Here is a 57,671-nt window from a genome sequence, read left to right on the forward strand (position 1 = left end):
TTGTTGAAGGCTGCTTAATTTTATTACTTTATTTTGGGGGGCGTGTTTCGTCTTATTTGCACCCCCTGAACGCTTACGATATATTCGCCGGGACTTTTAGTTAGTTTGGTCATTCCCGAACCGTCGGCATTCATTTTGTAGATATTTCTATCCTTGACAAATGCTACCTGCTGACCGTCCGGCGAAAGGTAAAATTGCGATGAAATTTCTGTTTTAGGCGGATATCCTCCTACTTGCAAATTCCGAACTAATTTAGTTCTTTTAATGCCATAAGTGTCACTTGTATAAAGTGATTGGCTGCCGGGAGTATCAGAGGTAAAACCGTCGCAAGAACGGGCAAAAATAAGTTTCTGGCTGTTGGAGAACCAGGCTATTGCACAATTAGCTGCTTTGCAAGCATCTCCAGCAAACTGTTTAGTGAGTTGGGAACCGTCAGCATTGACTGTATAGATGTCGGTTTCCGCTAACAAAAGCCAGTCGCTGACCGTTGGGGGACCAAACTAGGGTAGGGCTAACATCTATATTAGGTGCAAGTTGGCGGCGGGCCCAAGCGTCAGCATTGACGGCAAATAAATTGTTTCTCACCTCGCTGCCGCGCATCTGGAGGGCTGTAAACGCTAGTATCCTTGGTTTTAGGGCTGCGGGTGTTCCGGGGCTGTGAAGGCTCAAAAACAAGCTGATTAAGAGTGTTAGGGAGATAAGGGCGATCGCCCCGATCCGCCATAATTTATTGAAGCTGAAAAGTTGCAGAATTTGCCACAAGCTTTTCAGACGCGGGCAAGATCCCCACCCCACACTCCACTTAAACTTTTATGTAACAGGCTTTTGTGGAACGGGCATCTTGCCTGTTCCATATCCCAGGGGGAAATGCAAGTTAAAGTGCATTTTATCGATTCATATGCTAATTTTTAAAGAGTTTGTCTGTCGATATGTCTCGACAGCCTCAAACTCTGTTTAATTCTGCCAATAATTAGCTCAAACATTTTTTTGCGAGACGGATTCTTGCTGCTAGGCGGCATCCCTAACTCGCAACACATCAAGTTCAAGTCACTTGCACTCATTGCCAACAATTTTTGCCTCACCTCTTCTTCATTACCATTCTTAGCTTGTAAACGCAGTTCTTCATAAACTTCTAGAACATTTTTAGCAGATAAATTAGCAGGTTTATTAACATCAGCACCAGTGGAAACATCCGATTTTTTTGACTCAGCAGAAAGCCCTCCCCGCTTGACTTGAGTTTCAAGCCTGGTTAATTTTCTAGAAACGTCCCGCAAGATTTCCTTAAGTTCGCCAATTTCCTTAACTAACCCCCCGCTTTCTTGTTCGGAAGCAGCCAAAATTTCTTTTTTAATCATTTCAGATACTCCTCACACTCGCGCCATAGTTTTTCAAATTCTCTAACTAATTCTCGCGGCAGTTCTCCCTCATTAATTGCCCGTTTTAGCCCGACGCTTTCGCGAATCGTCGATTCTAAAAATCTAACTTCTATGTTATTATCTTTTGATATTTCATCGCAAAGTCTCTTTACTTCTCTCATGTAAAACTGGACTTCATTTGTCAGTAATCCTCCATAGGTTTTAGCTTTATTCATAAAAACTGCTATCTTAGGAAACGGATAAGGCTCAATCCGTTTCTGGAGCGAGTTTAAAACTAAACTCAATCCCCTAGAACCAAAATAATCGGGATTGACGGGAATCAATATTAAGTCGCAGCAAGAGAGTACGCTGTAGGTGAGAAGACTGAAGGAAGGCGAACAGTCAAAAAGCATCAAGTCGTATTTGGGGAGATTGGCAGAGTTGGCGATTTTGCCGATGAATCTGCGGATGAAGTCTTTAACACTTTTTCCCTCAAAGCCATCGATATCCAACCAATACAATTCTTCAACTGAAGGAACAAAATGCAACTGTTCGTCAATCTGATAAATGGTGTCGAAACCAACGGGGAATTTAAAGTTTTGTCCGGCTTTTTTAAAGACTTCTAGAGCGTCGTAAATGGTAAGTCTGTGCTTGAGAGATTGTTCGTACCACTTACCAAACTTGTCATCTAAATGACCAGTATTTTCGTTAAGTCCGATCGCCTCTGTGAGCGACATTTGCGGATCTAAGTCTAACATCAAGACTTCTAAGTCGGTTCCTTGGGATATAATATTTCCCAGACTCCAAGTGACGGTAGTCTTTCCGACACCGCCTTTGAAGTTGATTACGGCTATTGATTTAGGACTCATGGCTGGTTTTGCTTGGATTTTGCTCAAATATAAATTAAAACATATTGTGGCGGTTAGTCGATCGCGCGATCGGTCATGAGAAGCCCGATGTGTCGATTGACAGAAAAGGCAGACTATGATATAGAAATAAATAATAAAATCAAACTATTAGCCATCCCAAAGGTGAACTAAAACAAATATATTCTGGATTTAACGAAAAGGAAAACGGCGATCAAGTTCTCGATCGACTTAATGTTAAAAAGGTTTTATCTAATCGGAATACTTGTTGTTCTAGGAGACCCTTATTTGCATACTGTTTAAAGGCTTTGAGGGAAACATCTACTGATGAATATCAATTTCTTAGATAATTAAGTAAAATAACCAAAGCACTATTGGCTAATATATAAATTTTTAAGTTATGGCAGGTTGTTACTGCCGATAAAAGGTAAGGTGCACATTGTGCACCTTACCTTTGTTTTAGCGTTTGACCAACTTCTTAGAAACCTTCCGCAAGCGAATTGATTTCGGTGTTACTTCCACCAATTCATCCTGGCCGATGTACTCCAAAGCGCGCTCCAAACTCATATCCACTGGCGCTTGCAATTGCGCCAATTCTTCACCGCCAGATGCGCGGTGGTTTGTCAACTGCTTCGACTTGCAAATATTCAGCTCCATGTCTTCATCTCGGTTGTTTTCTCCGATAATCATCCCTCTGTAAACCTTGGTTCCGGGGGTAATGAAAAATACGCCGCGGTCTTCAGCATTTTTCAGTGAATACTGGGTCGCAGTTCCTTCTTCAAACGAAATCAATACTCCGTTGCGACGGGCGACAATTTCTCCACCGAGGGGGCGATAGTCGAGGAAGCTGTGATTCATAATTCCAGCGCCGCGAGTCAAGCGCATAAACTCGCCTCGGAATCCAATCAAACCGCGAGCGGGGACTGAAAATTCTATTTGGGTGCGACCGGTGCTGCTGACGTGCATATCTTGCATTTCTGCTTTCCGCTGACCGAGGCGTTCGATGCAGCCGCCGACTGCTTCTTCGGGTACGTCTAAGACCAAACATTCAAAGGGTTCGCAGGGACGACCGCCGACTTCGCGGAAGATTACTTGCGGCTGGGATACTTGGAATTCATATCCTTCGCGACGCATATTTTCGATCAAGATTCCGAGGTGGAGTTCGCCGCGGCCGGATACGAGAAATTTGTCGGGAGAGTCGGTTTCTTCGACTCGCAAGGCGACGTTAGTTTGGAGTTCTCGCATTAGTCGATCGCGAATTTGCCGAGATGTCACCAAACTGCCTTCTTGACCGCAGAACGGCGAGTCATTGACCGAGAAGGTCATCTGCAAAGTCGGTTCGTCTACCTTGATTAAAGGCAGCGCTTGCGGGTCGTTGGGACAGGTAATTGTTTCGCCAATATACGCATCAGCAAAACCAGCAACGGCGACAAGATTACCAGCAGAAGATTCTGGGATATCAATCCGCTTCAGGCCTTCAAAGCCCATCAATTTACTAATTTTTGATTTGACAAGCGCGCCGCTTTCGGTGATTAAGACTGCTTGTTGACCGACTCTAATTGTACCGTTGTGGATGCGGCCGATGACGATGCGACCGACGTATTCTGAGTAATCTAAGGTGGTTACTTGCAGTTGCAGCGGCTTGTTGGGGTCGCCTACGGGGGGCGGTACGTGGTCGAGGATTTCTTCAAAGAGGGGCTTCATATCTACCCCTTCGTCTTCGAGGTGTTTTTTGGCGTAACCGCTTAAGCCGGAACCGAAGAGGTAGGGAAATTCGCACTGATCGTCGTCAGCACCTAGTTCTAGGAACAGATCCAAAACTTTATCGACGGCTTTGTGGGGGTCGGCTCGATCGCGATCGATCTTGTTGACAAAGACGATCGGGCGCAGTCCTTTTTCTAGGGCTTTTTTGAGCACGAAGCGGGTTTGCGGCATCGGGCCTTCGTTGGCGTCTACGATCAGCAAACAACCGTCTACCATGCCGAGAACTCGTTCGACTTCACCGCCGAAGTCCGCGTGTCCGGGGGTATCAACGATATTGATCAGGGTTTCTCCGTACCTGACGGCGGTATTTTTAGAAAGAATTGTGATGCCACGCTCGCGCTCGATATCATTGGAGTCCATGACGCAATCTGGGATTTCTTCCCCTTCGCGGAAGACCCCGGACTGTCTGAGGAGAGCGTCCACAAGGGTGGTTTTGCCGTGATCGACGTGAGCAATGATGGCGACGTTGCGAATGGGAAGACTCATAATGCGTCTGGGACGTTAAACGGATTTAACTAAAGATTTCTTAATAATTGTAGCGCATGAAGTCAAGGGGCGATCGGGCGGGCTGCAAGATTCGAGTTCTCCGTGGCTAGAATCAAGATTATGAAAGCGCAACCGAGGGAAATTAAGTGTTACACCACGCCTGACGGCAGAGTTCCTTTCGATAGGTGATTTTGAGTTGGCCCAAGTGAAGAAGCTTTGATAGGGCGATCGTCGGTATTAAGATGAGGGTGCAAGAACCGATCGACCTTATGGAAGTACAACCGAGGGAAATTAGACGTTATATTACCCCAGACGGTAGAAATCCTTTCGCAGAGTGGCTTAGTTCCCTGCGAGATTTGAATGCGGTAGTTAAAATTGAGCAAAGGCTTGACCGAGTTCGCTTGGGGAATTTAGGAAACAGCAAGTCTGTTGGGGAAGGAGTCTGCGAATTAAAAATTGATTTTGGGCCGGGGTATCGCGTCTACTTCGGACAATTGGGGTCAACAATTGTTCTTCTTCTCTGCGGTGGGGATAAAAGCAGCCAAGAACAAGATATTCGCAAAGCTAAGGAGTATTGGAAAGAATATGGAGAACGCGAAAATGCCAACTAGCGATAGTTACCAGGACTATTTGATTGAAGCCCTCAAGGATAAAATACACGCTGCTGCTTATCTAACGGCGCATTTGGAAGATGAAGAACCTGAACCAGGTTTGCTTGAACTCTCATTTAACAATGTATTTGAGGCTCTTAGAGAGCCAAATATGTCTGCTGATGATGCTAAATTGCATCGGGAAAAATTAGATATTTTGTTGTCGCAGAATGGAATGGCGACAATTTATGCTTTAGCTAATTGGCTGAATGCTTTGGGATTGAAGTTAACAGTTGCGGTGGCTCAAGAGGATGAAGGGGAAGAGGAAAGTTCTGTTACTGGTGCTGAGTTGGTGGAGGTTGGTAATGTTTGATTGGGGGCGATAGAGCTTTAAGCTACTAATTAGACCTTAACGGCGCTCGAATGCCGATCGCTAAAGGAAGTAGCCGATCGTTCTGGGCTATCCTACCATACTGTTAAAAGTTATGCCCGATCGCCCGGTACGGCAATGGCTGGCATCGGTGCTCTGCTAAAATTGGTGCGGACGTTTGATGTGTCGATCGAAGAATTGTTGGATTTTGTCGAACAACAGTAACAAATTACACTTAAAATAAACCAGCGCTACCAGCGCCAACCAGTTCGACCTCGCAGGGACGATCGACTGTGGGCCCAAGCAACAGATGCGAGAGTTGGCGGATGGGACGGGGCGAAGTCAGAAAGAGATGATATATTCTCAGCGACAATTGTAGCTGTTCGATCGCCCATATCGGTCTACAATTTTTAACGTTGAGCCTTATTGAAGTGCAGGAGTGGAGCTGGCTTGGATAACGCTAGTCTGTCAAGAAAACCCCCGCAAGCCTCGGAGCTTGTCGCCGACGAAATTCCAGAAGCAGTGCGAGACCACCCATACCCAGAAGCAGGGCAGAGTCAGTCTAAGAAAAAAGGGCTGATTTGGAAACTGCTAGGGTTGGCCGCATTAGCCTGTGGGGTCAGCATCTGGCTGCACCTCAACTTTAACTTGTTCCCAGCCACCAGTCAGGCAGAGCAAACTCAACAAAACCCAGCACCGGTGAGTTCCGCGTCTGGGTCGGTCGCGAGTCCAGCTACCAACCCAAAAGCCACCGCAACCCCAGACAACCTGCTGGGACACTTGCCGTACGCAGAAGCACCAGCCAAAGACTTGGTAGGTGTCACCCCCGACGGTAGCGTCACACTCCGCACCTCAGCAGCAGCAAAATATCAGGAAATGGCCAACGCCGCAGCGGCATCAGGCATTTACTTCGCTCCCATATCCGGCTTTCGCTCCCTCGAAGACCAACAACACGTATTTTTTGACGTGAAAGCCGAACGCAGGCAAAACGCCAGCAAGCGAGCCGAAGTCAGCGCCCCTCCAGGTTACAGCGAACACCACACCGGTTACGCGATCGACATCGGCGACGGCAGCGCCCCGGAAAACAACCTCAGTCCCAGTTTTGAAAATACCCAAGCATTTAAGTGGTTAGAAGCCAACGCCGTCGCTTTCAGCTTTGAAATGTCCTTCCCCAAAAACAACCGCCAAGGCGTCAGTTACGAGCCTTGGCACTGGCGGTTTGTGGGCGACAAGCAAAGTCTCGAAACTTTCTACAAAGCTCATTCGATGAAAAAGTAGAAGGAAGTTCGACAACGAGCAATGTACGGGATTTAACGGATTTAACGGATAGATGTTGAGAGAATTAAGTCAACCGTGAAGATTTCCCTCCCACTCCCCCCCACTCCGTTGAGCCAAACTCGTGATTGCAATCTATCCAGGCAGCTTTGATCCCATAACCTTCGGTCACGCAGACATTATCGAGCGGGGATCTAAACTGTTCGATCGGGTAATTGTTACGGTAGTCAGAAACCCCAGCAAAACCCCTCTCTTCACCGTAGAGGAACGGATCGAGCAGATCCGGCGATCTACCCAACACTTGCCAAATGTAGAAGTAGACAGTTTTGAGGGTTTGACAGTAAACTATGCTAAGATTCGACAAGCCAAAGTGCTGCTGCGGGGGCTCCGGGTATTAACAGATTTTGAAATGGAACTCCAGATGGCCCACACCAATAAAACCCTTCTGGGTGAAATTGAAACAGTTTTTTTGGCAACTTCTAACGAGTACAGCTTTTTAAGTAGTAGTGTAGTTAAAGAAATAGCCAAGTTTGGTGGCTCCGTAGATCATCTTGTTCCGAAACACGTCGCCCTAGATATTTACAAATGTTACGCCAGCAGGAACCAACTCGCATCGAACCCGACAGTACCGGCCTCCGCACTGAGAACGAATCACCTCAGAACACAGCCGCCTTCGGAGATCCCACCCGAACCGCAGGAGTAGACATCCAGCGGGAATTGAACAGGCTTGAGGAAATTGTTCTCGACAGCCCGCGAATTCCTATGACCAGACGCACTCTGGTGGATGAAGAACAGTTGCTCGATCAGTTAGACTTGGTGAGGCTAAATTTGCCGATCGCCTTTCAGGAAGCCGAAACGATCATCCGGCACAAGGACGACTTGCTTCAAGAGGCTGAACTTTACGCTCAGGAAGTGATAGAAGCAGCAGAACAGAGAGCGGCAGAACTTTTAAACGATATGGGCCTGCTCCAGCAGGCGAAGATAGAAGCAGATCAGTTGCGGCAGCAAGTTTTGCTCGACTGCGAGGCAATTCAGCAGGCCACGCTGGCGGAAGTCGAACAAATTCGCTACCAGGCTCAAGAGGAATTGGAAGAGATGAGAGTCAGGGCGATGGCTGAATGCGAGGAAATTCAAAACGGAGCCGACGATTATGCCGACCAAGTGCTCGATAATATCGAGCACAAGTTGAGCGATATGCTGCGCGTGATCCGCAACGGGCGCGATCGGTTGGATAGTGTTTCTGCGTCGCACATCCATCACACCAACGGTTAGCCAACAGTTAACTCATTGCTTGAACCTTTATAAAAATCTACCTAATTTAGGTAGATTTTTTTTTGAATAGTCTTTATAGTCTTTCTTCCTCAATTCCAGCACTCGGTGACTTATTTTTGCCGAGATAAGTTTTGTGAAGATAGGAGCAAATATAACATTTTATGATATTCTACTCATACCAAATCCGGCTTAAAAACCCCCTTTATCTCAGTTCGCGGAGGCGGACTTCGTTTGACTCTATGCAGCGGTTTCAACCGCCGAATGATAAAAGGGTAGCAAACCCGGATTTCGTATCAGACAAAAAATTCCTAATTTAAATCAAATTTTTGCAATCTAATTTTTACCATGCAAAAAGCTTCTAATCGGTTCGCTGAATTTGATTTGATCCGAGCTTTAGCGATAGTCAGTGTTGTGATTACTCATGCTGGGTTCTTGGCATTTAAAGATCGCAGAATTCTATTTGTTGCGATCGATACATTTCAACTGTTCTGCGTACCTGCATTTTTACTGCTGAGCGGCTTTTTTCTCACCAACAAACTGGAAAATCAAAATAATCCCGCACTGGTAGTCAAAAAAAGACTGTCAAGAATTCTACCCCCCTATCTATTTTGGTCAGTAGCTTTGTACATTTTAAATAATTGGGGGGAACTCCAAAAATTTGATTTACTGTCATTACTCAGAGATATCCTCACCGGCTCGGTAATGCCTCCCTATTACTTCATCGTTGTGATTGTTCAATGCTACGCCTGGTGGTGGCTTCTCGTGAAATTAAAATTTTTAGAGGCCAGAAAAGTTTTGGCTTTGGGATTAACAATTCAAACAATTTTTACAATATTCTTCTACTTAACCGCTTTCAAATATATATCAATACCTCTACCTTTGATGGAGCGCTGGATTTTTAGTTGGATTTTGCCATTTTCAACTGGTCTATTTTTGGGTGGCTCGTACGACAAAATTCAACCCGTTCTCGAACGGAAAAAAATGCCAATTTTAGGGGCAACGCTCCTTTTTTATCTAGCTAGCATTTTGGAATATTACCTGAAAAGTGGAGTTAATTCGGAGACATGGTTTCTCCGATCGTTTTTTAAACTATCTTCTCAAGGATACGCAATTTTGTTCGTATTGTCGATCCTGGCATTTTCTAAGAGGATCGCACTTCCCAGTAGAGTATCTGGGTTAGTCAAAATATTGGCTGCTTATTCATTCCCTATATATCTCCTGGATTCGACAGTAGTGAAATATGTGTTGTTAGTGTTTTATAAGTTTATTGGCGCCGTACATCCGTTGCTGAAGCTCGGCTTTTTAGTTACCGGGACTTTGTTGGTTTGTTGGGCAATTATTTACCTATTGCAGAAACTTTTGCCAAAAAATTACAGCCCGTACATTCTGGGAATTTAATCGGATTTTGTGTGTCAGCGGATGTCTTCATAAAACTGCTTGAGATACCTCGGAGAAACGCCAAAACCCCACAAAAAACCAATGGAAAGATAGATCGCAATTGCTTTAAATTCGCCCCAATTCGCCACTCGCCGATCGCTACTTTCTACTACCCGATTCACTAACTTAATTCTCCCCCGTCGCACTAACTTCAAACACAAATCCGCTTCCTCCATAATTGGCATCGCCGCATCGAAACCGTCGCCTTCCCAAAAATCGGTACGGCGGCAAAAAATAACTTGGTCGCCAAACAGCAGGCGCAATCCTTTGAAAAATAAATGAGGTCGAAATAACAGCGGCGCGTAATAAGTTTTCAGGTAATTGTGCAGTGAAAAACCCCATCTTGTTTGCTGCAAACCACCCATCAAGGAGATAAACCCGCCGCCGGCAATTTTGGCATCGGACAATGTTTTTTGGATGACTGCTACCATGTCGTCGGGAACTAAAGTATCGGCGTGGAGAAAGCACAGAATCTCGCCGGTGGCGACTTGGGCACCTAAGTTCATTTGCGCGGAACGTCCGGCTGTACTGCTAGAAATAACGCGGGTGGCGACGGAAAGTGCGATCGCCACTGTTTCGTCTTGACTGCCGCCGTCTACCACTAACACTTCCCAAGCCGGAGGATTGAGAATGCTGAGTTGGCGGAGGGTGCGTTCCAGACAAGTCGCTTCGTTGAGGGCTGGGATGATAATAGAAACGCGATCCATTTCGTTGAAATTTGTGCCAAAAGTATTATAATAAAAAGCTGTGGCGATTCGCAACTTTAGAGAAAATAGAACTTACGCGCGCGGATTCCGAAACCCGGTTCCTGCCTGCGAACTCGTCACGAAACCTCGGATTTTTCACAGAAACCGGGTTGGTTGGCCATTCCTATAAAATCAGGCAAAAGTGCGATCGCCCTCTATATTTTCCACTAATCAGGACTGAGAAAATCGTGCAGAAAACAGAAGTAAAAAATGATTTAGAATTTTATGAGGAAAATGCCGATAATTGGTGGGACGAAAACGCTAAAATTTATGCCTTATACCATCTAAACAAACCCAGATTTGAGTTTTTCGACAGACACGCGACTAATTGGCAAGGGCTGAAAACCTTAGATGTCGGGTGCGGCGGCGGCTTTTCTTGCGAGTTTATGGCCGAGAGAGGCGCTATTGTTTCTGGAATAGATCGATCGGACAAATGTATTGTAGCCGCTCAAAATCACGCAGTTACCAGCGGTTTTGAGATTGACTACAGGCAAGGTTTTGCCGAAAATATGCCCTACGACGACAATACCTTTGATGTTGTAATCTGCGTGGATGTTTTGGAACACGTGGCCGATTACAAAAAGGTTGTGTCAGAAGTCCACAGGATTCTCAAGCCTGGGGGACTGTTCTTTTTTGATACAATCAACCGAACTTTTTCCTCGCAAATTGTGATGATTGGACTGATGGAAAATACATTGCAGGAAATTAAGCGGGGCGTTCACGATTGGGAAAAGTTTGTTACCCCGGATGAACTGTCTGTGGTAATGCGCGATACGGGTTTCGGCAAGATTGAAATTAAAGGTTTTGATATGTTTGGAGAAATGGGATCTATTTTAGCCCAGATGCACGGTTTTTGGGGGAATTTTACAAGTGGAAAGCAGCTATTTCCTTCGGGGGAAAGTTTGCAACAAGTTTCTCAAGTGCTAATCTCTAATATCGCTAACTATTTTGATTACAAAAAGTCTGGCTTGTTTAAAATCAAAATTAATGAGGATACGTCGATTATGTATGTGGGCGTAGGGGCGAAGAATTAGTCGGTTAATTGTTGATTGTTGACTGTTAACTGTTGTCATTAGGGGCGAGTTTGAGACGGATTTTGGCGATCGACAAATCCGACTGAAACCCGCCTCTATTACATTTTGCTACCGTGTACACACAAGTCAAAGTAAACTAGAAAAAGAATTTGACAGAGGTATAAACCGTGGATAATCCCATACTGATTCATGCCGAACTGCTCGAAGGAACCGCCTTTGGAGACTATCGGCTGGTAAAAAGGGGGCGGCATTATATGAAGCAATGGGCCAACATCAATCGGTAAACATTCGTCAAATCAGCCGAAATCGAGCTGAACAAGTGGGATACTATCGTTTTTTGGAGAATAAAAACGTGACAGTATCGGAGTTAGTGCGGAGCCTCTCGGATCATTGCCAAGAACAGGTCGAAGGACGACATGTATTAGCGATAAGTGATAGCACGGAAATTAACTTACAATCTCACATAGGTCGACTAAAACCCGAACAATTAGGAGTTGTCGGCAACAATACAGATGTAGGGTTTTATCTACATCCAACACTAATTTTAGATAGTGAAAGCGGCTTCCCATTAGGGGTAAGCACAGTGCAACTGTGGAGTCGAGCCTTAGAGCGTCAGGATAAGCATGAACGGAAATATAAAAATCTGCCGATAGAGCAGAAAGAATCCTATAAGTGGTTAGCCTCTGCCGAGCGCAGCCAACGGTGTTTAAGTAACGGTGGCGCCAGGATGATCACTCATATCGGCGACCGTGAAAGTGACTTATATGAGGAATGGGCCACGGTTCCCAACAAACATAATCATGTATTGGTGCGTGTTTGTCAAGACCGTCGGTTGTTAGGACAATCTGAATCGCTTTATACCTATTTAAAACAACAACCTTGTGTTGGTACTTATACAATTGATGTACCGGCAGACCCACGTATCAGTCGGACAGCCAGAGAAGCCTTGCTAATTATTCGCTCTGCAACTGTGCAGATCCAGCGTCCTAATAAATTGAATTCTCAGAATTATCCCCCCAGTGTCACTCTTTACGCTGTCGAAGCAATAGAAGTTAATCCCCCGCAGGGGCAAGAAGCGATTCACTGGCGATTACTGACAACCCACAGGGTAGTTTGTTCGGAGCAAGCACTGCAAGTTATTGAATGGTATCGATGGCGATGGCGCATTGAGCAACTTTTTGCCACGCTAAAAAAAGCCGGATTAAATCTTGAAACTACCCAATTAGAGTCCGTGGAAGCCATTCAACGACTTACCATTCTGGCTTTAGGAGTGGCTGTTAGAACTTTACAAATGGTTGAAGGGCGCGATCAAAATGACTTACCTGCTTCTGTCACCTTCTCGGACGAGCAACAGCAATGCTTATCTATGATTGAACCCTCTGTTCAAGGACGCACGAAAAAATTGCAAAATCCTTATCTTCCCGCCTCCTTACCTTGGGCTACTTGGCTGATTGCTCGACTTGGCGGTTGGTCTGGTTATAGTTCTCAGAGGCCTCCCGGAATGCCTACCCTTGTTCATGGACTCCGACAGTTTGAATCCATCTTTTTGGGATGGAAACTAGCTCAGAATCCACTTCTGTGTACACGGTAGATTACATTTTGTAGGGTGCGCACGCAGCGGTGCACCTTACTGTATTGCAGGCAATTGAGAATTGCTATATTGCCGATCGCACTACAAACGTAATTTCAAGAACTAACTGCAAATAATTACCAACTATTTTTTAAGTTAAGCCCTTGTGACGCGCAGTCTGAGCGTCCCAAAATACCGCCCAGTCTTAGTTTGGGGCTGCTCGCATTAAGCGGACACCTAGCTTGACAGCCTTTTGTAATAAATCTTAATGTTTTACTCTTAACAATTTATCTAAATTGCATGGTAGCTTATTGAATATTAATTGCAATAAGTGCCGGAAGTTAATAGTACCTGGAGGTCAATCACCGTGACAGCAGCAATAGTTTCCGCGTCAGCTTCGCGAATCAGCGACGGACAACCCGCCGACAGCCAAAAACTGATGAGTTTGGGTAAAAATTCCGAAATACCTGACCTCGATAACTCTAAAGATGTAACCCTCGCCGTCTTAGAAGGAGTGGGGACTCTCACGGTGTGCGATCGAACAGTAACTTTAAAACCGGGAGTATTTGTGTTTGTACCCGCCGGCATCCCGCGTAGTCTAAAAGTACAAACGACGCTGAATTTGTTACTAATTGACTGCGAACCCGACCCCGATATGAGCGAGTCAGCTTGGTTGATGAATTTTCAACTTTAACCCGATGAAAAAACAGTGTCCTTGCTGCCTTGACTCCCTAATTTCTCAGGTTTGCCACAACCGTGTCTACTGTTTTTGTCTGAATTGCAGGCAGGAAATGCCAAATCCTGACTCAAAAAAAATAATTCTCAAACACTATCAAATATCACCTTCGGAGTAAAAATGTCAAAAGCAATTGGTCTTTTCTACGGAACTACAACTGGGAAAACTGAGTCGGTAGCTGAAATGATTCGGGATGAATTTGGCGGCAATATCGTGACCTTGCACGAGATCGGCAGCGTTGAAAATGATGATTTTGCCGAATACGAATGTCTGATTATCGCTTGTCCGACTTGGAATATCGGCGAACTCCAAAGCGACTGGGAAGGCTTTTTTCCCGAACTTGACGATATTGATTTTAGCGACAAAAAAGTAGCTTATGTGGGAACTGGCGACCAAGAAGGCTACCCGGATAATTTTATGGATGCAATGGGCATTCTGGCTGAAAAAATTTCGGAACAGGGCGGCGAAACAGTCGGTTATTGGCCGGTAGAGGGCTATGATTTTAATGAATCTAAAGCTGTAGTTAATGGCAAGTTTTTGGGTCTTGCTATTGATGAAGACAACCAATCCGATCTGACGGAATCGCGCATCAAATCTTGGGTATCTCAACTCAAGAAAGAATTTAGCTTGTAGACTTAACGTTAGCAGGGTGAGTTTTGTAATTAGATTATCTTCGGCAATCAAAATTACGCACTCAACCCGCCCCAAAAATCTAGCAAATACATTATTATTGTTAATAACTAGATCTCCAACTTAAAATAGATGCAATTTAGTTCAGAAGACGTGCTTTGGTTAAGTGTAAGTCCGAGTTTGCAATTCTTCGATCGCTCGCTGCTTTCCTACTTAAATGATTCTGTACCAGTGCAAATATGGGAATACCAACAAACTGAAGATGAAGCTTGCTCTTTAGATATGGCTGTTGAACTTTTGCACGATTATTTAACAATGCGCGATCGCCCAATTCATCTAATAGGCCACAGTACCAGCGGATTAGTTGGTTTAATGTATGCGCGCCGCTATCCTCACAAAGTAAGTTCTTTGGGGCTTTTATCTGTCGGTGTGCCATCTGCTATTAATTGGCAAGCACATTACTATACGTATCTTTCAGCTTTTTCCTGGAGCCGCAAACAAGTTTTGAATCAAATCGTTGGCGATATGCTGGGATGCCAAAATCAAATTATTCATCAAAAATTCATATCGTATTTTGAGGATGACTTAGCCTGTTCTCCTTGTCCTCACTCCTTATTTAGGATTAGTAATCCCCGCGAACAAGGTGTAGAAGTACCTTTGTTAATATGCAGCAGCAAAACGGATTTTGTTGTATCTTCTCTGGTTATGCGCCGCTGGTCTAAATTTATTAAAAAAGGCGATCGGCTTTGGGAATGTCAAGACGGTAGGCATTTCTTTCACCACTTCTATCCAGAACAAGTCGGCGAAGAAATACTTAATTTTTGGCTATCACTACACAGCCGCCAAGCAATTCTAAATTTTAAATTTTAGGCAGCATTTGCTATTTTTTGATACCGAAATTTTTTGCGTAAATACTACATTAATTTCTGTAATTCCGGGCAATTTGTTAAGACCTGCTTATACTGTTTTGGCAGTTGCCCCAGTCCTTCCCCCCAATTTTAGTTTGTAGGGTTTTGAGGCATGGAGTTTGAGTTATCATCACTATCTTTTTGAGATTTTAGAATAATTGTAAAAATTGTTTAACGTATATTAAGATGTTTGAGTAAATAGTATGCTAATTTTATTGGATTTATTAATGAGTTTTTGTGAAAAAACCGCAGAGGTGCTCTTGACGCAGAGGAAGGTAATAGTAGATTAAACAGGAATTATTGGCAACGATTATAAAATATTTTAACATCAGGTTAAGAAACTCAGGCTTAGGCTGGGCAGAGGGATACTAAGTATCGATCGAGTTTTAAGGTATCGCTTGCCCCAACTCCTAAAATAGTGAGCGAGCAAACATATATACTTAAATTTTAGGGTGAGTACAGGGACACTGCCCCTACCGATTAACAATTTATCAAGAATTATGTCAGCAAGTTTTCTCCCAAAATCGATCGCACAGCTAACAGAATCTACATCCATTGCTTTAGCCCAAAGCATTCAACGAGAGGCAATTACAACTCCCCTATCATCTGGGGCAATTGCCACAACTTACGCGCACCAAGGCAGCGGAAACACCCCTATTTTGCTAATTCACGGCTTCGACAGTTCGCTGTTTGAATTTCGCCGCCTGTTGCCGCTGCTGGCTGCCGAAAATGAAACTTGGGCGGTTGATTTGTTGGGTTTTGGCTTTACAGAAAGAGTGGCGGGTTTGGCATTCAGTCAAAAGGCGATCGCCACTCACCTCTACTATTTCTGGAAAACGCTAATTTCGCAGCCTGTAATCTTAGTCGGTGCTTCAATGGGAGGTGCAGCAGCAATTGATTTCACCCTCACCTATCCCGAAGCTGTCAAAAAATTGGTGTTAATAGACAGTGCAGGTTTTGCCGTCACTTCTAATAAGGGAAAATTTCTCATTCCTCCCTTAGGATATTTGGCAACTTCATTTTTGCGAAATCCTAAAATCCGCCAACGAATTAGCATCAATGCTTATTTCGATAAAAAATTGGCTTCTCTAGACGCTCAAACTTGCGCTGCTTTGCACTTGGAAATGCCAAACTGGAATCAAGCTTTAATTGCCTTTACCAAAAGTGGCGGTTACGGAGGTTTTCGGGATAAACTGTCGCAAATTCAGCAGCAGACGCTGATTTTGTGGGGAAAACAAGACCGCATTTTGGGGACGGCGGATGCGGCAAAATTTGAAAGTGCGATCGCCAATTCTCAACTAATTTGGATACCCGACTGCGGGCACGTTCCCCACTTAGAAAAGCCAGAGATTACGGCGCAGCATATTTTAGAATTTATAAATAAAAGCGGACTCACACAAAACATTTAAACGTAGGGTGCGCTGCGGCGCACCTTACATATATGTTTTATCTTGCGCATTTGGTATATAGTTTGATGTCAAACTGGTCAAACTGACAGGTTTCAAACTTTCGGCAAATACTTTTGTACAATCGTCCATCCTGTGATCGACACAGTCACAAATCCCCCAAATAAAGCCAAATTAGTGGTGATGTGGAGGGGACGCGCCCAAGGATGTTTAGGGCCAATTTGCAGACCGCTTCCAACAGAAACCAAAACCAAAGCAACAACAGCTAATCCCGCCGGTAAATGAGCCGAGTGGCCCAAATTGCCGTAGTATCCCAGCGTACCGACTACACCAATTCCCAGCAGTAAAATTACCAAAGTCGCCATCGCCACACCAGTCGCCAAATGAAAGGGACGCAGCCATTTTGGGCGCTGCTGTTTGGTACTGCGGGCGGCAAACATCCAGGTTCCAGTAACGGCCAGCAATAGGTAAGCTAACAGGGAAACACCCATTGACCAAGCCGCTATTTTCCACAACCACAAAAAAGAAGGCAGATTCATGATTTAAATCCCTAATTAGGGATTTGCAACAAAGGTTTCATTCCAATTTTACCTGGACTTGAAAGCAAAAATGAATAATTTTGAGAGAAAGTGCGATCGGACTATCCACAGCTTGCATCCGTCTGAGCTTGAAGTCAAACCTACTTTCTCTCATACTCAGCTTAATTTACGCTATAGATTTGTCGCTCCCGTTTTTAGGAGCCGCCTTCCCATTCTAGCTTCCTGGTTTTGCTCTCAAGGAAAGGCATTTTATAAAACCCTAATTTTTGTTCTAAGATTAATCGGAAAAAAGGCAGACCTTCTATCAAATATCTTTTCCACAACCTTCTCGGCTCACTTAACAGTCGGTACGCCCATTCTATGCCGACTTCGCTCATCCATTTGGGAGCTCTTGCTTTACAACCAGCTTCAAAATCAATGGTTGCACCTACTGCTAAGAAAATTTTGACGTGTGTTAATTTGCTCCTGTATTTAACCAGCCACTTCTCTTGCTTGGGGGCTCCCACCCCAATGGCCAGAACTGTAGCTCCTGATTGATTGATCGTGTCAATTATTTTTTCACACTCTTCCTCATTGTTTTCAAAGCCAAAAGAAGGAGAATGTGCTTCAACCACTATTTCTCTACCAATTTTTTGATTAATTTTTTCCTGGGCTTTCCTAGCAATACCTTCAGCAGCTCCTAGCAAAAATATTTTCATATTCTCGTTATCTTTGTGATACATATAAAATGCAGGGAACAAGTCCGAACCAGAAATCTTTTCTTTGATAGGAGTTCCCAAAAACTTGGAGGCATACATCAATATTTGACTGTCGCAGACTCTATAGGTAGAGGTATTGTAAGCTTCATAGAAGTCGCGGTCGTACTGCAACTTAATCAAGTGGTCTACATTGGGCGTAAATACGACACCACCTTCGCAGTCGAGTTTTTCAAACAACTCTGTTATTGACAAGTTATCTATCGAGACATTCAATAAATTAACTGTGTTCATTTATTATTCCCTTCCCGCTTTATATTAAGCTACAACTCAAACTATTATAACGCACAATACAGGTTCGTGTTTTCACTACTTGGGCGCTTCAGTGAATAAACTTTCTTAAGTATATGCCCGTACACCCTACCTGTCCAGTCAGGGTTTTTAAAGATTGTGTAAAGAATCAGGTCGTTTTAGTAAAAAGTATATTAAGCACATTTTCCTTTACAAATCGCAACATAGTATCAATAAAAAACCCATGCCGTGCTAATAGTTGAAGCATTGCCAATTAAGGTCAAAAAATTTTTTGAACTTACTTTTAAGCGATTGACAAATATAGCGCAACTTCTGAACTTGATTTAATGCAAAAATAGGAATTTTTTTAGTTGTTGTATTCAGCGAGGGCAAGATATTTTCAAGCTTGAAGTGAAGCCGCGCATCCCTGAAAATCATCCTGATTTTTGGTGAACCAGCGACTGTCTTCTTGGTGGCGAACTGGTTTTTTTGGTCTTAAGGCTTTCGGGAGCTTTTAAGACCAGACCCGATATTCCTCCAGCAATCATCGCAAAAATCGGGTTAACCATAGCGTTCAAAACACAGTCAAACACGTACATAACTAAGGCTACTCCCAGGACGGCAGCGGGCGCTACTTTGGGATTAGACCAGGTTCTGGCGGGATACTTGAACACGCAAAAGACGATAACAGGAAGTAACAATGAAGAAAATAGACTAGCTAAACCGACGGCACCGTTGACGCCAAATGCAATAATCCATAAGCTGTCGGTGACCGAGATATCTTTACCGGACTGGTCGTACACGCGGTTGCCACCAGAATCCCCCCAGCCAAAAAGAAAATTTTGCCGCGCTTTTTCCCCCAATATCTCTTCCATGTCAAATCTAAACTTCAGAGAGGCGGCTCGTTCTTCGCCAAATATTGGAGTGATGAAGTCCATCACGTCTTTGCTCGAAAATTGACCCGATGCAGCTACGTACAGATAAAATACTATATATCCAATTATAAATAGCAGGGGCAAAGAGGTGCGAAACCACTTTGCCGAGAATAATACGAGTAACGCCATTGCAAATAAACTGTAGGCGCCAGTAGAACGGCACAGCAAAAAAGCGATCGTTAATATAATTGCTAAAGTCTTGATGTTGCGGCCCATAAACTTTTTGATCACCCCAGTTTGCCAAAGCCAAACTGCGATTAAGGCGGCTGTCATCATCCACACGCCCACCATCAAACCGTGCTGCATAAACACTACCGGTCTCCACCCCCCCAAACGCCTTGCTTGGCCCCAGTCCTCAAAGGCATTGACGCCGTAAATCATTTGGTGCAGAATTGGGCCCTTAACACCTTCAATTAAAGTAAAAGGAATGTAAGCCAACCCACCTGCAACAATCCCGATCGCCAATTGTCGCAGCCCGTCTAAACTACCCAGATACAAGCGTCCTAAAAAATAAGGCAGACCCCAAGTAACGATTTGGTTGAGAGTCGGAGAAATCGGGCTGCCGCCATTAGTAACTTGTGAAACAATTGGGGACAAACAGCAAATTACCATTGGCACGTCCAGCCAACCGGGCTTAAAAGTGGTGATGCGCGCAGTATCGTAGATAAGAGTCCCCAGCAAAATGCCGTAGCAAGCTGCCGAGATTTTGGTATAGGGCGGCAATAGGGGGATGGGATAAGAAGCTTGCGGCAAAAACAGCCACGCTGCAACAAAACAGATAATTACCGCCCGTTGAGGCGGATACCTCACAAACAGGTAAAAAACGATTGGAATAAAGCCGAACATAGCAAGTGGGATTAATGCAACCATAGTTTTTTTTGCAGTAAAATTTTAGAAAGACAACTTAATTTGCCCAATAAAAATTCTCGCTTAAACGATCGCCCCACCCCAATCTTTTAAATCAACCTCTATTTTACGCCTTCGCCTTGTTCGTTAATTGTGTCTGAGATTCCACAGCAGCGTACAGTGCCGCCTCGAAGAGATCAGTTGCATCCTCCCAGGTATAATTTATCACCGTCTCCAAAGCAGTCTTGGACATGGCCCGCCATTCGGCATCAGACAACTGACAAATCTGCTCGATCGCTTTTGCCATATCCTCTGGGTCTTTTGGCTTGACAAGTATGCCACCCCCGCCAGCAAGTAGTTCCGGAGCTGCACCAGCAGGAGTGCCGATGACTGGAGTGCCGCAAGCCATAGCTTCTAAAATTGGCAAGCCGAAGCCTTCGGAGCTGCTGGAAAACAGCCAAGCATCGCATTTGCTGTAAAATTCTTTTAGTTGGTCCTGAGTAGGTGCCTTATTATACTCCGTGCCATCAGGCAGCAAATTGGGAGGAGGAGTATCCCCCGAACCAAAGGCAACTAAACGAAGGTTGGGAATTTTTTCAGCAGCTATAGAGAAAGCTTTCAGGGCAAGATCGCAGCCTTTCCAAGGAGTTATAGAATAGTACATCCCAACGGTCGGAACTGACTGCTTGCCTCGCGGCTGCTTGCCTCGCGACTGGGGGTCGTAAAACTGTTTGGTGTCCACGGTGGGAGGGACGAGAGATACAGACAAATCGCCGTATTCATTCCGAGCTATGTCGGCGAGCCACTGGGCCACAGCGATTTTGTGCATCGGCAACCGCCAAGTTGCCTCTACTCGACCTTTTGGTATGTAGTCAAAAGCCTCGTAGTGTTGGAGAAAATATACTTTCCTTCCTTTCCTCGGAGAGAGTTTTGCCACCCACTCGGCAGTTTCCCACCAAGTAGCCATGATAATATCGGCATCAGGTACGTCAATGTCCGTAATTGGACGGTAGGTTTCGAGAACTCGGCATTCGACATCCACCTTGTCAAAGTGAGACTCTTGTTTCTTGGGAGCGGACTGCCAACCCCTACCTCTGAGGAGCGATCGCAATTGTTGGATCAAACTCGGTTGCCCCGGGGGCGTAGAGACAATAAATATTTTGTGTCCTCGCTTTTGGAGAAGTTCTGTGTAAATAGATAACACCCTCATGCCACCTGTAAGACTAAGGGTAGGGAGGACAAAAGTAATTTTCATGAATAGATGCTGAAGATTGATACTGGTTAAAACTCCTCCATAACAGCAAGTTCGCACTTACCAGCCTATTTTTGGCTTTTCAGCAGGGTGCGGGTTTCTGCAGGAGGCGATCGTAACTCGATAGTCGAGCCGATCTTACTTTGTCCTCAGGGACTTTTCCCAATTACAAATCGGGAAATGTTTGAGGACTAGACAAGTTTAACCTGTAACGAAGCCAGCTTTAAAAACTCCGTTGCACTCTGGTTCAGATTTTGGCCGATCGCTTTATAACCAGTATTCGCTCGTCAGTGGCGTCAGAATTCGTGTCGAGACTGCTGGGTAGAAAACAGGACACGGGCGATTTTAGTTTGGGTAGAAGCACCCCACCAAACAATATTGAGTTTCTGCTGAGAATCTCGCGCCAGAGCGAGCCGCTAGCGCAGAATTTCAAATGGCTGCAGTTCGCCTCCAACCCCAATTTTTTTGTTTGCCACTGCTGGGGCCACCTCGTAGGGAGAACAGGAAACTATATTAACGTCCCGCTGTTTAGATTTGTCTATAGCAACTTTCAAGCCCGCTTCAAAATGAGCTGTGGCATCATCCCAAGTATAATTGTTCACCTTGGCATAAGCCGCTTCTGACATGGCTTGCCACTTGGAATTTGGCAACTGACAGATATACTCTATGGCTTTGGCCATTTCTTCGGGATCTTCTGGTCTTACAAGTATGCCAGTACCGCCGCTCAAAATTTCAGGAGCAGCACCTGCTGGGGTACTGATGACGGGAGTGCGGCACGCCATCGCTTCGATAATTGGCAAGCCGAAGCCTTCTGAGCGGCTCGCCAGCAGCCAGGCATCGCATTTGCTGTAATAGTCTTTGATTTTGTCTTGGTCGGGTTGAATTACATACTCGGCATTGGCCGGTAGGGGCAATTCCGAGGATGGGGCCTCTGTACCGAAGGCAACCAGACGCAGGTTGGGGATCTTTTCAGCAGCTAAGGCAAAAGCTTTGAGGGCGATGTCGGTTCCTTTCCAGTAGATTGGAGAGTAAAGTATGCCAACTGTAGGAACCGATTGTTTGTTGCGAGGACTGGCGTAAAATTGCTTGGTGTCCACGGTAGGAGGAGCTAAGGAAACTGTGCGATCGCCGTATTTAGTCCGAGCTAAGTCCACTAACCACTTAGAGATCGTAATTTTGTGCATGGGCAGCATCCAGGTTGCTTCTACTCTACCTTGAGGTAGATAATCAAAAACTTCGTGGTGCTGGATAAAATAAGCTTTTGCTCCTTTGCTGGGAGAGAGTTTGGCTACCCACTCGGCGGTTTCCCACCATGTGGCAACTACTACGTCAGCATCAGGTACATCTTTGTCCTCTACCGGCCGGTAGCGATCGGTAATTTTGTGTTCTACACCTAAGTTATCGAAAAATGAGGGTTCGTTTTCAGGTGTGGAAATCCAACCCCGTCCCCGCAGCAGCGACTTGACTTGCTGGCGCATACTCGGTTGGGCGTGGGGTACAGAGATGACGAACACGGAGTGTCCTCGCTTTCTCAAACGTTCTGCGAAAATAGATACTACTCGTATTCCACCAGTCCAAGACAGAGTAGGAAGCACAAAGGTGATTTTCATTTTTAAGTCCCGCTGAAGACTCCGATTCCCTTATGGCGCTGCTACCAGCGCTGATGTTAGAGATCGAAAGGAAAGAGGGGCGGGTGAATATTAATTACCGCTTTCCTGGTGTGTACATAGAATCCAACCTTGCGACTGTTGGCAACACGCCAGTATTGATATGCCACAAGTTCGCTGTCATTGAATGGATAATAACAACTGATGCGCTCGCGAAACAGTCCTCTAGGGATAATGTTTAGGTGGGCAAAAGTTCCTCCTAAAGACTGATTCATCATTATCAAACAGCATCTTTTTTTCGCGACAAACACCAAGCTAAACAACACTTCCTTTTTAACAGAATAGAACTTGCTTATGCTACAGAAAGGGAGGTACGGGAAACCGAAAAGCACCCAACCTTTAATGTGGGACAAAAAGTAGCATTTGTAACAATCTAGAGTAGATGGATGAGCGCCGTTAGCAAAATTTTATACAGCATTAAAGATGAAATTCTTATTTTGAGAATGTTGATTTCCCGATCGCTCCAACAGATCTAAACACCGATCGGCGATTGTGGTTTTTTGGTAACGGTGCTGTCGGTATTGCTGGACACAATATCGTATTCTGTCAGGATTCAGACATAGTGGTTTTCTCAAATACCTGCTGAAGCGCGAGCGAGTAACCGTCCTGGACGCGCGAAGGAGGGAAAAAACCCGATTTTTCAACCGATATCTCTTCCCCTCACCGATCGTATGTTCGTCAAAAAACCCGGTTGATGCGTCCACTGTTTGAAAAAATAGGTTTCCCAATCGTGCTACACAACAAAGAATTTCACCGATATAAATTTAATTAGCTGGCTGAGTTTTAAATTTGTTAATAAAAGGCGATCGCCTGAAAAAGTTCCCAAAAGCGACTGCCACTTCTGGGCGGAGTATATTATGTAGCGTGCCTGCGCAAGCCCTGTCTAAGTAATTACCGTAAAAAAGTTCAGCAAATTATTCAATGACCATGTAAAGATAAAAGGAATGCTCTGGATCGATCGGCCTAGATCGTGCCAACGTTGACTCCTAAACTGCAGCTGCAGCTTCGCGGTATGTATCAAATGACCTCGCTTAAAAAAATTTGATGTTATGAAAGAATCATTATTCCTAAGTTTGCGATTCCGGATGACAATCGGTGTGCTCTTGGGGGTTGTGCCGCCGATGCTTGCAGCAATATGGTTTGCCAGTTTTCACGCAGCTAACATTATTCGATCGCAAGCAAAACAAAACCTCGAATTAAAAGCAGATGTCTTAACGGAAAGCATCTCTCGCTGGGAACAAATGAACGTTCGATTGTTGCGCAGCATCAGTCAAGATCCGAGTACAGTCAGCATGAATGCCAGCAAAATGTTGCCGCTGCTAGTTGGCATCAACCGCAGCTATAGCCACATATACCTTGCCGAAGCTTACAATTTAGAAGGGTACGTTGTTGCCCGCGGCAGCGGCACGCCGCCCGATCGCATCAAACGCAGCGATCGCTATTGGTTTAAAAGTGCAGTTGCTGGGACTGAAATTACTCACGAAGCTTTGATATCTCGCTTAACGGGAAAACCAGCAGTTATTTTCTCAACACCCATTCGGGAATTTGCGAGTTTAAGTTTGGGCGATCGAGGAAATTCAGTCAGCGAATTGCAGCAGCAACTCAAACAACTCGGCTATTACAAAAACGAAATTACGGGAATTTACGGCAACACCACCGCCCAGGCAGTTGCTCAATTTAAAAAAAAATATTCAGGCTTGCCTGCAGGTAGCCGCGTCGATTTTACAACCAAGCAGCTTCTCGAACTAGCAACTAATTTTCAACAAAAATTTTCTCAAACACACCAATTAAATTCAATCGATAAATCTGCCGACCAACTGGAAAAAATTCAAGGAGTAGCTGTTATAGGTATACTATTAAGCGACATCGCTAGCTCGATCGGAACAGTCCGTATCGGCAAAACTGGCTTCGCTTTTTTGGTAGACAAAAAAGGTCAATTAATCGCTCACCCCGATCCGAACTTACTAGCTCAAAAGCAACTAATAAACCTCAGCAACTATCCGCCAGTCAAAACTCTACTAGCAGGCAAAAGTGGTGCATTTTACTTCGCCGACGATCGGGGAATGAAATGGCTTTCATGTCTGAACCAATTAGAAAGTGGCTGGGGCGTAATTATCTTGCAGGAAGAAGCCGAGGTTTTAGAAAAAGAACAGTTATTTTGGCAGTTGGCAATTACTATTGCCGCCATTGCAGTCTTGGGAGTTGGCGGTTTGACGTGGATATTAACCAGCCGTTTGGTTCGGCCGATCGGGGACTTGACAGTTGCAGCAGCACAGCTTTCTAACGGTGACTGGAATCAAAGAGTAAATATCGATCGCCAAGATGAATTGGGAACTTTAGCCAAAGCTTTCAATCGCATGGCTGTGCAGTTGCAAAAGTTATTTGCTAGCTTGGAAACCAAAAATCAGGAAGCAGACAAAGCTCGCACCGAAGCTGAAACAGCTAGCAAGGCAAAAAGCTTATTTATGGCAAATATGAGCCACGAACTCCGCACCCCTCTAAATGCGATTATCGGCTACAGCGAAATGTTACAAGAAGAATCCTTCGACCTCAATTGTGAAGAATTAGTCCCTGATTTGCAAAATATTAATAATGCAAGCAGACATTTACTATCTCTCATTAATGATATTTTGGATATTTCTAAAATTGAAGCTGGTCGCATAGAATTATACTTAGAAACTTGCGAACTTTCGACAATCATTCAGGATGTCGCTACTACTATTAAACCTTTGGCTGACAAAAATCGCAATGCTTTCGTAGTAAAGTGTCCGCCCGATCTCGGCACGATTTATACTGATGTTACTAAGATTTATCAGTGTTTGTTAAACCTGCTGAGCAATGCCAGCAAATTTACCGAAGCTGGTGAAATTACTTTAGAAGTAAGACGCTTTAGAAGGGAGAGGGAAGAGAGAAGAGGGAAGAAGGAAGAAGCCCAATGGAAGTCGGAAGAAAAATTTAGTCTTCTGGGAGGGGAGGAAGTAGAATCGGATGTTTTAGGTTTAGAAGCGAAGCGAGAAAGAGGCAAAAGCGAGAAAGAATCAGAGTCGGATATTCCGGCTGGTGAAGAATGGATTAGTTTCAAAGTCAGCGATACTGGAATTGGAATGAACGCAGAGCAAATTGAGAGAGTATTCCAAGCTTTTACGCAAGCGGATGAGTCTACTACTCGCAGGTACGGTGGTACGGGTTTGGGACTGGCAATCGCCAAGAAATTCTGTCAGATGATGGGTGGAGATATTAGTCTGGAGAGTGAGTTGGGAAAAGGGTCAATTTTTACTGTAGAATTACCAGCGATAGTCGCTAAAAAAGCAGCTAGTTAAAGAGTATTTGCCAACCAATCATTGCCAGCGCCAAATCTGCGATCGCGTGGCTGATATAACTAGACCAAAGTGAACGGTAAGTCAGATAAGACTGAGACCAAATTATCCCGGCGGCGAAGACAGCTAAGGAGCCCAAGATTACAGCCTGCCAGTCGCTGTAAGCTGCTATTACAAAAATGTGGTGGAGGGTAAAAAATAGCGAACTCAGAAATATTGCTTTTGTTCCCGGTATGAGAATCTGGCACTTGTTGCAGACAAACCACCGCCAAGTAAATTCTTCAATCAGCGAGTTAACCAGCACAAAATATGCTTCAACAATCAAGTAAATATTAGCGCTGGTAATACCTAATTGGTGCGATTTTTCTTTAGCAATTACAGGATCGATCCAGTGCTGGCCGAAAAGCCGATAGATACCTACAATCACCGCAAACATGAATATTCCCCACATAGATCCAGCCAGCAATTCTTGGGGCTTGGGCAGGGATAAACGCAGTTTTTTGCGATCGACCAAAACAGACCACGCGAGCGGAAAAACCAGCAACCAAACTTGACACAACACTGACAGTATTTGTCCCCAGATTCCCGGGGCAATATACAAGGCTGCTATGATACCAATACTAGCAGCAGGGACAAGCAGTGTTAGAGCCAATAGTGCTGTTTTGCGATCGCCCATGTGCAGCATTTGTCACCCTTTATTTGAAAATTAGATTAATATCAAAGGTAAAAGCTTGGCGGCGGCGGACAGGTGATACCACTTTCCAAAAACAATGCAACTGTAGGCCCGCGATCCCAACCATTATCCAGTAAGTCATTCCCAAGTCTTTAATCTAAAATCTAAAATGCTATGAGTTTTGTGCCGCTTATAAAAGTGGCGCTTATTTGTTGCAACGAAAAATATGCAGTTGCACAAAATGGAAGACTCCGCTGCTAAAGCAGTTTTGGTTGCAACAAAGTCTTTATTCAAGCACAATTTGATATTATGTTGGTATTTGCGGCTCCAAATACCATAATATAATCTAATCCTTAGTAGCTGTGTATTTTGGCTGAATGACGATCGCAATTGATTTTGGAACTAGCAACACCGTCGTCGCTCGCTGGAATCAAGCCCTCCAGCAGCCCGAAACTTTGAAATTACCGGGATTGTCGGCAATCTCGGCTCAAAACCCGCCCCTAATTCCCAGTTTACTCTACGTTGAGGACGCTGCGGCAAATAAAGTAATACTCGGTCAGCAAGTCCGCGACAGAGGCCTTGATTTGAGTGGAGATTCTCGGTTTTTCCGCAATTTTAAGCGGGGAATTGGCACTTCTGTTCAGGGTTTTGTGCCGGAACTTGACGGGCAACTTATTACTTTTGAACGAGTAGGTGAGTGGTATTTGGGCCAAATTGTGAACTCAATTCGCGAACTGCCCTTGCCCGTAGATTCTTTGATTTTTACTGTGCCAGTAGATAGTTTTGAAGCTTACCGCCATTGGTTGGGCAAAGTGTCTGAATCTCTGCAAGTAGAACAGGTGCGGATATTGGACGAACCTACGGCGGCTGCTTTGGGTTATGGTTTAGCCGATCGCGAAATTCTGTTAGTCATTGATTTCGGCGGCGGAACTCTCGATCTTTCTGTAGTGCGTTTGGACGCTTCCTCCGACAAAAAGCCTCTCGGTTTTATTCTCAAGTGGGGCGAAAAGTTATTAGCTGAATCTTCAGCGCAAAAGGCAAAAGTTGCCCGGGTTTTGGCTAAAGCCGGACAAAATTTAGGCGGTTCTGATATTGATAATTGGTTGGTTGACTATTTTTTCAAAACAAAAGGGCTGGCAAAATCTCCGATAACAACCAGATTAGCAGAACGGTTAAAGATTCAGTTGTCTTTGGTGAATCAGGCAGTTGAGGTTTATTTTGATGACGAAAATTTTGAGAGTTACGAATTAGAATTAGATCGATCTCGCTTTGAATCTATCCTCGCCGAACATCAGTTTTTTGACAACCTCGACGAGTGCATGAATCAAGTATTGCAGCAAGCGCGGCGCCAAGGCTTAGAAGTTGGCGACATCGATGCAGTTTTGCTCGTTGGCGGTACTGTACAAATTCCCGCTGTGCAGCGTTGGGTGCAGCAATATTTCGAGCCTGCAAAAATTCGCTGCGACAAACCCTTTGAGGCGATCGCCCAAGGTGCTCTGCAACTGAGTCAAGGCATAGAAATCAAAGATTTTCTCTATCACAGTTACGGCATTCGCTACTGGAACCGCCGCGAAAATTGCCACAGTTGGCACAGTTTAATTAAATCCGGCCAGTCTTATCCGATGAGCGAACCGGTAGAATTAGTCTTGGGAGCTTCTTTAGAAAATCAACGAAGTATAGAATTAATTGTCGGCGAATTGGGAGCGGAAACTGGCGGCACGGAGATATATTTTGATGGCGACAGGCTAATTACTCGCCAACTCGCGGGTCAAAGATCGGTACAGCCGCTAAATGACAAAGACGGAGCACGCAGCATCGCTCAATTGACGCCGCCAGGGTATCCCGGGAGCGATCGCATAAAAGTTTTGTTCCGCGTTGACGAACAGCGCTTTTTACGCATTACTGTGGAAGATTTGCTGACAAATGAAACTTTGTTAGAGGATAAACCAGTGGTGCAGCTAAGTTAGGAATAGGCTTTACAGGTAACGTGCGCTTCGGCGCACCCTACTGATTGGATGCAAAACAAATTGATTGTTAAACGTAGATGAACTACAAACTAGAATTTCCACTCTCTCCCGAATTAGAAAAGTATCGCGACCGAATCGAAGCTACGATTAAACCTTACATTGAAATTAAAATCCAGAATAACGATAGGCTTAATTGGTGGCAGAGTAAATTTGGGGGATGCCCCTATTTACCTAAAGGCTTTGAGTATCCAAAAACTGCTGAAGGTAAATATTTATTTTTGCTAGCACAAATCAACTTTTCTGAAGTACCGCCTTTAGATAGTTTTCCCGATCAGGGGATTTTGCAGTTTTATATAGCCGACGATGACCTATATGGTTTAAAGTTGGGCAATTCCGCCAATGTAGATAATCCCGCACTCGCAGACAGATTCAAAATAATCTATTTTCCTCAGCCCGACTTCACAGTTGAAAACATGATTACCAATTATGATTTTTTGCCTAAACCGGAAGCTTTTCCTATAGATGGCTGTTGCAGCTTGCAATTTACTAAAAAATATGCGCCGATTAGTACCAGTAACTACAAATTTACCGAACAGTTAGGAGAAGAAATTGATGAGTTATTTCTAGAGGATGAAATTAGGGATAAGTACCTAGAAATATCGTCTCCTTTTGGTCATAAAATAGGTGGTTATCCTGATTTTACACAAACCGACATAAGAGAATATAGTAGTAAGTGCGATCGGAAACACAAGGAAGATATTCTTCTATTCCAAATGGATACCGATAGAAATGATACAGTAAAGATTATGTGGGGAGACACTGGTGTAGCTAACTTTTTTATTGATGAATCAGCACTCAGACAATTAGATTTTAGTAAGGTTTTATACAATTGGGATTGTAGTTAAAAACAGCAGTGAGTGAAGTAAACTCACTTGAAAAAATAGAATACCCAGAACCCCAACTTCTTTAATAAGTCGGGGTTCTAATGCCCCATGCCCAAGGACCTAAATTTGAGATTTGTGCACCACGACGGGTGTTCCCACCGAATTGACGCCGCCAGGGTATCCCGGGAGCGATCGCATAAAAGTTTTGTTCCGCGTTGACGAACAGCGCTTTTTACGCATAACTGTTGAAGATTTGCTGACAAATGAAACTTTGTTAGAGGATAAACCAGTGGTGCAGCTAAGTTAAGGATAGACTTTAGATAATTTGGTTGATAATTCGGCTCTTGAAATCGCTGCATAGAGTCAAACTTTCGTCCGAGCAGAGGGGGACTAAGAAATTACTGGTTTACTTCCAGGCTCTTCCTGGGAACGCAGATCCGGAGGAAGAGCCTCCAATTTTCCGGCTCAGAAAGCCAGGCTCTTCCTCTGAACATCTTTTCCCAGGCTCTTCCTAGGAATTAGTTAGTTTTTGGAGATGTCTATTGGAGACGACAACCTATGCAGATAGTTAGGTTTATGGCTGCGTAGGGGATTGACACGGCTACCACTTTAGGCATAGAGTTTTATTTAAAATACTCTCGCATCAGAACCGTCAGTCTTTCATTGTAGTATCAAGATTTTCATTAACCCCAATCCTAGGAGATTAACACGTATGAGTACAGCTCCCGGTTTACCCCTCTGGGTGCAAGATAGAGAAGAAGTTCTGAAACAGGATGATGGAGTAGAATGGCGGGACGGGAATCGTCCAGACTATTCTCGCACTAATGCTTTCATGGCAAAGGAAAGGAAACACAATCATGCCGAAGGGTCTTTGAATGCGATCGCCTATAACCTGGTGAGAACATTTGAAATGGAAGCATCCTTCAAAACCAATCCCCAACAATGGATCTCTGTAGTTACGGATAAATTCCGTATGAGCACTAATGGAGGAAAAGAATACACAGCCCAAGAAGTTGTAGATCAGGGAACCTATAATCTCTTTCTAGAAAACTCAGACTACTACCGCGCCTCTGATGAAACCTTTAAATCCTCCTACAACCTCTTTCACACAGCTTTTCCCGATGGCTTTCACTGGGAATTAGTCGAAGTCGTTGCAGGGCCTCCTAGCGTTGTGTTTAAGTGGAGACACTGGGGTGTTTTTAGTGGAGCTTACAAAGATCATCAAGGGACAGGAGAAACTATTGAAGTTATTGGTCTTAGCATTGCTAAAGTCACAGAGGATTTAAAGATTGAGTCTGTAGAACATTTCTTTGACACCAATAATTTCTTAACAAACTTAACGAGAGGAGGGACAAACTTAACGACAGGAGGATGTCCCGTGAGTCATTAATCAAAGGAAGAGGTCATATCGTTTCCGCTTACATCGGAATCATACATAATTGTTCGAGTTGCGGTGCAAGCGTCTCGCTCGCTATAAGTAGCGAACGCGAGCGAGACTATCGCTTTCGCTACTGTATGATTCCGATGTAAGCGGATTTGATATTACAGCTTGCAATTTACTAAAAAATATGCACCGATTGGTACTGATGACTACCAATTTAGTCAAGGTTTAGGAGAAGATTTGTATGAATTATTGAGCAATAACGATCGCATCATGAAACAATCTTTAGAGATATCGAGTCCCTTCGGTCATAAAATAGGCGGTTATCCCGATTTTATACAAGGCGACGCAAGATGGGGTAATAACCCTGATAGTGACACAGAGCAAAATATTCTTTTATTTCAAATGGATTCCTCTGTTGAGGATGCCGTACATATTCTGTGGAGAGACGACGGCATATGTAACTTTTTTATTTCTCCATCATAACTTATCAACTTAGACTTTACTGATGTTTGGTACAAGTGGGCTTGTGCTTGAAAGCAGCAGCTAAGTAAGCTCACGTAAAAAAACATAATACCCAGAACCCCAACTTCTTTAATAAGTCGGGGTTCTAACAGATTGAATAGCGTTCGACTATGCCCAATTCTCCACGCCCAATTCCCCATGCCCATGCCCTAAACCTGAGATTTGTGCACTACAACGGGTGTTCCCACCGAGGCCCATTCAAATAGCCATTTAGCGTGATTGACAGCTACATTCGTGCAGCCGTGAGTAACGGGATTGCCAAACAAATTGTGCCAGTAAGCGCCGTGAATTGCCATGCCTCCGTCGTAATACATTGTATAGGGAACGTCCGGCACGTCGTAGTCCGGCCCAGTCATTCTAGTAACGCGGTATTTGGTTTCAACCGCAAAGGTTCCCGTGCGGGTAGGAGTCGATGATTTGCCGCTGGAAATAACCACCGCGTAAACTGCTGTATTTCCTTCCCAAGCTATTAACCTTTGTCTTGACAAATCTATTTCAATCCAGCGTTCGCTGGATTGCTGCAACTGCATAATTTTATTGGCAATTATGTTGTGCTGTTCGCCGGCAATTGCAGGAATTGAACCGCCGCAGAATGCAGCAAAAGTGAGGGCGCAGCCGGCACAGAAAGTTCCAGCGCGGCGGAAGTAAATTGAGTTGATAATGCTGTTCATTCCTCACACCTCGTACGATTTTAGATTTTAGATTTTAGATTTTAGATTGAGTTGTACTATTTTAGATCTTAGATTTTAGATTCGAGATTGGAAAGAGGGCTTAACAAGTTGTTAAGTTTTGGGCGAGAGTTCGGGCAATTTGGACGATCGCCCGCCAATCTCCATTTTCCACTAAGTGTTTAGGAAATAAGTCTCCGGCTAAACCAACGGCGATCGCCCCGGCGTCAATAAATACTTTGGCATTTTCCAGCGTCACCCCGCCAGTGGGAATTAAAGGAATGTGTCCCAAGGGGCCTTGCAGGCTTTTCAGGTAGGCGGCGCCTCCCAAAGCCGATATCGGAAACACTTTAACGCAGGTAGCGCCTGCTTGCCACGCGGTCACAATTTCCGTAGGAGAAAAAGCACCGGGGACGATCGGCACTCCGGCGTCAACTGCTGTTTTAATCATAGTTAAATCGGTGTGGGGAGTAAACAGAAACTGAGCACCGCAGTCTATTGCTTGCTGCAACTGTTCTAAGTTTAATAAAGTGCCGGTGCCAATACTAAAAGTAGGGAATTCAGAGCGGAGTTGGGCAATTAATTCAGCGGCTTTGTGGGTGTTCCAAGTAATTTCAATAAACTGGATTCCTCCTGCTGCTACCGCTGATGCCATCTGCCAAGCAAGTTCCTTTTCGGAGGAACGGATAACGGCGATCGCTCGATGTTTTTTTAGCTGTTTCAACCAAGATTGATGATTCATACCATTTGAAATTTTAGATTTGAGATGGGAAGCCAAAATAGGGAACTCGTATTATTCTAATTTACATATAATTTTAGTACAGATTACCAAATCCGCTTTTAGATGGTAGGGTGCGGCTCTTTTGTAGTAGCTGCCGATCGGTTAAATAAAGAACTTGCTCCCTGTCAATCGATTTTAGATTTTAGATTTTAGATTTTAGAATCGACCCCACGGATGAATCCGGGGTCCCGGATCTAATTACTTTCGGTCATCGGAAAATTTCGCAGAGATCGAGAAATCGAGTTGCAAATATTCCTTTAGCTAGGAGGTACAAAAATCCACCAACCTTAGTGTATCGAGCTTATTGCCGTGACAGTAGCGGCGGTGGTCTTAGCAAGACCGATCGCGCTTAACAGAAAGCCATATCATAACTAACAAAAATTCGAGCAAGTCGCATCCTGCCGTAATCCTCTAGAGATACTATTCGACTGCGATCGCTCTGACTAATTTACCTACCTGGAGGGATGCCACAAATTGCTGAACTTCAGAAATTAATAATAGGAGAACTATTTATACCAACATCCGCCCAAAAAAACCCGATCTTGCTTGTCCTATAACCACAAATAGGTGAGCGATATGCCTCAGGCACGCTACGCGATCGCAACGGATTTAGTATGATGCACTTACAATACCCAACTCACTCTAAATTATTGTAGAAAAATATGACCGATCGCAACTCACCAACTGATAACATTAAACAATCAGTCCGACGCGCCACCTCTGACTCTAGGTTCGAGCGACTGGCAAGGCTGGGATATGCCGCCAAAGGCTTGGTTTACTTTATTATCGGTTTTCTAGCCGCCCAAGCAGCTTTTGGCACTGGCGGTAGAACCACAGATAGCAGCGGTGCCTTAAGCACAATTGTCACCCAACCCTTCGGAAAATTCCTGCTGTTTCTTGTGACAATTGGCATTATTGGGTACGTTCTTTTGCAAATTGCTCAAACGATTCTCGACCCGGAACACGCTGGTGAAAAAATGGATGCCAAGCGAATTGCCCAGCGCGTTGGCTATGGTTTTAGTGCGTTAGCTTATTCAGGTTTGGCGCTGACGGCTGTCAAATTAATTATCGGTTCTGGTGGTAAAAGTGGCAATGCAACTGAAGATTGGACGGCCCAATTTTTAGCACAACCTTTTGGACGGTGGTTGGTAGGATTGGCAGGAGTAATTGTTATTGGTGTCGGTTTTTATAATCTCTACCAATCTTATAAAGCTAAGTTCCGCCGCCATTTAAAACTCAGTCAAATGAGTCAGGCAGAGCAAACTTGGGCGGTGCGGTTGGGTCGATGTGGTATTGCTGCCCGCAGTATTGTTTTCGTGATTATCGGTATTTTCTTAATTCAAGCTGCCAAACTATCGGATGCCAGTCAAGCTAAAGGATTTGGTGAAGCGCTAGCAATCTTGGCACAACAACCTTTTGGTTCTTGGCTGTTGGGAATTGTCGCTTTAGGTTTGATTGCTTATGGCATATACTCCGCGATCGAAGCTCGTTACCGGCAGATTGTGCGTTGAAAAACTGGTGAATTTTCCAGTTAAACTATATTAAATCCCCACTAAGAATGGTTGGTAGTGCGGAGTTTAGTCCGTTCCGAGCGCCGGACTAAACTCCGCACTACCAACCGTTTTTTATTATGCTAATCAATCGGACACGATCTGATATGATAAGTAAGTGCACTTAATTAAACGTAACATCCAAATCCCCGAAAAGCTTACTGGAGCGGTATTCTTCCTTCTTCCTTCTACTTATCACCAGCCCCCAATCCCAAATAAAAATCGGGGCGATTCCAGACAATCCCAGAATCACCCCAATTACCGATTTTAAACTTTAGATTCAATCCAAAATCCAAAATCCAAAATCCAAAATCAATTAGGCAATAGTTGCCATTTTCACATCGCTATTAGCCAACAAATTTTGCAATTCGTCCGAATCCACAGTTTCCTTTTCAACTAGCATATCTGCCAAAGCATTAAGGACGTGGCGGTTGCCGACGAGTACATCTTTAGCGCGGCGGTAAGCTTGCTCTACCAACAAACGCACTTCATCATCGATCGTCGCTGCGGTTTCTTCGGAGAAATCGCGTTCGGCCATGATATCGCGACCCATGAACATATTGCCTTGTTGGCGGCCCAGAGCTACAGGGCCTAGCCGATCGCTCATTCCGAAGCGAGTTACCATTTGCCGCGCTACTCTTGCTACTTGCTGCAAGTCGTTCGAGGCACCGGTTGTCACTTCTTCTTCGCCGAAGACAATCTCTTCAGCAATGCGGCCGCCCAAAGCTACCGCCATTTGATTTTGCAAGTAAGAGCGAGAATACAAGCCAGAATCCATCCGATCTTCGCTCGGTGTGAACCAAGTCAAACCGCCAGCGCGGCCGCGGGGGATAATGCTAATTTTCTGCACGGGGTCGTAGTCGGGCATCAAGGCACCGACTAAAGCGTGACCGGCTTCGTGGTAAGCTACCAAAGTTTTGCGCTTTTCGCTCATCACGCGGTCTTTCTTTTCTGGGCCGGCGAGCACGCGGTCGATCGCGTCGTTGACTTCATCCATCGAAACTTCGGTCAAGTTGCGGCGGGCTGCCAAAATTGCTGCTTCGTTCAGCAAGTTCGCCAAATCGGCACCGGTGAAACCGGGAGTCCGGCGGGCAATTTTCTCCAAGTCCACATCTTTCGACAAAGTTTTGCCGCGGGCGTGAACGTTGAGAATTTCTAGGCGGCCTGAGAAGTCGGGGCGATCGACTACAACTTGGCGATCGAAGCGACCCGGACGCAGCAGCGCGGCATCTAGCACGTCGGGGCGGTTTGTGGCAGCAATCAGAATGATGCCAGTATTGCCCTCAAAGCCGTCCATTTCTGTCAGCAACTGGTTCAGGGTTTGTTCCCGTTCGTCGTTACCACCGCCCAAACCAGCTCCCCGCTGGCGGCCTACGGCGTCAATTTCATCGATAAATACGATACAAGGAGCGTTCGTTTTAGCTTGTTCAAACAAGTCGCGGACGCGGGAAGCACCGACACCCACGAACATTTCCACAAATTCTGAACCGGAAATCGAGAAGAAGGGAACGCCTGCTTCTCCAGCAACTGCTTTTGCGAGCAAGGTTTTGCCTGTTCCGGGAGGGCCGACCAGCAGCACGCCTTTGGGGATTTTTGCTCCGACTGCGGTGAAGCGGTCTGCATTTTTCAGGAAGTCCACGACTTCTGCGAGCTCTAGCTTGGCTTGTTCGATGCCGGCCACGTCGCCGAAAGTCACCTGAGTTTGTGGCTCCATTTGGACTCTAGCTTTGGATTTGCCGAAGTTCATGGCTTGGTTGCCGGGCCCGTTTTGGGCGCGCCGCACCAGGAAAAACAGTCCCACCAAGAGCAGGATCGGGAAGAACAGGCTGCTGAGGGCTTTTACCCAAAAGCCTTCGTCGCTTTGGGGCAGAACGGAAATGTCTACGTTGTTTTTGGTCAGGATGTTGATCAGTTCGGGGTCGTTCGGCAGGTTAACGATTACCTTGTTGCCGTCCTGAGCTGTAACCAGAGCTTTGCTGCGGTCAGAACTGATATTTATTTTGTCTACTCTCTTGCCTTCGACTTCCTGAATGAATTGACTGTACTTCCAAACTTCCCTACTTGGGGGCTGTTTGTCAAAAAATGCCGTTGCTAAGGCAATGACTACAATAGCCAGCAGTGCGTACAGGCCAGCGTTTCTCCAGCGTTTATTCACCGAGGTCGATCCTCCTAATTTTTAGTCCCTGCGATTTGGGATTTTTTATTTATGTTCATCAATCTTAACGTAATTGTAACTTGTTTGGGGCCGGCAAGAATCTTGTGAAAGAAGAAGGAGTTTAGTTATATAGGAGAGAGGGCAGAGGGCTGGGCTGGGCTTCGGCTTAAGGCTAAGGGCATTTGGAGAATTCCCAAACAGTCACGGACGATCGCACCGTTGCTTCCCAATAGTGCGCTTGTAGGCTAGATTTAATCTGCGATCGATGCGATCGAACTGTTCGATCGACCTCTAAAATCTTAGTTGGTTACACCTAAAAAGTTAGTTTGTCAAGGATGCTGAAAATGTTGTGCGAGTGCGAGCTGAGCGTCACTGCTTTGCCGGATGATGCCACTTATCTTAGAAGAGTGAATCTTTATAGGAGCGATCGCCCGAAAAAAAAATTGAAACAAGATCGATGACAAGTTTCTGCTCTGTAGCGATAGATTGAGCTTAGCACCTTTCCCCATAGGGAACAAGCCAATCGGTACAAGCGTCTAGTCGGTCAAAGTATTTATTGGGTGAAATAAACTCAATCGCCGGACGCATTTTTCTATTAATATACCTTTATTTTTTTACTGGAAATTGTCAATGTCAGACTTGCAAGATACTTTTATTTTCAACGGTCAGCGCCTACAGTACAATCGACTCAAACACAATAATTTTCCGAGTTCTGAGAGAGCAGTAGAAATCCCCATAGCCTGCAATTTTCTGGCCAGATTAAAGGATAAAAGCAGACTGCTGGAAGTGGGCAACGTGCTGAAACATTATGAACAACTTATCGAGCGAGATCTGGCCGAAATTCAAGCTAGAAGAATTATAGACAAATACGAAATAGCTGATGGAGTAGACAATGTAGATTTAATGGATCTTGCACCATCTGAGAAATATAGTGCTATAATTTCCATCTCTACAGTAGAACATATAGGACAAGGAGCTGAACCAAATGAAACTTACGGTGAAAAACTAGAAAAGTGCGATCGAGAAGGGCCTTTAAAGGCGATCGCTAAAATCTACGATTTGCTGGCAGATGGCGGCGAAGCATTGATTACAGTACCCTTTGGCAAACTTTTAGAAAGGGGATGGTTTATTCAGTTCGATCTTGATTACTTGAACCTCTTATTTAAAAAATACAATATTCCGCAAACAGCGATAAATCCAAGTTTTTTAAAGTTAGTCCAAGCCTACTACCGACCTACGCACTGTTCTGTTTGGGTACAAGCGGATCCCCTAGAACTTAGCAACGTAGAATATGATTCGCCTTTTGGTTTTGCCAATGCGATTGCTGTTCTAGAAATCACCAAAGTTCCTTCAAACATCTCTAATTTTACTCTACAAAGCCTTCCCCCAAAAACCGAAAAACTTTTGATGACCAGCAGGCTCTGTGTATACAAAGATTTCCAAACAGATTATTATCAACACTGGATTTCCCAAATGAGGGAGCCTTTTACTCCTCGCCGCAAACAGTGGGAATTTGTAGCAATTGTCCAAGCTTTGCAAGAAAGAAACTTTCTGGGTAAGGGCAAAAAAGGTTTAGGATTTGCTGTTGGAAATGAACCGTTACCGTCTTTGTTTGCTGCTTTGGGCTGCGAAATCACAGCAACCGATCAAAGTATTGATTCCCTTAGCGCCAAACAATGGGGCGAGACAGACCAACTTTGTAAAGGGAAACAAGCTCTCAATGTCAAAGGCATTTGTCCGCCAGAACAATTTGACAGATTAGTTGAATTTCGGGAAGTAGATATGAACTACATTCCTGAAGATTTGAAGCTTGGACAGTTTGACTTTATTTGGTCGTCTTGTGCTTTTGAACACATAGGTTCGATCGAAAAAGGGCTGCAATTTGTGCAAAAATCTTTGGCTTGTTTGAAGAGTGGCGGAATTGCGCTTCACACAACAGAATATAATTGTACGTCGAATACAGGTACGCTAGATTTACCCCATTTAGTATTTTACAGGCGTCAAGATATCGATCGACTAATTGAAGAATTAGAGAAGCAAGGACATTGGGTAGAGCCGGTAAACTATGACATGGGCAATGAAGAGCCTGACTTAAAAATAGCAAAGCCACCTTATACTGAGCCGCATTTAAAATTAGAAATGGGAGGTTATGTTGCCACATCTCTGCTTCTGATTATCCACAAAGATTTTCATAAAAAATCAGAAACTTTCAAATTCTCAGCAGTTGGCAGCCAAAAAATAGAAAAACCGCTCAAGATTCTTTACGACATTTCTGTCCTCGGATACGGCCATCACGTAACTCGTTCTCGAACTGGTGTTGCCAGAGTTATCGAGAATATCGCATTAGGTCTACTTACCTCAACAGAATTAGAGCTATCTTTTTGTGCCACTCATTCTATAGGAGCCGTCCACAATTCCCTGGATTACTTGGAATCGCAGCCAATTTTTAAAGACATACCCTTTGTACATCCCAGCTTTATTTATCAATTGCGAACCAAGCTAATTGAACTTTACATAATGCTGGAAAATCAGAGTAAAGTTTTGATAAATAATGGCAGCGAATCAGAGGCTCTGTCTTTGATAGAAAGTTTAAAAAATCCTCTGGTTCAGGCGATGAATCTCACCGCTAATCATAACTCTATCGATCCAAATATTTTGAGCAAAACAGATATTTTTCACTCTACCTTTTATCACATTCCAGACCAAGTAAGGCAAATTAAAAACCTGAAAAAAGTTACCACAATTTACGATTTGATTCCCATTGTCTTGTCGGATTTATTTGTCGGCAAAAACGACGGCGATTATCAGAGAATGGTAATGACATTACAAAGCTTAACTCCTGAAGATTCCGTAATCTGCATCTCTCAAGCTACTAGAAACGACCTACTCAATCATGTCAAAAATCTTGACCCAGCAAAAGTTTCCGTTTCCTACCTAGCAGCTAATCCGGATATATTCTATCCCTGCTATGACACTAACAAAATTGCAGCAATCCGAAATAAATACTCCATACCTGATGCACAATACATCTTGGGTGTAAGTACGATAGAACCTCGAAAAAACATCCAACACGCCATCCGTTGTTTTGCAAAATTAGTCCAACAGCAAGGTATTAAAGATTTGTATCTCGTATTAGTGGGTGCTCTCGGCTGGGATTACGAACAGATATTTGCAGAAATATCCCAGAGCAGTTTATCAAAAGACCGGGTGATTATGACTGGTTATGTAGCTGATGAAGATTTAGCGGCACTGTACAGCGGTGCGCTAGCATTTGTTTATCCATCGCTCTATGAAGGTTTTGGTCTTCCACCTTTAGAAGCAATGCAGTGTGGCGTTCCAGTCATTACTTCAAATACCTCATCTCTTCCCGAAGTAGTTGGTGATGCAGGAATTACGATCCATCCTCAAGATGCTGACGGACTTTGCCACAATATGCTCAAAATTTATAACAGTCCATCTTTGCGAAATGAGATGTCATTAAATTCGCTGAAACAAGCTCAAAAATTTAGTTGGGACAGGTGTATTCAGGAGACAATTGCTGCCTACAAAATTGCTTTATCTAGCTAAAATATTAATCGATCAGAACCATATATGCTACCATCAAGCCTAGAGCCAATAAAAGTTATCTACGATATTTCAGTCCTGGGACAAGGACATTTGCATTTGCGCGCTCGCACGGGAATTTTTAGAGTAGTTGAAAGTATTGCTGAAGGATTAACCAGCTCGAAAGAATGCGATTTACTGTTTAGCGTAAATCAGTATTTTCAGTTGCTTGATGCTAGCCTCGATTATCTAGAATCTAATCCTAAGTTAGCAAAAGTTCCCCTGCTGCACTCAACTTTTCCCAGGATTTTTTACAAAAAGCTACTCGATACTTACAATCTGGTTGGGTGTCAAATAAAAAATAATGCGGCTAGCAATCCAGGGGAGGATAAGTTATTTTTGGAGGAAGTGAAAAATCATCTAGAAAACACGAGTAAAATGATTGGGGCTTACTCTAATACTCTTGACTCTCGCAGTTTAGATGAAGTCGATATTTTTCACTCTCCCTACGATGAAATACCTGCATCTGTTAAGAGAGGAAAGAAACCGCAAGCATTTCTCACAATTTATGACTTAATCCCGGTTTTATATCCCCAGTTTCTGCTGAGCGAACAAATCCCTTTACTTTACAAAAAAACTTTAGCAAGCATTTCTCAGAAAGACTGGGTGATTTGCATATCGCATTCAACAAAAAACGACCTTTGCAATTATCTAAACATGGACGAGTCGAGAGTTTTCGTCACGCATCTGGCTGCGGAACCGACTGTGTTTTACCCCTGCCACGATGCGGAAAAACTTGCTTCGACTCGGAGCAAATACGGCATTCCAGATGCTCCTTATATTTTGAGTTTGGGTACATTGGAACCTCGGAAAAATCTCGACGGTGCAATCCGCAGTTTTGCTAAACTAATTGAGGAACAAAATATTAAAGATTTGTATCTGGTGTTAGTGGGTACTCCGGGATGGAAATACGATAAAATTATGGAAGAAGTTTCTAAACAAAACTTTCTAAAAGAGCGGATAATTTTTACAGGATACGTCCCCGAATCTGATTTGGCAGCGCTTTACAGCAGTGCTTTAGCATTTGTCTATCCGTCGTTTTATGAAGGTTTTGGTTTGCCGCCTCTGGAAGCGATGCAGTGTGGAGTACCGGTGATTACCTCAAATACATCTTCGCTTCCCGAAGTAGTTGGGGAAGCGGGAATTATGGTAGATCCAAAAGATACCGACGCGCTTTGTCATAGTATGCTGGACATCTACAACAAATCATTGCTGCGAGAAAGTATGTCTTTAAAATCCTTGGCACAAGCTAAACTTTTTAGCTGGCAAAGGTGCACTCAAGAAACTATCGCTGCTTATCGAACTGCTTTATCGTAATTTTACAGGAAATCCACCAATCATGAAAATAGTTATTGACGGCATATTTTTTCAAAGCCAGCAAAAAAGCGGGATTGCTCGCGTTTGGCAGTCTTTGATGGAAGAATGGGTAAAAGACGGTTTTGCTCAGAATATAGTAATGCTGGATCGCGCCGGCACAACACCGAAGGTTGCCGGCATTCAATATCGCTCGATTCCGGTTTACGATTACAACAAAACCGATGCTGACAGACAAATGTTGCAGCAAATCTGCGATCGAGAAAATGCAGATTTATTTGTTTCTACCTACTATACAACACCGATTTCGACGCGATCGGCATTTGTCGCCTACGACATGATACCCGAAGTTACGGGAGGCGACCTGAATAATCCCATGTGGCGAGAAAAACATCATGCTATCCGCCAAGCATCTTCCTACATCGCCATTTCCCAAAACACGGCCCGCGACTTAGTAAAGTTTTTCCCCGAAATATCTCCCGCATCAATTACTGTCGCTCACTGCGGAATTCAAAAACATTTTTATCCTTCTAGTATACCAGAAATAGAAGCATTTAAAACTGCATACCGGATTGAAAAGCCCTACTTTTTAATAGTTGGAGAAAGATTGGGGTTCAACGGTTATAAAAATACAATTACTTTTTTTCAAGCTTTATCGAGACTCAGCAGCAAGTCGGGATTTGATGTTGTTTGTACTAGCGGTCAACCTTCGCTAGAACCTACATTACAACCGTACAGTGCTGGTTTAAACGTCCACCTGCTGTATTTGGGCGACGATGAATTAAGAGCGGCTTACTCGGATGCGATCGCCCTCATATTTCCGTCCAAGTATGAAGGTTTCGGGCTGCCAATATTGGAAGCAATGACTTGCGGTTGTCCCGTCGTCACTTCTCCCAACAGCTCGATTCCAGAAGTAGCAGGCGAAGCAGCATTTTATGTAGGTGAAAATGATGTTAATGCACTGGGAAATGCCCTGCTTGACGTGCAAAAACCGGATATTCGTAGGTCGTTAATTGCTGCCGGACTTGGACAATCCCGCAAATTTTCTTGGTCAAAAATGGCAAAAACAGTTAGTTCAGCGTTGATGCAAGCCTGCGGCAGCGGACAGCAAATCCCGGCAAAATCGCCGGAAGCCCCAATCTTATTGTCAAGCATTATCGAGCAATACCAGAAAAATTCGACCGATTTATCCGCACTAGCAAATGCCCGCCAAGCTAGAAAACAAATTGCTGCTATCTGGCTTAATTTACCAGTCGAACAAGTTGCAAGTGCCTTTGCAGGCGATCCAGGTAAACACCACCAAGCGCTGCTGGCAAGCGAGATTAGAGATGAAGCGCTAACCGATACAGAAGAGAGTTTTGTCAGCGAATTAGCCGCCAATGTGGCGAAAGGATTTAACGAGCCAAAAGCTATCAATTACCTGCTCGCAGCCATGCTGTACCGTCGCGCCCACCAATTGCCGGTCAAGTACGATCGCGCTACACTGCCTAATTGGTTCGCCAACGAATATCTCAAATTCATGTTTACTTGTCCCAACCTATTCCAAACCAGAGGAGAAGCAGACAGTTACTATCAATTCATCCAAGGCTGGGTGGATTACGTCCACAGCAATATATTCAAAAATCCCGATTCCCAGCTTTGGCAAAATATAGCTTTATTTTTCTCGCAAGTTGCGAACTTTATCCCGCTGTATTTTACCACGGCAAACCTGCGCGATATTTACACCAAACGGGCGGAAATTATTGAGTTTGCACTCAAAAATCGCGGCTGTTCAATTGATTGTATCTTCCCGGCGCGATCGCCAAATCGGACAAAAATCCGCCTCGGCATCATCAACGACCATTTCGCGCCGCAAACCGAAACCTTCGCTACCATCCCGGTTTTCGAGCATTTAAACCGCAACGAGTTCGAGATATACCTGTACGCGCTCAACACCAGCGGCCACCAATTAGAACAATACTGTCAAAGTCGTGCCGACAAACTGGTTGCACTCCCGAAAGACTTTGCATCGCAAGTCCAAACAATCCGCGCCGACGACTTAGATATCCTGTTTTTCGGTACGAATTTAACAGCTATTAACAAACCGCTGACTTCACTAGCAATGCACCGTTTGGCGAGGGTACAAACTACATCTTTCTGTTCCCCGACAACCACCGGAATCCGGCACATGGATTACTACATTGCCGGTCAATTTACCGCGCCGGATGCTAGTTATCAAGAACAATATCGCGAACAGTTGGCTGTTCTCGAAAGCAGCGGTTTTTGTTTCAAATACGCAACAGAATCGGAAGTAGCTACAGTCAAACCTACGCGCCAAAGTCTGGGAATTTCAGACAATACAACCGTTTTTATCTCCGGCGCCAACTTCTACAAAATTCTGCCGGAATTGAGAGAAACTTGGATCGAGATTCTAGCTGCTGTACCCGATTCAATCTTGATTTTATATCCCTTCGGACCGGCTTGGACTCGCACTTATCCGGCGACCCCTTTTGTTAACAATCTGAACGCTGTATGCGCTAAATACGGCGTAAATAACAACCGCTTGCGGTTCGTAAAACAACTGCCAAGCCGCGCGGATGTCAAAGAATTTTTGCAGCTAGCAGATGTTTATCTCGATTCCTATCCTTACGCTGGGGCAACATCGTTAATCGATCCTTTGCAAGTAGGATTGCCGGCGGTGGTTGTGGAAGGAAATGCTTTGCGGTTCCGCCAAGGTTCGGCGATGCTGCGGGAACTGCAAATGTCTGATTTAATTGCGTATGACGAAGCATCTTACATTCAGCTAGCCGTTACCCTCGGCACTAACCCGCAATTGCGGCAGCAAAAACGGCAGGAAATTCAGCAAAAAATGCAAGGCAATCCGCGCTGTTTTGACAGTGTTGCATACTCTGGGGCGATCGGCAAATTATTCCAAGAACTCTTTGGCAAATGGCAAACCAGCCACCAGGAAGCATCCCGCAGCTTACAGGATAGCATTCCCAAGCAGGCAGATTTGGGCGAGATTCTATCGAATGCCGTCAAGCTTTACCAAAGAAACTCATCAAACATCTCAGCAATATCCGAACTGCGTCAAATCCGCAAACAAATCGCTGATTTTTGGCTGAACATTCCCGCCGAAAACCTTGAAACCGCCTACAAAAGCGCTTCAGGTAACAGCTATCAAATCCTGCTCAAGAGTGGCTTCCAACATCAACCGATGATGGAAAGCGAACAAATATTTTTGCAGGAATTAACCCAGATTAGCAAAGGATTAGTGCATCCCAAAGCTATCAATGCTCTACTGGGTGCGATGCTGTATTTTCCACCGGGAACCATGCGAATTCCCGACGCTCGCAACCGTTTGCCGCACTGGTTAATTGCGGATTACGAACAAGTTTTTGAGACGGAAGCTGCCGTCAACTCTGAGTCAACTTCTGATTTGCTAGCTCAATACATTCAATCGCCACAATTTGCGAACCAACTGTTAGGATGCGTCAATCTTTACCGCATAGATTCGTCTGACGAATCGGTAGTTTTGGAACTCCGCCAAATCCGAAAGCAACTGGCTGATTTTTGGCTAACTGTTCCTTCAGAAAAACTTGAAAGTTTTTACCGAGGAGACGTTCGCAAGGGATATCAAGCACTACTTAGCTGCGGCTTGCAAGCAGAATCAATGACTGAAGCCGAACAAAAATTTTTGCAGCAATTGACCGAAATTAGCAAAGGGTTGGTGCAGCCTCAAGCTATCAATGCTCTGCTGGGGGCGATGCTGTATTTTGTTCCGGGAAAAATGCGGGTTCCCGATGCTCGCACCCGCTTGCCCCAGTGGTTGCTTGAAGATTACGAAAAGGTGTTTGAAAGCGCATTTGCGACAATCGAACAAACAGTTGTCAAACAAGATTATCTGCCGCAGTTTCTCAATCAATTAACTGCTGCCGTCAATCTTTATGAAATCGACCCGACGGCTGAATTGGTAATAGCAGATTTGCGGCATATTCGCAAGCAAATTGCCGATTTGTGGCTGAGCCTTTCCGGCGAACAACTGGAACTTTTGTACCGGAGCGATTTTGGCAATGGTTACAAAGCAATGCTGGGCAGCGGGTTTATTAATGAGCCACTGAATGAGAGCGATCGCGAGTTTTTCAACTCGTTGGTTGCTGAGTTGGGTAAAGGGTTTGGAACGCCTAAATCTGTGAATAATTTGTTGGCGGCAATGCTGTATTGTCGCCCTGGACAGTTGCGGGTTCAGGATGCGAATACTTGTTTGCCTCCGTGGTTGTTGGCGGATTACGAGCAGTTGGTTGGGGGTGCGGTTAAGGTGGCTGTTGGGTGATGAAAGGCGCAGGTTTTGAGATTTGGGATTAGTTGCTAATCTCAAATCTCAGGATGGAAACAAACCGCGAAGACGCTGATGACACGAAGGAAGAGAATAGAAGGGAAGAGAAAGATTTGAGAAATTATTTTCCGTACCCGTAGTAATTTAATTCAACACGAGTTCTGGCTGCTGAGTCTCAAACAAAGGGCGAGTTACCTGACGCACTAGCACTGTTTCTAAACTGCCTTCTACTACATTTTCTGCTTCTATTTCTAACTCGCCCCATAATAGCCGATCGCCTTGATTTGGCATTTTACCCAAAGTGTGAATCACGAATCCGGCGATTGTTTGGTAAGCTTGGTTTGTCGGCAGATTTAACCCGAGTTTTTCGTTAACTGCCGTCACTTCCCATAGGCCAGAAATTAGTGCTGAATGAGCATCTTTTTGAAGGATAATTGCCTCGGAAGGTGACACCAGCGGTTGAGACTCTTTACTGGTAATCCAACCAGTCAGCAGCCGCACGGTACCGTTGAGAATTGCTAGCAGCGGCCACAGTAATTTTGAGCAGAGTTCGAGGGCCGGCATCAGCAGCAAAGCGGTGCGTTCTGGGGCGTGGGTTGCTAATACTTTGGGGATTAGTTCTCCTAAGACTATTTCTACGTAAGTTACTAAGATAAAAGCTGCGGGAACTGCGATCGAATGAGCAGTCAGCACGGCCGGCAAATAACCGATCGGCAATTTGTCGATCCACGGTTCGATCCAGTGTACAGTTGCTCCCTCACCCAACCAACCCAACAGCAAACTCCCTGCTGTTGTGCCAGTTTGAGTCACAGACAAATAATGCGGTATGTTGTTTTGAGCTTGGTGGACGAGTTCGGCGGTTTTGGCAGTTGGGCGATCGTCCAACTGGGCAAGTTGGCGGATTTGATGGCGATCGGCTGATACTAATGCCAGTTCTGACGCCACAAAAAACGCGATCGCAAGTGTTAATCCCAGCAACATTGCTAATCTCAGCACTGTTTCGATTACTTCTATTTCTAGCGATGTAATGTTGTTCAAGATAGATATCTAATACGATAGATGTTTTCAGTTAATTATTTAATTTTAGCTGGCGATGGAGATAGATTGAGCGCCAGACATTGCGGATATCCCCACTACCGGTATTCGTAGGTGCGCAATGCGCACCTTACCCGTAGAACTTGTGAACTCTTTCTCTTCTCTTATCCTCCTTCGCGCATGAAAGCGTCTTCGCGGTTCGTTCAAAACCATCCAATTCACAAAGCCGGAACTCATTGCTATATCAACTCTCCCTTACTTCCCGGAGCGAATTAATTTCCGTAAAAGTCTGCACCGGATCGGACTTCAACCCGCCTTGAATGTAATTCAACTTCACTTCTTCTAACAAATCCGACAGCAGCGATTGCAATTCACCGAGAGTTTTTTCATCTTGCAATTCCCGCCGCAAACTTTGATTAAATTCTTGGCTGAAATTATCGAGAATTTTTCGACCTTTATCGTCTTCATAAGTAGTAGATACCACATCCACAGCAGTTTGAGCCAAATAATTCGCTAGCTGTTCCGTCATCTCAGTAGGCAAAATATTAATCGGGGAGAAAGTTTGCAGGATTTGATAGAAATCCGACTGTTTGATTGTTGTTTCCAAATTGTGGTGCAGCAATTCTTCCAAATCCGGTTGCACCTGCGGCAAAACTTTGTAAATTGTCAGATCCAAAATCCGTTTTGTAATTTGTTCGATCGTATTTTCCTGATTGACGTGAAGGTACGGCTGCTGCGCCAGCAACATCTGCGCCGCGTCGCCCTGTTTTATCGAACTTTTAGCTTGATTGATAAACCGCACCATCATGTATTCCGACATCGTATTGGCTAAATAAGCCACCGGTTCGTAGGTAATTTGAGTAACTACGCGATCGAGATTCACCAAACCCGACTTGTGCAGCCGCACCAATACCGGCAGAATCCGCCACCCCTGCCAAATCGGGAGCACCAGAAACACCTCGTACCAGCGCCTCAGCACAAAATCAAACCAAGTTACCCCCGGCTTGCGGCGGGTGTGGAACAGACTTTTAATCAAAAATTCCGCCCCAAAAAAACCGATAAACAACGCATCAATTCGCCAAAACTGGTCAGCGCTTTTCAAATATTCGGGATTTGCCAAACTCGAATCAATGCCTTTAATCGGGTCATAAATTTTAACTAAACCCGGAAAATAGCTCTGATAAACAGGGCGCAACTGCAGGTAACTGAAATGGAAAATTACCAGAAAAAAATTGACCACCGCTACTAATGCGCTCAGTTTTGCCCAAGAAATTGCTTTTTTGGACAACTTTACATCGGTGCTGTTAACAGTTGTGTTGGAATCTGACATAAAAGTAATTTTCCCAGTTTGCTAATCGATAAATCTATCTTGTGGCCGACGCTAAAAAACTCTTAACCTATTATAATCCCTTGGTGGACAACAAGTATAAGGAAACCAAATGCCGTGAACTTAAAAACAGTCATATCGCTGCTCAAACAAACTTTTAGTGAATGGCAAGAAGATAAAGCGCCAACCCTAGCCGCGGCCCTAGCCTATTACACAGTCTTCTCTCTCGCCCCGCTGCTAATTATCGTAATTGCGATCGCCGGTTTAGTCTTTGGTGCAGACGCAGCCCAAGGTCAAATCGTCGCCCAACTCCAAAGTTTAATCGGCAAAGAAGGCGCCCAAACCGTCCAAGAACTAATCCTCAAAGCCTCCGAACCAAAGTCGGGAATGATTGCTACTCTAGTCGGCATCGCTACACTTTTGTGGGGTGCTTCCAACGTGTTTACTAATCTTAAAGAAGCCCTCAATACTATTTGGAATGTTTCACCGCCTCCCGGACGCGGCATCTGGGGATTCCTCCAAGACCGCGTATTGTCTTTTGCAATGATTTTAGGCATAGGATTTCTACTGCTAGTCTCTTTAGTAATTAGTGCCATCTTAGCCGCAGTCAGCTATTGGTTGAACGGCTTGCTGCAATTACCAATCAACATTTGGCAGATTGTGGACTTTGCTATCTCCTTTGGCGTAGTTACACTGCTTTTTGCCTTAATTTACAAACTTTTGCCCGATGTTAATCTTGCCTGGAATGATGTTTGGATCGGCGCCGCCATCACCTCAGTGCTGTTTACGATCGGCAAATCTCTAATAGGAGTTTACCTCGGAGGTAGCGGTATTGCCTCTACCTACGGTGCTGCAGGATCGTTCGTGATTATCCTGCTTTGGATTAATTATTCCGCTCAAATTCTCTTCTTAGGTGCCGAGTTTACCCAAGTTTGGGCTAACCGATACGGATCTCTAATGCAAGGTTCGCGAAAGAATATCCTAAACAGCGAAAACGGGGAATCCTCCGCGCGCAAACATCGGAAGAACTCTTAACATTAGACAAACGGGAAATTTGAGGTTAAACTCGCACTCCGGGTTTGACAGAAAAAGCAAAAAGGAAGAGGGAAAAAGGCAGAAGGTGCAAGGCGGAAGAAAAGCAAAATTTTGAATGCAATAATTTTGCTTTTTTTTTCGCTTGCCCTCTAACATTCAGTCTTCGGGACGACCGACTTCTGCTTTCTCGAAAGCCCTACTCATTGATTCAGAGGGGTAAAATTCTACCTTTTGCTGACCTCGCATCTCTAGCAGCAAAATGAAAGCAGGCTCGAGTTAGATATGGCTAGGAGGTGCGAGTTTGACAGCGACCAGAATACAGGAAATTCCCTTCACCCTCGTTCATTTATATTTAGATTATCTAGAGTTTGAGCTGCTGCACGTCTCTGCCAGCAGAAGGAACTCGTCTTTCAATTTTCCCCTACAACTTATCCCTGAAGGATGATTGATCGCTCCCGAATTTTGACTTTAATAAAAATGAGCTAGAAGATGCGAGTCCCGGCACCGCAGCCAAAATTACACTTTCAATCTTCTCCTGAAATATTTGTAATTTTTGGTAAACAATCATGATTTCATTTACTAAAAAACGCATCGCTCTCATCTCCGTACACGGCGATCCCTCTGTGGAAATTGGCAAAGAAGAAGCGGGCGGGCAAAATGTTTACGTGCGTCAAGTAGGGGAAGCTCTGGCTAAACAGGGGTGGCAAGTTGATATGTTCACCCGCTCATCCGATCGGCAACAAGCAAGCATTGTACAGCACAGTCCCAATTGCCGGACAATTCGGCTAGTAGCAGGGCCGCAATAATTTATTCCTCGCGACGAAATTTATGAATATTTACCAATCTTTGTTCAAGAATTTCAGAAGTTTCAGTTAGAGTCAGGCTTTGAATATCCCTTAGTTCACACAAATTACTGGCTGTCTTCTTGGGTGGGAATGGAGTTGAAAAAATCGCAACCCCTGCTGCAAGTTCACACTTACCATTCTTTGGCAGCAGTTAAATACAAGTCGGTTTCGACAATTCCCAGGATTGCCAAAACCAGGCTGCAAGTAGAAAAAACACTTCTGGAAACAGCCGATCGCGTGGTGGCTACCAGTCCCCAAGAAAAAGAACACATGAGGTCTCTGGTTTGCTCAAAAGGCAATATTGACATCATTCCCTGCGGTACCGACATTGAAAGGTTCGGCTCGATCGCCCGATCGACCGCCCGCCGCGAGTTGGGAATAGCCCCCGAAACCAAAGTCGTGTTGTACGTCGGCAGTTTCGACCCCCGATCGGGCATCGAAACCTTAGTCCGCGCCGTCAGTCTGTCGGCCGTGCCCAAAGCCGATTTAAAACTCATAATTGGCGGCAGGTGGCGTGCGGGGGAAAGCGACGGCAAAGAGCGCGATCGTATCGGCAGCATAGTTGAAGAACTCGGCCTGAGCGACATTACCAGTTTTCCCGGCGCCTTGAGCCGAGACATTCTCCCCGCCTACTACGCCGCCGCCGATGTGTGCGTCGTTCCCAGCCACTACGAACCCTTGGGTTTAGTCGCCCTGGAAGCGATGGCCTGCGGCACGCCCGTAATCGCCTCCGACGTGGGAGGGCTGAAATATACTGTAGTGCCGCAAGAAACAGGTTTGCTTGGGCCGCCGAAAAATGAAGCAGCCTTTGCCGATGCGATCGATCGCTTGTTAGTTGACTCAGTATGGCGCCAGCAACTCGGACACACAGGGCGCCAGCGCGTCGAAACCTATTTCAGTTGGGACGGTATCGCCTCCCAACTGAGTCAACTTTACACTCAACTGCTCGAACAATCGGCCCTTGAGCTTGACCCCGTGAGCGCTTAGTAGTATCACTTAGTATAGTTGAAGCCAGTTTCCCTCGATCCCTGTTTCACTCATCCGTTCTAACTGGGAACCTTCAACTATAAGTGATATCAGGAGGTACTATTGTACGCGCCAGAACATCTGGGAAGCCATCTGCAACCCATTTCAGACATCGAGCTAATTCGCCTGTGGGTGGAGCGCAAATCCCCCCGCAGCAAGCGCTTTAGCTCGCAGGCGGCCAACCGTTTTCGGCTGTTTGTAGCAAAACCGCTGGCAGAAGTGACTCTGACTGATGTCGAGACTTTCGCTGCAGCAATGAGATCTCGAAAACTTCCACCCGGTTTCTACAAGCAAACTTTGCTAGCGCTGAAATCGCTGTTCGCCTTCGGCCAGCAAACGGGAATCTTGCCCGCAGCCATCCCCCTGCACGGGTGGCCGATGCGACAGCGCAGGCAACTGTCCAAACGCCTCCGTTTTAGAATCTCTTGGACTTTGTTAATCTGTTTGTGCTTTTTCTTAGGTCGAATGACGCCGAGGCTGCTGTGGGCACAATCGGTCTCGCCAGAAAGCTCGCCCGCCCCGAAACGCCTGCCGGAAGTTGCGGCGATCGATTCACCAGACAAAGGAGAGGATAACATCGAGCGCGATCGATCGCCAGAAACTACTACTCTGAATTCACCAGAGCCCATACAGGATAAAAGACTCGATAGCATCGGTCCCGAACGTCGAGTCAAAGCCTTTCTCGACACGATTGCCACCGCCGAAGGAACCGCTAGCCCCGACGGCTACCGCACCCAGTACACCGGCACGAAATTTGTCAGCTTTCAAGATCATCCCAGGGAAATGAGGTGCGGCCGCCGCTACGGCAAAAAACTCTGTTCCGACGCAGCGGGGCGGTATCAGTTTCTGAGCACAACTTGGGACAGATTTGCCAAAAAATTTGGCGTCCGCGATTTCAGCCCAGAAAATCAAGATTTGATGGCTATAGAGTTAATCCGAGAAAAAGGTGCATTAGAAGATATAGAAGCGGGTCGATTGGAGTCAGCAGTGAGAAAACTCGCTTACATCTGGCCTTCTTTTCGCCGTTATGGCGGTTCTGTAGAATCCTCTATGCCCACACTCGAAGCAATGTACCTGCAAAATTTGGGGATTTACCGGCAAGGATTGGTTGTTAGCAATTAGTCAACAGTTCAAGAACGAGTTGGAATTTGCAATTTTGGATAAAGTTTTGAGATCCAAAATAGAAAGTTGGGGAGTTATGGGTGATGTCTATTTTTGGGGAAATCAGAAGGAAGGCACGACACGGATGAATAAGGCTTTGGATCTTTATTGCTTTGATTATCGCAAAATGCCTGGACAGATTAATATTGACGGGTGAAGGTAAGAGCGATCGCTCTTTAGTTGTGATAACGTTATCACTGCTATACTATTGCAGGTTTTCCATCTCCTTCAGGTCCACCCAACGGCTCATCAATATGACGAACTGGATGACCATAAGTAGAATAGTCTATGTAGTAATCAGAGGCATCCGTAAGCTTCAAGACAATTCTATTGAATAATGTGTACAGAGCATCTGTGGTGATTGATAATCCAGGATACTGGTTGGGTAAATAACGAGTACCATGAGCAGGTTTATTACGCTCTCTAAGCGCTTCTTTCTCAACCTTTCCATTTTTGAGTGAAATTAACTCGAAGAACTCGTCATATTTCATATTAGAACTTTTGTTATTCAGTTGTGACAGCTTCTTTTTTAATATTTTTACCTCTGAACTGAATTGAAGGTTTTTCTCTAACTTTTTATGAGCATTATCAAAAGCCTTTATAAGGAGCGGCTTCATTATTTCTTTCCACACATTTGTTGGAAGTAAATTCGTTGTCAAATTATTCTCACAATAAGAGTCTCTTAGTGACTCTATTGCTGCGCCAAGGTGTGCTGCTCGTACATCTATAGGTGAGTTTTGACCTAACCATACTAAGAAAAGTGGGTACTCAAGCTTTAGTTCTTCCATTTTAGTCGCAACAGCACTAATGATTTCAGACACCTTTTTCTCGTCTAAAAATTCCTCTAAACCATCGTACTGACGCAAGAAAAGTGGTGTGGGAGGATGACTGGGTTGTCTGTAGGCAGATTGCTCTCCTAGCAAACGAACTGCCTTCGTCGAGTAACTTACACGAGCTCCGTCTTCTGCAAGAGAGGTTGAGCCAACTGAAGCTATCTGTCTGCCAAGCGTAAAGGACAAAGCTGCTAGAATAATCTGTTTGGTATCCTCTGAGGGTATACAGTCATTTAGATTATAAAATTCTATAAACCCAGGTTTATACTCTGTTGAACCCATTTCCTCTGGAACCTGTCCTACCAACAGTAACCACCTTTTATCGCCTACTGTACACTCGCAGCCAAAGTGATCCAAGTTTCCTTGATAGTTGCTACTGAGATTGCGCTGAAGTCTGTCTCCCCCGCTTCGTTCTCGTGTAAAGACAATGGACTGCTTTCTCTGTGTGTTTCTAGTAAAAATATAGTTATTTATTGAAAAATTAACAATCCATTCAATGTGGGTAACAATCGGAAGCTCACACTGAACGACCTCAAATTCGTCAGCTTTTGCCTGAATAGAAAAGGAGTTGATCTCTGTCTCGAATCGATGTGAAAGAGTGTTAGATAAACGTAGTGACACTCCTTTGATTCGGACTAAATTACCAAATTTAGTTTGCCCAATTGTGTCTTTTGGATAGGGGGAGAATTCTCCTAGGCGTAGATGTATATACTCACTTAGCTGAAAAGAACCTGCTCCCTTTCCGATTGCCACTAATGCCAGGTTTGACAGTCTTGAGAGTTCCACTCTTTCTACGCTTTCAGGAAAAGCTCCATATTGAGTAACATCAATTTCAACAGATGTTTTACATTCCCATTCGAGCCAATCTAGGTTTGTCATACACTTTTACAAATTATAAACACCATCTCTGATAAGCTTGGCACATAGCTCACGGAACTTGTATAAAAAAAATAACTTCAGATTAATTACCGATCTAGATGCGCGATTCCCAATATAATTTAGGCTAATTTGCCATCTTCCATGTGAACGATGCGATCGGCAATATCCAAAATTCGGTTATCGTGGGTTACTAACAAAATAGTACAACCTTGTTCTTTGGCTAGTTGCTGCATCAAATTCACCACTTCGCGACCGGATTTGCTGTCCAGCGCGGCTGTTGGTTCGTCAGCTAAAACAATTTGCGGTTGACTGACCAAAGCGCGGGCGATCGCAACTCTTTGTTTCTGTCCTCCCGACAAGTCATCTGGATAGTAGTTAATCCGCTGTTCCAGTCCTACTAACTCTAGCATTTTTGCAGAGCGATCGCGCATTTGAGAACGCGAAAAATTCCCGTGAACTTCCAAACCCATCTGCACGTTTTGCAGCGCCGTCAAACTGCGGTGCAAGTTGTGCGCCTGAAAAATATAGCCTATTTTGCGCCGCGCCTTTACCAATTGGTCTGCACTCGCTTTGCACATTTCTTGACCGAGAATCTTGAGACTTCCCGATTGACCGGATCTCAGCCCGCCAATCAAAGTCAAAAGAGTAGTTTTTCCAGAACCGGAAGGCCCCGTCATCAGCACGATTTCACCTGCATTAATTTATAGGTTGATGTCAAAAAGTACCTGTTTTCGCAGTTGACCTTGACCGAAGTAGTGGTCGAGTTGGTGCAGAGAAATTTCCGGCTCAGAAATCGGTAATTTGTTAGTTGTCGTGCTGATATTAGTGGATTTCATAATTTAAAATTGAGGTTGGTAGTGAGGACGAAAGTCCTCACTCAACATCGATCTGCGTTAATCTGCGTATATCCGCTACCATCTGCGGTAAAAATTCCCAACTATGCCATCTGCGGTAAAAATTCCAACGTAACTAACTGAGCAATTTCTTCCGTTGGAAAACCTAAAGCCATTGGTTTTTGCGCTGCGGGAATTATTTGCACGTCATAGAGTAATGATTTGGTTATTTTTATCTACTGCGATATCGTGAATGTCGATATCTCCTGTAGTATAGCCGATTCTTGGAATATATAGGCGATCGTAACCTGGATGTTCCCCACCCGCAGCTAGCACATTGTCTAGCCAAAGTTGATATTTTGAGCTTAAATAGAGGGGTTCGTACAGTAAAGCCCCATTGTGCGATCGAAGATTCGCCAAACAGCCTAGATTATGTTGGTTTCTGGCTGAGAACCTATGTTTTGCTCGCATTGAGAAAATCCGAGAATTAATCACCGCACCCAGCCGCCAACCGCTCCCTTTCCCTCCGGTGCGATCGTCATTGTTGAACACCAATGGATTAATATTTACAAAATTTTTTAAGATCATTTAAATTTCATTAATTTAAGTAAACAAATCACTATTGATTTTGTAGTAAATGCTTGAATAGCAGTATAGGATAATTATTTACTGAGTCGGCAAAAGTTGTGAAAGATTGGATAAAATTATCATCCGGTAAGCAAAAAGTTTTGCCGTGAATGAGTTAGAACTTACGCACTAATCCGAGATTTCGTTGTTCTCGGCTTTTGGTATCACCAAAAGCCTCATCTATTGTTGGTAATTGCGCTGAATGCCTAAGTCCTAGAATTAACAAAAACCAATAAGGTGATTAGCATGAACAAGGAAATCATTTTCGTTGACTCCTCTGTACAAGATTATCAAAGCCTGATTCAAAATGTCAATTCCGCTCAAATTGTCCTTTTAAATGAAAATTCCATCGCGATCGCACAAATTACTCAAGCCTTGACAGATCAAAAAGATCTTGCAGCCGTGCACATCCTTTCCCACAGTAGCGAAGGTAGTTTAAAACTCGGTGCTGACATACTCAATGGGAACAACCTAGAAAATTTCAGCAGTCAGATAAAACAGTGGGGAAATGCCCTAACTGAAAACGGCGATATCCTATTTTATGGATGCAATGTCGCCGCAGGAGAAACTGGCCTCAATTTTGTCAAGCATCTCAGCGAAATAACAGGCGCAGATGTAGCAGCTTCTAATAACATAACGGGTTCTGCGGCCTTTGGCGGCGACGGGGAGCTAGAAGTGAAAGTTGGGGAAATTGAAACCCAACCCCTGAATTTTGCCAATTATAACTACACTTTAGCCGGACTCACTGGCACCGCAGATAGCAAAAGCATCAATTTTAGTGCTACCCCTACTTCCACCGCGATCGATGTTTTAGCGAACGACACGGGAACCGGCAGACTCAGTGTTGATAGTATCGTCACCGGCCCTGTCCACGGCACCGCGACTATTGGTGATTCGATCTATGTCGCTGGCGGCTACCGTATCCGCGACCTGCCTCCCACCGGCCTTATCAAGTTAAACTCTGACGGGGCTGTTGATACTACCTTTAACCCAAATGCGTATACGTATAGTGAGGTTGTGATCGCTCTCGATAGCAGTGGCAACCTCTATGTCGGTAGTAGCGGATACATTGCGAAGTTAAACCCGACGACTGGGGTTGCTGATACTACCTTTAACCCAAATCCGAATGGTTATCGTGTCTCTGCAATTGCCATTGATAGCAGTGGCAACCTCATAGTTGGTGGCAACTTCACCAGCATCGGCGGCCAAACTCGCAACAACATTGCGAAGTTAAACCCGACGACTGGGGCTGCTGATACTACCTTTAACCCGAATGCGAACCAAAATATGCCAGCTCCGGGGACACCTTATGATAGGTATGGGAATCATGTCTCTGCGATCGCCATCGATAGCAGTGGCAACCTCATAGTCGGTGGCGACTTCAACACCATCGGCGACCAAACTCGCAATTACATTGCGAAGTTAAACCCGACGACTGGGGCTGCTGATACTACCTTTAACTCAAATGCGAGTGGTTATGTCCATGCGATCGCCATCGATAGCAGTGGCAACCTCATAGTCGGTGGCGACTTCAACACCATCGGCGGCCAAACTCGCAACAACATTGCGAAGTTAAACCCGACGACTGGGGCTGCTGATACTACCTTTAACGCAAATGCGGATGGTTATTTCAGTAATGTGCATGGTTATGTCTATGCGATCGCCATCGATAGCAGTGGCAACCCTTATGTCGGTAGCTGGTTCTCGGAGGCCGGGCAAAAGAGCATTGTGAAGTTAGACCCGACGACTGCGGTTGCTGATACTACCTTTAACCCAAATCCGAACACTTCCGGCGGGTTTATGAATTCTGCTCGAATCAATGCGCTCGCTATTGATAGCAGTGGCAACCTCATAGTTGGTGGCTACTTCAACACCATCGGCGGTCAAACTCGCAACCATATTGCGAAGTTAAACCCGACGACTGGGGCTGCTGATACTACCTTTAACCTAGATCTGGATGCTCCGGGTATGGTCGGTGCGATCGCGATCGACCCGAAAAGAAACATCCTTTACACCCCCAACGCCAACTTCAACGGCGTAGACACCTTCACCTACACCGCCAAAGACAGTAGCGGTGTCAGCACTCCCATCACCGTCACCGTCAACGTCAACGTCAACCACTCCCCCGTATTAGATAACAGCGGCACCCCCGCCCTCACCGCCATCAACCAAGGAGACAGCACCAGTACCGGCACACCAATTAGCACAATTATCGCGAATCTGGGGGGAACAAAAATCACCGACAGTGACACCGATGCCAAACAAGG

Annotated in this window: 46 protein-coding genes and 2 pseudogenes (1 of these 48 running past the window's edge); 27 read left to right on the forward strand and 21 right to left on the reverse strand. The window is 44.8% G+C overall.

Annotated features, from left to right (window positions below; all coding sequences use genetic code 11):
• Positions 1–23: 23 nt before the first annotated feature.
• The 5 genes from QUA13_RS13760 to typA form a co-directional block, all read right to left on the reverse strand.
• Entirely contained in the window at positions 24–470 is a 447-nt protein-coding gene (locus tag QUA13_RS13760; protein WP_333199249.1) for a DPP IV N-terminal domain-containing protein, read from the reverse strand.
• Positions 433–795: a hypothetical protein gene (locus QUA13_RS13765; RefSeq protein ID WP_333199251.1), complete on the reverse strand. Its 363-nt coding sequence runs from the start codon at positions 793–795 to the stop codon at positions 433–435. Before QUA13_RS13765 ends, QUA13_RS13760 begins: the two co-directional genes overlap by 38 nt.
• A gap of 113 nt (positions 796–908) precedes the next feature.
• Positions 909–1,355: a hypothetical protein gene (locus QUA13_RS13770; RefSeq protein WP_333199253.1), complete on the reverse strand. Its 447-nt coding sequence runs from the start codon at positions 1,353–1,355 to the stop codon at positions 909–911.
• Complete coding sequence (locus tag QUA13_RS13775) at positions 1,352–2,224, reverse strand: ParA family protein (RefSeq protein WP_172192852.1); 873 nt, start codon at positions 2,222–2,224, stop codon at positions 1,352–1,354. Before QUA13_RS13775 ends, QUA13_RS13770 begins: the two co-directional genes overlap by 4 nt.
• Positions 2,225–2,680: 456 nt before the next feature.
• A complete protein-coding gene (gene typA / locus QUA13_RS13780; protein WP_333199256.1) occupies positions 2,681–4,471 on the reverse strand; it encodes a translational GTPase TypA in 1,791 nt (596 codons plus the stop codon).
• A 269-nt stretch (positions 4,472–4,740) separates the two neighbouring features.
• On the opposite strand from typA, the gene QUA13_RS13785 reads away from it, so the two are divergent.
• Both QUA13_RS13785 and QUA13_RS13790 read left to right on the forward strand, forming a co-directional pair.
• The gene (locus QUA13_RS13785; RefSeq protein WP_333199258.1) at positions 4,741–5,082 is read left to right on the forward strand and encodes a type II toxin-antitoxin system RelE/ParE family toxin; all 342 of its coding nucleotides are present in this window, start codon (positions 4,741–4,743) and stop codon (positions 5,080–5,082) included.
• Positions 5,072–5,434, forward strand: a complete 363-nt coding sequence (locus tag QUA13_RS13790; RefSeq protein ID WP_333199261.1) for a transcriptional regulator — start codon at positions 5,072–5,074, stop codon at positions 5,432–5,434. Before QUA13_RS13785 ends, QUA13_RS13790 begins: the two co-directional genes overlap by 11 nt.
• 248 nt (positions 5,435–5,682) lie before the next feature.
• Here QUA13_RS13790 and QUA13_RS13795 read toward each other — a convergent pair whose 3' ends face one another.
• Complete coding sequence (locus tag QUA13_RS13795) at positions 5,683–5,826, reverse strand: hypothetical protein (protein ID WP_172192866.1); 144 nt, start codon at positions 5,824–5,826, stop codon at positions 5,683–5,685.
• Between the two features lie 55 nt (positions 5,827–5,881).
• Here QUA13_RS13795 and QUA13_RS13800 point away from each other — a divergent pair, with 55 nt between their 5' ends.
• The 4 genes from QUA13_RS13800 (at position 5,882) to QUA13_RS13815 (ending at position 9,376) form a co-directional block, all read left to right on the forward strand.
• Positions 5,882–6,709, forward strand: coding sequence for a M15 family metallopeptidase (locus QUA13_RS13800; protein WP_333189646.1), 828 nt, complete (start codon positions 5,882–5,884; stop codon positions 6,707–6,709).
• A 121-nt stretch (positions 6,710–6,830) separates the two neighbouring features.
• A complete protein-coding gene (gene coaD / locus QUA13_RS13805) occupies positions 6,831–7,409 on the forward strand; it encodes a pantetheine-phosphate adenylyltransferase (RefSeq protein ID WP_172191284.1) in 579 nt (192 codons plus the stop codon).
• The gene (locus QUA13_RS13810; protein ID WP_172191282.1) at positions 7,292–7,978 is read left to right on the forward strand and encodes a DivIVA domain-containing protein; all 687 of its coding nucleotides are present in this window, start codon (positions 7,292–7,294) and stop codon (positions 7,976–7,978) included. The genes coaD and QUA13_RS13810 overlap by 118 nt, the downstream gene beginning before the upstream one ends.
• Positions 7,979–8,323: 345 nt before the next feature.
• On the forward strand, positions 8,324–9,376 hold the full coding sequence (locus tag QUA13_RS13815) for an acyltransferase (RefSeq protein ID WP_333199264.1): 1,053 nt from the start codon (positions 8,324–8,326) through the stop codon (positions 9,374–9,376).
• Between the two features lie 14 nt (positions 9,377–9,390).
• On the opposite strand, the gene QUA13_RS13820 is transcribed toward QUA13_RS13815, so the two are convergent.
• Entirely contained in the window at positions 9,391–10,122 is a 732-nt protein-coding gene (locus tag QUA13_RS13820; protein ID WP_333199267.1) for a TIGR04283 family arsenosugar biosynthesis glycosyltransferase, read from the reverse strand.
• A 227-nt stretch (positions 10,123–10,349) separates the two neighbouring features.
• On the opposite strand from QUA13_RS13820, the gene ubiG reads away from it, so the two are divergent.
• The 6 genes from ubiG to QUA13_RS13850 all read left to right on the forward strand — a co-directional run bounded on the left by ubiG (position 10,350) and on the right by QUA13_RS13850 (position 16,448).
• On the forward strand, positions 10,350–11,195 hold the full coding sequence (gene ubiG, locus QUA13_RS13825; protein WP_333199269.1) for a bifunctional 2-polyprenyl-6-hydroxyphenol methylase/3-demethylubiquinol 3-O-methyltransferase UbiG: 846 nt from the start codon (positions 10,350–10,352) through the stop codon (positions 11,193–11,195).
• A gap of 262 nt (positions 11,196–11,457) precedes the next feature.
• Positions 11,458–12,786, forward strand: a complete 1,329-nt coding sequence (locus QUA13_RS13830; RefSeq protein WP_333199272.1) for an IS4 family transposase — start codon at positions 11,458–11,460, stop codon at positions 12,784–12,786.
• Positions 12,787–13,132: 346 nt separating this feature from the next.
• On the forward strand, positions 13,133–13,459 hold the full coding sequence (locus QUA13_RS13835; RefSeq protein WP_172191275.1) for a cupin domain-containing protein: 327 nt from the start codon (positions 13,133–13,135) through the stop codon (positions 13,457–13,459).
• Between the two features lie 162 nt (positions 13,460–13,621).
• On the forward strand, positions 13,622–14,134 hold the full coding sequence (gene fldA / locus QUA13_RS13840) for a flavodoxin FldA (RefSeq protein WP_333199276.1): 513 nt from the start codon (positions 13,622–13,624) through the stop codon (positions 14,132–14,134).
• 129 nt (positions 14,135–14,263) lie between these two features.
• The gene (locus tag QUA13_RS13845) at positions 14,264–15,001 is read left to right on the forward strand and encodes an alpha/beta hydrolase (RefSeq protein WP_333199279.1); all 738 of its coding nucleotides are present in this window, start codon (positions 14,264–14,266) and stop codon (positions 14,999–15,001) included.
• A gap of 538 nt (positions 15,002–15,539) precedes the next feature.
• Positions 15,540–16,448 carry an alpha/beta hydrolase gene (locus QUA13_RS13850; protein WP_333199284.1) on the forward strand — a complete coding sequence of 303 codons (909 nt, stop codon included), beginning with the start codon at positions 15,540–15,542 and terminating at the stop codon, positions 16,446–16,448.
• A 92-nt stretch (positions 16,449–16,540) separates the two neighbouring features.
• Here QUA13_RS13850 and QUA13_RS13855 read toward each other — a convergent pair whose 3' ends face one another.
• The 5 genes from QUA13_RS13855 to QUA13_RS13875 all read right to left on the reverse strand — a co-directional run bounded on the left by QUA13_RS13855 (position 16,541) and on the right by QUA13_RS13875 (position 22,613).
• Positions 16,541–16,984 (reverse strand): DUF4079 domain-containing protein, encoded by a 444-nt coding sequence (locus QUA13_RS13855; RefSeq protein ID WP_333199287.1) that lies wholly within the window; start codon positions 16,982–16,984, stop codon positions 16,541–16,543.
• A 194-nt stretch (positions 16,985–17,178) separates the two neighbouring features.
• Complete coding sequence (locus QUA13_RS13860) at positions 17,179–17,919, reverse strand: WecB/TagA/CpsF family glycosyltransferase (protein ID WP_333199290.1); 741 nt, start codon at positions 17,917–17,919, stop codon at positions 17,179–17,181.
• Between the two features lie 485 nt (positions 17,920–18,404).
• On the reverse strand, positions 18,405–19,775 hold the full coding sequence (locus QUA13_RS13865) for an O-antigen ligase domain-containing protein (protein WP_333199294.1): 1,371 nt from the start codon (positions 19,773–19,775) through the stop codon (positions 18,405–18,407).
• A gap of 103 nt (positions 19,776–19,878) precedes the next feature.
• Positions 19,879–21,006 (reverse strand): glycosyltransferase family 4 protein, encoded by a 1,128-nt coding sequence (locus QUA13_RS13870; protein WP_333199295.1) that lies wholly within the window; start codon positions 21,004–21,006, stop codon positions 19,879–19,881.
• Positions 21,007–21,419: 413 nt separating this feature from the next.
• Entirely contained in the window at positions 21,420–22,613 is a 1,194-nt protein-coding gene (locus QUA13_RS13875) for a glycosyltransferase family 4 protein (protein WP_333199297.1), read from the reverse strand.
• 1,142 nt (positions 22,614–23,755) lie between these two features.
• Between QUA13_RS13875 and QUA13_RS13880 the strand changes: the two genes are divergently transcribed.
• Positions 23,756–25,990, forward strand: coding sequence for an ATP-binding protein (locus tag QUA13_RS13880; RefSeq protein WP_333199298.1), 2,235 nt, complete (start codon positions 23,756–23,758; stop codon positions 25,988–25,990).
• Here the strand turns inward: QUA13_RS13880 and QUA13_RS13885 are convergent.
• Positions 25,983–26,672, reverse strand: a complete 690-nt coding sequence (locus tag QUA13_RS13885; RefSeq protein WP_333199301.1) for a CPBP family intramembrane glutamic endopeptidase — start codon at positions 26,670–26,672, stop codon at positions 25,983–25,985. The genes QUA13_RS13880 and QUA13_RS13885 overlap by 8 nt on opposite strands.
• 365 nt (positions 26,673–27,037) lie before the next feature.
• Between QUA13_RS13885 and QUA13_RS13890 the strand changes: the two genes are divergently transcribed.
• The 5 genes from QUA13_RS13890 to QUA13_RS13910 all read left to right on the forward strand — a co-directional run bounded on the left by QUA13_RS13890 (position 27,038) and on the right by QUA13_RS13910 (position 31,378).
• Positions 27,038–28,627: an Hsp70 family protein gene (locus QUA13_RS13890; RefSeq protein ID WP_333199302.1), complete on the forward strand. Its 1,590-nt coding sequence runs from the start codon at positions 27,038–27,040 to the stop codon at positions 28,625–28,627.
• 77 nt (positions 28,628–28,704) lie between these two features.
• Complete coding sequence (locus tag QUA13_RS13895) at positions 28,705–29,532, forward strand: YwqG family protein (RefSeq protein ID WP_333199304.1); 828 nt, start codon at positions 28,705–28,707, stop codon at positions 29,530–29,532.
• Positions 29,533–29,644: 112 nt separating this feature from the next.
• The gene (locus QUA13_RS13900; protein ID WP_333199306.1) at positions 29,645–29,818 is read left to right on the forward strand and encodes a hypothetical protein; all 174 of its coding nucleotides are present in this window, start codon (positions 29,645–29,647) and stop codon (positions 29,816–29,818) included.
• A 405-nt stretch (positions 29,819–30,223) separates the two neighbouring features.
• Positions 30,224–30,901, forward strand: coding sequence for a SnoaL-like polyketide cyclase (locus tag QUA13_RS13905; RefSeq protein WP_333199308.1), 678 nt, complete (start codon positions 30,224–30,226; stop codon positions 30,899–30,901).
• A gap of 159 nt (positions 30,902–31,060) precedes the next feature.
• Positions 31,061–31,378 carry a DUF1963 domain-containing protein gene (locus QUA13_RS13910; RefSeq protein WP_333199310.1) on the forward strand — a complete coding sequence of 106 codons (318 nt, stop codon included), beginning with the start codon at positions 31,061–31,063 and terminating at the stop codon, positions 31,376–31,378.
• A 188-nt stretch (positions 31,379–31,566) separates the two neighbouring features.
• On the opposite strand, the gene QUA13_RS13915 is transcribed toward QUA13_RS13910, so the two are convergent.
• Positions 31,567–32,088, reverse strand: a complete 522-nt coding sequence (locus tag QUA13_RS13915; protein WP_333199311.1) for a L,D-transpeptidase — start codon at positions 32,086–32,088, stop codon at positions 31,567–31,569.
• A gap of 100 nt (positions 32,089–32,188) precedes the next feature.
• Positions 32,189–32,827 (reverse strand): bifunctional 4-hydroxy-2-oxoglutarate aldolase/2-dehydro-3-deoxy-phosphogluconate aldolase, encoded by a 639-nt coding sequence (locus tag QUA13_RS13920; protein WP_333199316.1) that lies wholly within the window; start codon positions 32,825–32,827, stop codon positions 32,189–32,191.
• Positions 32,828–33,528: 701 nt separating this feature from the next.
• Between QUA13_RS13920 and QUA13_RS13925 the strand changes: the two genes are divergently transcribed.
• Positions 33,529–34,377, forward strand: coding sequence for a DUF1206 domain-containing protein (locus QUA13_RS13925; protein WP_333199322.1), 849 nt, complete (start codon positions 33,529–33,531; stop codon positions 34,375–34,377).
• Between the two features lie 355 nt (positions 34,378–34,732).
• Here the strand turns inward: QUA13_RS13925 and ftsH3 are convergent, their stop codons facing one another.
• Positions 34,733–36,571 carry an ATP-dependent zinc metalloprotease FtsH3 gene (gene ftsH3, locus QUA13_RS13930; protein WP_172187434.1) on the reverse strand — a complete coding sequence of 613 codons (1,839 nt, stop codon included), beginning with the start codon at positions 36,569–36,571 and terminating at the stop codon, positions 34,733–34,735.
• Positions 36,572–37,201: 630 nt separating this feature from the next.
• On the opposite strand from ftsH3, the gene QUA13_RS13935 reads away from it, so the two are divergent.
• From QUA13_RS13935 to QUA13_RS13945, 3 genes are read left to right on the forward strand one after another with little or no spacing between them, the layout of a single operon-like run.
• Positions 37,202–40,138, forward strand: a complete 2,937-nt coding sequence (locus QUA13_RS13935; RefSeq protein WP_333199325.1) for a glycosyltransferase — start codon at positions 37,202–37,204, stop codon at positions 40,136–40,138.
• Between the two features lie 24 nt (positions 40,139–40,162).
• Positions 40,163–41,491: a glycosyltransferase family 1 protein gene (locus QUA13_RS13940; RefSeq protein ID WP_333199327.1), complete on the forward strand. Its 1,329-nt coding sequence runs from the start codon at positions 40,163–40,165 to the stop codon at positions 41,489–41,491.
• 22 nt (positions 41,492–41,513) lie between these two features.
• Entirely contained in the window at positions 41,514–45,800 is a 4,287-nt protein-coding gene (locus tag QUA13_RS13945) for an O-linked N-acetylglucosamine transferase family protein (RefSeq protein WP_333199328.1), read from the forward strand.
• 147 nt (positions 45,801–45,947) lie between these two features.
• On the opposite strand, the gene QUA13_RS13950 is transcribed toward QUA13_RS13945, so the two are convergent.
• Entirely contained in the window at positions 45,948–46,841 is an 894-nt protein-coding gene (locus QUA13_RS13950) for a CNNM domain-containing protein (RefSeq protein WP_333199330.1), read from the reverse strand.
• Positions 46,842–47,082: 241 nt separating this feature from the next.
• Positions 47,083–48,168: a hypothetical protein gene (locus tag QUA13_RS13955; protein ID WP_333199332.1), complete on the reverse strand. Its 1,086-nt coding sequence runs from the start codon at positions 48,166–48,168 to the stop codon at positions 47,083–47,085.
• 114 nt (positions 48,169–48,282) lie between these two features.
• Between QUA13_RS13955 and QUA13_RS13960 the strand changes: the two genes are divergently transcribed.
• From QUA13_RS13960 to QUA13_RS13975, 4 genes and pseudogenes are all read left to right on the forward strand, one after another.
• A complete protein-coding gene (locus QUA13_RS13960; protein WP_333199335.1) occupies positions 48,283–49,200 on the forward strand; it encodes a YihY/virulence factor BrkB family protein in 918 nt (305 codons plus the stop codon).
• 301 nt (positions 49,201–49,501) lie between these two features.
• Complete coding sequence (locus QUA13_RS13965) at positions 49,502–49,645, forward strand: hypothetical protein (RefSeq protein ID WP_333199338.1); 144 nt, start codon at positions 49,502–49,504, stop codon at positions 49,643–49,645.
• Positions 49,646–49,766: 121 nt separating this feature from the next.
• Positions 49,767–51,032: pseudogene (locus tag QUA13_RS13970) on the forward strand (glycosyltransferase).
• Between the two features lie 102 nt (positions 51,033–51,134).
• Positions 51,135–52,193, forward strand: a complete 1,059-nt coding sequence (locus QUA13_RS13975) for a glycoside hydrolase family 104 protein (RefSeq protein WP_333199341.1) — start codon at positions 51,135–51,137, stop codon at positions 52,191–52,193.
• Positions 52,194–52,432: 239 nt separating this feature from the next.
• Here the strand turns inward: QUA13_RS13975 and QUA13_RS13980 are convergent, their stop codons facing one another.
• The 3 genes and pseudogenes from QUA13_RS13980 to QUA13_RS13990 all read right to left on the reverse strand — a co-directional run bounded on the left by QUA13_RS13980 (position 52,433) and on the right by QUA13_RS13990 (position 55,365).
• The gene (locus QUA13_RS13980) at positions 52,433–53,944 is read right to left on the reverse strand and encodes a hypothetical protein (RefSeq protein ID WP_333199344.1); all 1,512 of its coding nucleotides are present in this window, start codon (positions 53,942–53,944) and stop codon (positions 52,433–52,435) included.
• Between the two features lie 119 nt (positions 53,945–54,063).
• Positions 54,064–54,780, reverse strand: a pseudogene (locus QUA13_RS13985) (DevA family ABC transporter ATP-binding protein).
• A 204-nt stretch (positions 54,781–54,984) separates the two neighbouring features.
• Positions 54,985–55,365 carry a DUF4915 domain-containing protein gene (locus tag QUA13_RS13990; RefSeq protein ID WP_333199346.1) on the reverse strand — a complete coding sequence of 127 codons (381 nt, stop codon included), beginning with the start codon at positions 55,363–55,365 and terminating at the stop codon, positions 54,985–54,987.
• Positions 55,366–55,650: 285 nt separating this feature from the next.
• Here QUA13_RS13990 and QUA13_RS13995 point away from each other — a divergent pair, with 285 nt between their 5' ends.
• Positions 55,651–57,671, forward strand: the 5' portion of a protein-coding gene (locus QUA13_RS13995; RefSeq protein WP_333199348.1) for a DUF4347 domain-containing protein. Its footprint extends 1,966 nt past the window's final position; the window shows 2,021 of its 3,987 coding nt (coding positions 1–2,021); its start codon is at positions 55,651–55,653; the stop codon falls past the right edge of the window.

Source organism: Microcoleus sp. S28C3, assembly GCF_036700785.1.
Lineage (GTDB): Bacteria > Cyanobacteriota > Cyanobacteriia > Cyanobacteriales > Microcoleaceae > Microcoleus > Microcoleus asticus.

Excerpts from the sequence above, each read along its gene's own strand:
- QUA13_RS13785 (WP_333199258.1), top strand. The coding sequence starts at position 4,741 with ATGGAAGTACAACCGAGGGAAATTAGACGTTATATTACCCCAGACGGT.
- QUA13_RS13920 (WP_333199316.1), bottom strand. The coding sequence starts at position 32,827 with ATGAATCATCAATCTTGGTTGAAACAGCTAAAAAAACATCGAGCGATC.
- QUA13_RS13790 (WP_333199261.1), top strand. The coding sequence starts at position 5,072 with ATGCCAACTAGCGATAGTTACCAGGACTATTTGATTGAAGCCCTCAAG.
- typA (WP_333199256.1), bottom strand. The coding sequence starts at position 4,471 with ATGAGTCTTCCCATTCGCAACGTCGCCATCATTGCTCACGTCGATCAC.
- QUA13_RS13855 (WP_333199287.1), bottom strand. The coding sequence starts at position 16,984 with ATGAATCTGCCTTCTTTTTTGTGGTTGTGGAAAATAGCGGCTTGGTCA.
- QUA13_RS13890 (WP_333199302.1), top strand. The coding sequence starts at position 27,038 with ATGACGATCGCAATTGATTTTGGAACTAGCAACACCGTCGTCGCTCGC.
- QUA13_RS13850 (WP_333199284.1), top strand. The coding sequence starts at position 15,540 with ATGTCAGCAAGTTTTCTCCCAAAATCGATCGCACAGCTAACAGAATCT.
- QUA13_RS13880 (WP_333199298.1), top strand. The coding sequence starts at position 23,756 with ATGACAATCGGTGTGCTCTTGGGGGTTGTGCCGCCGATGCTTGCAGCA.
- QUA13_RS13830 (WP_333199272.1), top strand. The coding sequence starts at position 11,458 with ATGGGCCAACATCAATCGGTAAACATTCGTCAAATCAGCCGAAATCGA.
- QUA13_RS13865 (WP_333199294.1), bottom strand. The coding sequence starts at position 19,775 with ATGGTTGCATTAATCCCACTTGCTATGTTCGGCTTTATTCCAATCGTT.
- QUA13_RS13915 (WP_333199311.1), bottom strand. The coding sequence starts at position 32,088 with ATGAACAGCATTATCAACTCAATTTACTTCCGCCGCGCTGGAACTTTC.
- QUA13_RS13820 (WP_333199267.1), bottom strand. The coding sequence starts at position 10,122 with ATGGATCGCGTTTCTATTATCATCCCAGCCCTCAACGAAGCGACTTGT.
- QUA13_RS13990 (WP_333199346.1), bottom strand. The coding sequence starts at position 55,365 with ATGATCTTAAAAAATTTTGTAAATATTAATCCATTGGTGTTCAACAAT.
- QUA13_RS13775 (WP_172192852.1), bottom strand. The coding sequence starts at position 2,224 with ATGAGTCCTAAATCAATAGCCGTAATCAACTTCAAAGGCGGTGTCGGA.
- QUA13_RS13795 (WP_172192866.1), bottom strand. The coding sequence starts at position 5,826 with ATGGGCGATCGAACAGCTACAATTGTCGCTGAGAATATATCATCTCTT.
- QUA13_RS13935 (WP_333199325.1), top strand. The coding sequence starts at position 37,202 with ATGTCAGACTTGCAAGATACTTTTATTTTCAACGGTCAGCGCCTACAG.
- QUA13_RS13895 (WP_333199304.1), top strand. The coding sequence starts at position 28,705 with ATGAACTACAAACTAGAATTTCCACTCTCTCCCGAATTAGAAAAGTAT.
- QUA13_RS13945 (WP_333199328.1), top strand. The coding sequence starts at position 41,514 with ATGAAAATAGTTATTGACGGCATATTTTTTCAAAGCCAGCAAAAAAGC.
- QUA13_RS13925 (WP_333199322.1), top strand. The coding sequence starts at position 33,529 with ATGACCGATCGCAACTCACCAACTGATAACATTAAACAATCAGTCCGA.
- QUA13_RS13770 (WP_333199253.1), bottom strand. The coding sequence starts at position 1,355 with ATGATTAAAAAAGAAATTTTGGCTGCTTCCGAACAAGAAAGCGGGGGG.
- QUA13_RS13955 (WP_333199332.1), bottom strand. The coding sequence starts at position 48,168 with ATGTCAGATTCCAACACAACTGTTAACAGCACCGATGTAAAGTTGTCC.
- QUA13_RS13810 (WP_172191282.1), top strand. The coding sequence starts at position 7,292 with ATGTTACGCCAGCAGGAACCAACTCGCATCGAACCCGACAGTACCGGC.
- QUA13_RS13940 (WP_333199327.1), top strand. The coding sequence starts at position 40,163 with ATGCTACCATCAAGCCTAGAGCCAATAAAAGTTATCTACGATATTTCA.
- QUA13_RS13845 (WP_333199279.1), top strand. The coding sequence starts at position 14,264 with ATGCAATTTAGTTCAGAAGACGTGCTTTGGTTAAGTGTAAGTCCGAGT.
- QUA13_RS13980 (WP_333199344.1), bottom strand. The coding sequence starts at position 53,944 with ATGACAAACCTAGATTGGCTCGAATGGGAATGTAAAACATCTGTTGAA.
- QUA13_RS13875 (WP_333199297.1), bottom strand. The coding sequence starts at position 22,613 with ATGAAAATCACCTTTGTGCTTCCTACTCTGTCTTGGACTGGTGGAATA.
- QUA13_RS13815 (WP_333199264.1), top strand. The coding sequence starts at position 8,324 with ATGCAAAAAGCTTCTAATCGGTTCGCTGAATTTGATTTGATCCGAGCT.
- QUA13_RS13870 (WP_333199295.1), bottom strand. The coding sequence starts at position 21,006 with ATGAAAATTACTTTTGTCCTCCCTACCCTTAGTCTTACAGGTGGCATG.
- QUA13_RS13885 (WP_333199301.1), bottom strand. The coding sequence starts at position 26,672 with ATGCTGCACATGGGCGATCGCAAAACAGCACTATTGGCTCTAACACTG.
- QUA13_RS13905 (WP_333199308.1), top strand. The coding sequence starts at position 30,224 with ATGAGTACAGCTCCCGGTTTACCCCTCTGGGTGCAAGATAGAGAAGAA.
- fldA (WP_333199276.1), top strand. The coding sequence starts at position 13,622 with ATGTCAAAAGCAATTGGTCTTTTCTACGGAACTACAACTGGGAAAACT.